The 55,473-nt window shown below is 69.2% G+C and carries 56 protein-coding genes (1 of these 56 only partly in view); 15 read left to right on the plus strand and 41 right to left on the minus strand.

The genetic code is table 11. The features are described 5' to 3' along the window. Positions 1-1,155: the 5' portion of a ribonuclease J gene (locus tag GVV86_RS07010; protein WP_159802275.1), read on the minus strand. 531 nt of this gene lie to the left of the window's left edge; the window shows 1,155 of its 1,686 coding nt (coding positions 1-1,155); the start codon lies at positions 1,153-1,155; the stop codon falls past the left edge of the window. Beyond that, positions 1,152-2,093, minus strand: coding sequence for a 4-hydroxy-tetrahydrodipicolinate synthase (dapA, locus tag GVV86_RS07015; RefSeq protein ID WP_159616019.1), 942 nt, complete (start codon positions 2,091-2,093; stop codon positions 1,152-1,154). Before dapA ends, GVV86_RS07010 begins: the two co-directional genes overlap by 4 nt. Positions 2,094-2,194: 101 nt before the next feature. Between dapA and GVV86_RS07020 the strand changes: the two genes are divergently transcribed. Continuing rightward, on the plus strand, positions 2,195-3,388 hold the full coding sequence (locus GVV86_RS07020) for a heparan-alpha-glucosaminide N-acetyltransferase domain-containing protein (RefSeq protein WP_159616017.1): 1,194 nt from the start codon (positions 2,195-2,197) through the stop codon (positions 3,386-3,388). Between the two features lie 108 nt (positions 3,389-3,496). Here the strand turns inward: GVV86_RS07020 and GVV86_RS07025 are convergent, their stop codons facing one another. The 6 genes from GVV86_RS07025 to GVV86_RS07050 are packed head-to-tail and all read right to left on the minus strand — an operon-like array spanning position 3,497 to position 7,454. Then, a complete protein-coding gene (locus GVV86_RS07025) occupies positions 3,497-3,952 on the minus strand; it encodes a tetratricopeptide repeat protein (RefSeq protein WP_159802277.1) in 456 nt (151 codons plus the stop codon). Continuing rightward, positions 3,945-4,721: a 4-hydroxy-tetrahydrodipicolinate reductase gene (dapB, locus tag GVV86_RS07030; protein ID WP_159802279.1), complete on the minus strand. Its 777-nt coding sequence runs from the start codon at positions 4,719-4,721 to the stop codon at positions 3,945-3,947. Before dapB ends, GVV86_RS07025 begins: the two co-directional genes overlap by 8 nt. Positions 4,722-4,740: 19 nt before the next feature. After that, positions 4,741-5,169, minus strand: a complete 429-nt coding sequence (locus GVV86_RS07035; protein WP_159616011.1) for a molybdenum cofactor biosynthesis protein MoaE — start codon at positions 5,167-5,169, stop codon at positions 4,741-4,743. Next, complete coding sequence (locus GVV86_RS07040; RefSeq protein ID WP_159802281.1) at positions 5,156-5,641, minus strand: MogA/MoaB family molybdenum cofactor biosynthesis protein; 486 nt, start codon at positions 5,639-5,641, stop codon at positions 5,156-5,158. Before GVV86_RS07040 ends, GVV86_RS07035 begins: the two co-directional genes overlap by 14 nt. Then, positions 5,638-6,129 (minus strand): cyclic pyranopterin monophosphate synthase MoaC, encoded by a 492-nt coding sequence (gene moaC, locus GVV86_RS07045; RefSeq protein WP_159616009.1) that lies wholly within the window; start codon positions 6,127-6,129, stop codon positions 5,638-5,640. Before moaC ends, GVV86_RS07040 begins: the two co-directional genes overlap by 4 nt. After that, complete coding sequence (locus GVV86_RS07050; RefSeq protein WP_159616008.1) at positions 6,126-7,454, minus strand: molybdopterin molybdotransferase MoeA; 1,329 nt, start codon at positions 7,452-7,454, stop codon at positions 6,126-6,128. The genes moaC and GVV86_RS07050 overlap by 4 nt, the downstream gene beginning before the upstream one ends. Before the next feature lie 284 nt (positions 7,455-7,738). On the opposite strand from GVV86_RS07050, the gene moaA reads away from it, so the two are divergent. Continuing rightward, on the plus strand, positions 7,739-8,809 hold the full coding sequence (gene moaA / locus GVV86_RS07055) for a GTP 3',8-cyclase MoaA (RefSeq protein ID WP_159802283.1): 1,071 nt from the start codon (positions 7,739-7,741) through the stop codon (positions 8,807-8,809). Next, the gene (locus tag GVV86_RS07060) at positions 8,810-9,064 is read left to right on the plus strand and encodes a MoaD/ThiS family protein (protein WP_159616006.1); all 255 of its coding nucleotides are present in this window, start codon (positions 8,810-8,812) and stop codon (positions 9,062-9,064) included. 70 nt (positions 9,065-9,134) lie between these two features. Here the strand turns inward: GVV86_RS07060 and GVV86_RS07065 are convergent, their stop codons facing one another. The 8 genes from GVV86_RS07065 to truB form a co-directional block, all read right to left on the minus strand. Beyond that, on the minus strand, positions 9,135-10,505 hold the full coding sequence (locus GVV86_RS07065) for a M16 family metallopeptidase (protein ID WP_159616005.1): 1,371 nt from the start codon (positions 10,503-10,505) through the stop codon (positions 9,135-9,137). Positions 10,506-10,621: 116 nt separating this feature from the next. Continuing rightward, entirely contained in the window at positions 10,622-12,880 is a 2,259-nt protein-coding gene (locus tag GVV86_RS07070) for a polyribonucleotide nucleotidyltransferase (RefSeq protein WP_159616004.1), read from the minus strand. A 269-nt stretch (positions 12,881-13,149) separates the two neighbouring features. Beyond that, on the minus strand, positions 13,150-13,419 hold the full coding sequence (gene rpsO / locus GVV86_RS07075; RefSeq protein WP_120166611.1) for a 30S ribosomal protein S15: 270 nt from the start codon (positions 13,417-13,419) through the stop codon (positions 13,150-13,152). Positions 13,420-13,554: 135 nt separating this feature from the next. Then, positions 13,555-14,550, minus strand: a complete 996-nt coding sequence (locus tag GVV86_RS07080; RefSeq protein WP_159616003.1) for a bifunctional riboflavin kinase/FAD synthetase — start codon at positions 14,548-14,550, stop codon at positions 13,555-13,557. A gap of 167 nt (positions 14,551-14,717) precedes the next feature. Beyond that, positions 14,718-15,383: a DUF4345 domain-containing protein gene (locus GVV86_RS07085; RefSeq protein WP_159616001.1), complete on the minus strand. Its 666-nt coding sequence runs from the start codon at positions 15,381-15,383 to the stop codon at positions 14,718-14,720. 140 nt (positions 15,384-15,523) lie between these two features. Beyond that, the gene (locus GVV86_RS07090; protein WP_425483328.1) at positions 15,524-16,027 is read right to left on the minus strand and encodes a hypothetical protein; all 504 of its coding nucleotides are present in this window, start codon (positions 16,025-16,027) and stop codon (positions 15,524-15,526) included. Continuing rightward, positions 16,024-16,392, minus strand: coding sequence for a hypothetical protein (locus GVV86_RS07095; RefSeq protein ID WP_159802470.1), 369 nt, complete (start codon positions 16,390-16,392; stop codon positions 16,024-16,026). The genes GVV86_RS07090 and GVV86_RS07095 overlap by 4 nt, the downstream gene beginning before the upstream one ends. After that, entirely contained in the window at positions 16,392-17,294 is a 903-nt protein-coding gene (gene truB / locus GVV86_RS07100) for a tRNA pseudouridine(55) synthase TruB (protein ID WP_281350560.1), read from the minus strand. The genes GVV86_RS07095 and truB overlap by 1 nt, the downstream gene beginning before the upstream one ends. A gap of 84 nt (positions 17,295-17,378) precedes the next feature. On the opposite strand from truB, the gene GVV86_RS07105 reads away from it, so the two are divergent. Beyond that, the gene (locus GVV86_RS07105; RefSeq protein ID WP_159615997.1) at positions 17,379-18,554 is read left to right on the plus strand and encodes a pyridoxal phosphate-dependent aminotransferase; all 1,176 of its coding nucleotides are present in this window, start codon (positions 17,379-17,381) and stop codon (positions 18,552-18,554) included. Between the two features lie 83 nt (positions 18,555-18,637). Here GVV86_RS07105 and rbfA read toward each other — a convergent pair whose 3' ends face one another. The 5 genes from rbfA to GVV86_RS07130 all read right to left on the minus strand — a co-directional run bounded on the left by rbfA (position 18,638) and on the right by GVV86_RS07130 (position 24,358). Further along, positions 18,638-19,096 carry a 30S ribosome-binding factor RbfA gene (gene rbfA / locus GVV86_RS07110; protein ID WP_120166623.1) on the minus strand — a complete coding sequence of 153 codons (459 nt, stop codon included), beginning with the start codon at positions 19,094-19,096 and terminating at the stop codon, positions 18,638-18,640. 109 nt (positions 19,097-19,205) lie between these two features. Further along, positions 19,206-22,172 (minus strand): translation initiation factor IF-2, encoded by a 2,967-nt coding sequence (infB, locus tag GVV86_RS07115; RefSeq protein WP_159615995.1) that lies wholly within the window; start codon positions 22,170-22,172, stop codon positions 19,206-19,208. A 152-nt stretch (positions 22,173-22,324) separates the two neighbouring features. Next, positions 22,325-22,696, minus strand: a complete 372-nt coding sequence (locus GVV86_RS18955) for a YlxR family protein (protein WP_198812363.1) — start codon at positions 22,694-22,696, stop codon at positions 22,325-22,327. Positions 22,697-22,736: 40 nt separating this feature from the next. Continuing rightward, complete coding sequence (nusA, locus tag GVV86_RS07125) at positions 22,737-23,717, minus strand: transcription termination factor NusA (protein ID WP_133403304.1); 981 nt, start codon at positions 23,715-23,717, stop codon at positions 22,737-22,739. 11 nt (positions 23,718-23,728) lie between these two features. Continuing rightward, positions 23,729-24,358 (minus strand): ribosome maturation factor RimP, encoded by a 630-nt coding sequence (locus GVV86_RS07130; RefSeq protein ID WP_159616195.1) that lies wholly within the window; start codon positions 24,356-24,358, stop codon positions 23,729-23,731. 105 nt (positions 24,359-24,463) lie between these two features. Here GVV86_RS07130 and GVV86_RS07135 point away from each other — a divergent pair, with 105 nt between their 5' ends. The 3 genes from GVV86_RS07135 to GVV86_RS07145 are packed head-to-tail and all read left to right on the plus strand — an operon-like array spanning position 24,464 to position 27,324. Further along, positions 24,464-25,564, plus strand: a complete 1,101-nt coding sequence (locus GVV86_RS07135; RefSeq protein ID WP_159802285.1) for a DUF4439 domain-containing protein — start codon at positions 24,464-24,466, stop codon at positions 25,562-25,564. Then, entirely contained in the window at positions 25,561-26,283 is a 723-nt protein-coding gene (locus GVV86_RS07140; protein WP_159802287.1) for a VIT1/CCC1 transporter family protein, read from the plus strand. The genes GVV86_RS07135 and GVV86_RS07140 overlap by 4 nt, the downstream gene beginning before the upstream one ends. Before the next feature lie 9 nt (positions 26,284-26,292). Beyond that, positions 26,293-27,324, plus strand: a complete 1,032-nt coding sequence (locus GVV86_RS07145) for an aminoglycoside phosphotransferase family protein (RefSeq protein WP_159802289.1) — start codon at positions 26,293-26,295, stop codon at positions 27,322-27,324. Here the strand turns inward: GVV86_RS07145 and GVV86_RS07150 are convergent. The 10 genes from GVV86_RS07150 to GVV86_RS07195 form a co-directional block, all read right to left on the minus strand. Beyond that, the gene (locus tag GVV86_RS07150) at positions 27,311-28,120 is read right to left on the minus strand and encodes a sulfite exporter TauE/SafE family protein (RefSeq protein ID WP_159615991.1); all 810 of its coding nucleotides are present in this window, start codon (positions 28,118-28,120) and stop codon (positions 27,311-27,313) included. The two genes, GVV86_RS07145 and GVV86_RS07150, sit on opposite strands and share 14 nt — an antisense overlap. A gap of 5 nt (positions 28,121-28,125) precedes the next feature. Further along, the gene (locus GVV86_RS07155) at positions 28,126-29,925 is read right to left on the minus strand and encodes a proline--tRNA ligase (protein ID WP_159802291.1); all 1,800 of its coding nucleotides are present in this window, start codon (positions 29,923-29,925) and stop codon (positions 28,126-28,128) included. A 212-nt stretch (positions 29,926-30,137) separates the two neighbouring features. Continuing rightward, positions 30,138-31,040 (minus strand): GNAT family N-acetyltransferase, encoded by a 903-nt coding sequence (locus tag GVV86_RS07160; RefSeq protein WP_246669901.1) that lies wholly within the window; start codon positions 31,038-31,040, stop codon positions 30,138-30,140. Then, entirely contained in the window at positions 30,994-32,160 is a 1,167-nt protein-coding gene (gene ispG / locus GVV86_RS07165) for a flavodoxin-dependent (E)-4-hydroxy-3-methylbut-2-enyl-diphosphate synthase (protein WP_159615989.1), read from the minus strand. The genes GVV86_RS07160 and ispG overlap by 47 nt, the downstream gene beginning before the upstream one ends. A gap of 100 nt (positions 32,161-32,260) precedes the next feature. Then, entirely contained in the window at positions 32,261-32,551 is a 291-nt protein-coding gene (locus tag GVV86_RS07170) for a YciI family protein (protein ID WP_159615988.1), read from the minus strand. Between the two features lie 17 nt (positions 32,552-32,568). Continuing rightward, positions 32,569-33,033 (minus strand): hypothetical protein, encoded by a 465-nt coding sequence (locus GVV86_RS07175; RefSeq protein WP_159615987.1) that lies wholly within the window; start codon positions 33,031-33,033, stop codon positions 32,569-32,571. Next, complete coding sequence (locus tag GVV86_RS07180) at positions 33,033-33,803, minus strand: MarR family transcriptional regulator (protein WP_343033030.1); 771 nt, start codon at positions 33,801-33,803, stop codon at positions 33,033-33,035. The genes GVV86_RS07175 and GVV86_RS07180 overlap by 1 nt, the downstream gene beginning before the upstream one ends. Positions 33,804-33,868: 65 nt before the next feature. Further along, positions 33,869-35,266, minus strand: coding sequence for a M50 family metallopeptidase (locus GVV86_RS07185; protein ID WP_159802293.1), 1,398 nt, complete (start codon positions 35,264-35,266; stop codon positions 33,869-33,871). Positions 35,267-35,281: 15 nt separating this feature from the next. After that, positions 35,282-36,535 carry a 1-deoxy-D-xylulose-5-phosphate reductoisomerase gene (gene dxr, locus GVV86_RS07190; protein ID WP_159615983.1) on the minus strand — a complete coding sequence of 418 codons (1,254 nt, stop codon included), beginning with the start codon at positions 36,533-36,535 and terminating at the stop codon, positions 35,282-35,284. 48 nt (positions 36,536-36,583) lie between these two features. Then, a complete protein-coding gene (locus tag GVV86_RS07195; RefSeq protein WP_159802295.1) occupies positions 36,584-37,252 on the minus strand; it encodes an SDR family oxidoreductase in 669 nt (222 codons plus the stop codon). Between the two features lie 155 nt (positions 37,253-37,407). On the opposite strand from GVV86_RS07195, the gene GVV86_RS07200 reads away from it, so the two are divergent. Beyond that, positions 37,408-38,730 (plus strand): HNH endonuclease signature motif containing protein, encoded by a 1,323-nt coding sequence (locus tag GVV86_RS07200; protein ID WP_159802297.1) that lies wholly within the window; start codon positions 37,408-37,410, stop codon positions 38,728-38,730. 539 nt (positions 38,731-39,269) lie between these two features. Here GVV86_RS07200 and GVV86_RS07205 read toward each other — a convergent pair. Genes GVV86_RS07205 through GVV86_RS07235 form a run of 7 tightly spaced genes read right to left on the minus strand, consistent with a single transcriptional unit; the run spans position 39,270 to position 47,133 of the window. After that, on the minus strand, positions 39,270-40,076 hold the full coding sequence (locus GVV86_RS07205; protein ID WP_159802471.1) for an HpcH/HpaI aldolase/citrate lyase family protein: 807 nt from the start codon (positions 40,074-40,076) through the stop codon (positions 39,270-39,272). Positions 40,077-40,087: 11 nt separating this feature from the next. Beyond that, entirely contained in the window at positions 40,088-40,660 is a 573-nt protein-coding gene (locus GVV86_RS07210) for a MaoC family dehydratase (protein WP_159615977.1), read from the minus strand. Continuing rightward, a complete protein-coding gene (locus GVV86_RS07215) occupies positions 40,653-41,306 on the minus strand; it encodes a CoA transferase subunit B (protein WP_159615975.1) in 654 nt (217 codons plus the stop codon). Before GVV86_RS07215 ends, GVV86_RS07210 begins: the two co-directional genes overlap by 8 nt. Before the next feature lie 3 nt (positions 41,307-41,309). Next, the gene (locus tag GVV86_RS07220) at positions 41,310-42,092 is read right to left on the minus strand and encodes a CoA transferase subunit A (protein WP_159615973.1); all 783 of its coding nucleotides are present in this window, start codon (positions 42,090-42,092) and stop codon (positions 41,310-41,312) included. 30 nt (positions 42,093-42,122) lie between these two features. After that, complete coding sequence (locus tag GVV86_RS07225) at positions 42,123-43,295, minus strand: acyl-CoA dehydrogenase family protein (RefSeq protein ID WP_133403288.1); 1,173 nt, start codon at positions 43,293-43,295, stop codon at positions 42,123-42,125. Then, positions 43,292-45,517, minus strand: a complete 2,226-nt coding sequence (locus GVV86_RS07230; protein WP_159615971.1) for an acetyl/propionyl/methylcrotonyl-CoA carboxylase subunit alpha — start codon at positions 45,515-45,517, stop codon at positions 43,292-43,294. The genes GVV86_RS07225 and GVV86_RS07230 overlap by 4 nt, the downstream gene beginning before the upstream one ends. Before the next feature lie 11 nt (positions 45,518-45,528). Beyond that, positions 45,529-47,133, minus strand: coding sequence for a carboxyl transferase domain-containing protein (locus GVV86_RS07235; protein ID WP_159615969.1), 1,605 nt, complete (start codon positions 47,131-47,133; stop codon positions 45,529-45,531). Positions 47,134-47,248: 115 nt separating this feature from the next. Here GVV86_RS07235 and GVV86_RS07240 point away from each other — a divergent pair, with 115 nt between their 5' ends. Together GVV86_RS07240 and GVV86_RS07245 are read left to right on the plus strand one after the other, a co-directional pair. Then, positions 47,249-47,860, plus strand: a complete 612-nt coding sequence (locus GVV86_RS07240) for a TetR/AcrR family transcriptional regulator (RefSeq protein WP_159615967.1) — start codon at positions 47,249-47,251, stop codon at positions 47,858-47,860. A 128-nt stretch (positions 47,861-47,988) separates the two neighbouring features. Beyond that, entirely contained in the window at positions 47,989-48,456 is a 468-nt protein-coding gene (locus GVV86_RS07245) for a GNAT family N-acetyltransferase (protein WP_159615965.1), read from the plus strand. 115 nt (positions 48,457-48,571) lie between these two features. On the opposite strand, the gene GVV86_RS07250 is transcribed toward GVV86_RS07245, so the two are convergent. After that, the gene (locus GVV86_RS07250; RefSeq protein WP_159802299.1) at positions 48,572-49,810 is read right to left on the minus strand and encodes an MFS transporter; all 1,239 of its coding nucleotides are present in this window, start codon (positions 49,808-49,810) and stop codon (positions 48,572-48,574) included. Positions 49,811-50,163: 353 nt separating this feature from the next. Next, positions 50,164-50,721 (minus strand): dihydrofolate reductase family protein, encoded by a 558-nt coding sequence (locus GVV86_RS07255; protein ID WP_159802301.1) that lies wholly within the window; start codon positions 50,719-50,721, stop codon positions 50,164-50,166. 226 nt (positions 50,722-50,947) lie between these two features. Between GVV86_RS07255 and GVV86_RS07260 the strand changes: the two genes are divergently transcribed. The 5 genes from GVV86_RS07260 to GVV86_RS07280 all read left to right on the plus strand — a co-directional run bounded on the left by GVV86_RS07260 (position 50,948) and on the right by GVV86_RS07280 (position 54,635). Beyond that, positions 50,948-52,261, plus strand: coding sequence for a DUF2252 domain-containing protein (locus GVV86_RS07260; protein WP_159615959.1), 1,314 nt, complete (start codon positions 50,948-50,950; stop codon positions 52,259-52,261). An 86-nt stretch (positions 52,262-52,347) separates the two neighbouring features. Then, on the plus strand, positions 52,348-52,719 hold the full coding sequence (locus GVV86_RS07265; RefSeq protein WP_246199574.1) for a hypothetical protein: 372 nt from the start codon (positions 52,348-52,350) through the stop codon (positions 52,717-52,719). A gap of 269 nt (positions 52,720-52,988) precedes the next feature. Next, positions 52,989-53,384 carry a DUF6098 family protein gene (locus GVV86_RS07270; protein ID WP_246669903.1) on the plus strand — a complete coding sequence of 132 codons (396 nt, stop codon included), beginning with the start codon at positions 52,989-52,991 and terminating at the stop codon, positions 53,382-53,384. 125 nt (positions 53,385-53,509) lie between these two features. Further along, a complete protein-coding gene (locus tag GVV86_RS07275; RefSeq protein WP_159802305.1) occupies positions 53,510-54,127 on the plus strand; it encodes an N-acetyltransferase in 618 nt (205 codons plus the stop codon). A 178-nt stretch (positions 54,128-54,305) separates the two neighbouring features. Beyond that, complete coding sequence (locus tag GVV86_RS07280; RefSeq protein WP_159802307.1) at positions 54,306-54,635, plus strand: hypothetical protein; 330 nt, start codon at positions 54,306-54,308, stop codon at positions 54,633-54,635. A 24-nt stretch (positions 54,636-54,659) separates the two neighbouring features. Here the strand turns inward: GVV86_RS07280 and GVV86_RS07285 are convergent, their stop codons facing one another. After that, complete coding sequence (locus tag GVV86_RS07285) at positions 54,660-55,421, minus strand: GAF and ANTAR domain-containing protein (RefSeq protein WP_246669904.1); 762 nt, start codon at positions 55,419-55,421, stop codon at positions 54,660-54,662. Positions 55,422-55,473 lie beyond the last annotated feature (52 nt).

A 55,473-nucleotide genomic window follows, 5' to 3' on the forward strand; every position in this document is an offset into this window, starting at 1 on the left:
GCAGTAGAGCAGCTCCCCCGCCGCCGCGTGGCCTGAGACGTGGACCCGGGCGTTACCCTTGTGGACGACGTCCGCGCCGAGCTTCAGCAGGCCGTTGATGACCCGGAACACCGCGTTCTCGTTGCCCGGGATGAGCGAGGACGCAAGGATCACCGTGTCGCCCGGGCCCACCGTGATGCGGTGGTCCCCGTTGGCCATCCGGGACAGGGCCGCCATGGGCTCGCCCTGGGAACCGGTGGACATCAGCACCACCCGATCGTCGGGCAGGTTGTCGACGTCCTTGAGGTCGACGAGGATGCCCTCGGGGACCCGGAGGTAGCCCAGTCGGGCGGCGATGCCCATATTGCGCACCATGGAGCGACCGGCGAAGCAGACGAGGCGTCCGTGGGCGTGCGCGGCGTCGAGGACCTGCTGGACCCGGTGCACGTGGGAGGAGAAGGAGGCCACGATGATGCGCTTGCGGACGTCGGCGAACAGCCGCTCGAGGACCGGCCCGATCTCCCGCTCGGCGGCGGTGAAGCCGGGCACGTCGGCGTTGGTTGAGTCGACGAGGAACAGGTCGACGCCTTCCTCCCCCAGCCTGGAGAAGGCGCGCAGGTCGGTGATGCGCCCGTCCAAGGGAAGCTGGTCCATCTTGAAGTCGCCGGTGTGAAGCACGTTTCCGGCCTCGGTGCGGATAAACACGGCCAGCGCGTCCGGGATGGAGTGGTTTACCGCAACGAACTCGCACTCGAAGGGGCCGAACTGCTCGATCTGCCCCTCGGACACCGTGAGGGTGTAGGGGCGGATGCGGTGTTCCTGCAGCTTCGCCTCGATCAGGGCCAGGGTGAGCTGGGAACCAATGAGCGGAATGTCCTCCTTGAGCCGCAGCAGGTAGGGCACCGCCCCGATATGGTCCTCGTGGCCGTGGGTCAGGACGAGGCCGACGACGTCGTCGAGCCGGCCCTCGAGGTAGGAGAAGTCAGGCAGGATCAGGTCGACGCCGGGCTGGTGCTCCTCGGGGAAGAGCACCCCGCAGTCGACGATGAGCAGCTTGCCCTTCAGCTCGAACACCGCCATGTTGCGGCCGATTTCCCCAAGGCCTCCCAGCGCGACGATGCGGAGGGTTCCATCGGCGAGCGGGGGCGCCGGGACCAGCGGGGCGGTGGGGCTCACGCGCGCGCCCCGGCGGCCGGCGATGGCGCGGCCGGCGGGAGGTCCCACCCGGCCTCGGCGAGGTCCGCGAACACCGGCTCGAGCTCCGCCGAGGTCGGAACCACAAGCGGCAGTCGCACGGCGGTGCCCGCGAGGGTGCCCTGGCGGTGGAGGATCTGCTTGGCGGAGATCGCCCCGGGCAGGTGGGTCATCACGGCGCGGATCACCGGGTCCAGCTCGAAGTGAAGGCGCCGGGCGGTGGCGAAGTCCCCGGCCGCGGCCGCATCCACGAGCGCGCGGAACTGGGCGGTGGCGACGTGCGCGGTGACGCTGACGACACCGACGGCGCCGGCCGCCATCCAGGGCAGGGTGAGGCCGTCGTCGCCCGAGTAGATGGCGAGGTCGGTGTTGGCCAGCACCCTCGTCACCTCGCCGAAGTCGGCCTTGGCGTCCTTAAGTGCGAGGATTGCCGGGTGGTCGGCCAGCCGGATCATCGTTTCGGTGGCGATGGGGATGCCTGCGCGGCCCGGAATGTCGTAGACCATGATGGGCAGGTCCGTCGCGTCGGCGACGGCGGTGAAGTGCGCGAGGACCCCGGACTGGGTCGGCTTGTTGTAATACGGGGTAACAACCAGCTGCGCGTCGGCGCCGGCACGGACGGCACGGTGCGCCATCTCCACCGAGTGCGAGGTGTGGTTGGTGCCGGTTCCGGCGATCACCCGCGCCCGGCCGCCGACGGCCTGGGCGACGACCCGGAACAGGTCTTCCTTCTCCGAGTCCTCAAGGGTTGAGGTCTCCCCTGTGGTGCCGGAGACGACGAGGCCGTCGCAGCCGTCGTCGACGAGCCGCGACGCCAGGGCGGCGGCGCCGTCGAGGTCCACCGCCCCGTCGGCTGTGAAAGGGGTGACCATTGCGGTGACCAGGGTGCCGAACGGGTTTGAGGGGAGGGTTTCAACCATGGGTAAAACGTTACCTGCTCGGGCCGCAGGGTGCAGGGCCGGGCCACCGCCGCCGCGGGTGGCACACCCGCCGCGGCGGGCCGCTGTGAGACGATCGAGGGATGGTGTCCTCCCCGGCCTTCCGGCGTCTGACCGGTCTCGACGCGGCCCGCGGCATTGCCCTTTTCGGAATGATGAGCACGCACATCTTTCCCCTGTACGTCCCCGGGACGGCCGACCCGTCGTGGGTCGCGCTGCTCTTCACCGGGCGGGCGTCGGCCCTGTTCGCCGTGGTGGCAGGGATCGGGCTCGCACTGCTGACGGGCGGAAGCACTCCGCACCGCTCAGGGGTCCTCTCGGGGGACCGCCGCGGGATCGCCGTGCGCGCCGTCATCATCGCCACCGTCGGGCTCGTGCTCGGCGGCGTCGAGACGAACATCGCCATCATCCTCTTCCACTACGGGATCCTGTTCCTGCTGGCCCTTCCTTTCCTGGGCCTGCGGCTGCCGGTCCTCGCGGCCTGGGCGGCGGGCTGGCTGCTGCTCTCCCCCGTCGCGGCCTTCCTCCTGCGCCCCTGGATCGAGGGGACGCTCGATCCGCCCTCGCTCGACGGGAATCCGGTCTGGGAGCACTTCCTTGAGCCGGCGACGCTGCTGGCGGACGTCTTTGTCACCGGGTACTACCCGGCGCTGCAGTGGCTGAGCTATCTGCTCATCGGCCTGGTGATCGGACGCCTCGACCTCGCCCGGCTGGGCGTCCAGGCCGCATTGATTCTCGGCGGCGCCGCGGCGGCCGTTGCCGCGAAGGCGGCCAGCGGCTACCTGCTCGGCCCCGCCGGCGGCCTCGACGCGCTGCTTCAGACACCGGAGGGAGCGCGCTACCCCCTCGAGGCGATGCTGCAGGTGGGGATCGGTGGCCTGAACTCGACCGGGTCGTGGTGGTGGCTGGCCGTCAGCACCCCGCATTCCGGGACGCCCTTCGACCTGCTGCACACGGCCGGGACCGCCGCCGCGGTGACCGGGATCTGCCTGCTGATCACCCGGCGTTTCCGGCAGCTGCTTCTTCCGCTCTCGGCGCCGGGGGCGATGACCCTGACCCTGTATTCGCTCCACATCTGCGTCATGAGCTGGGTCGATCAGCAGGAGCCCGTGCTTGAGCCCGCTCCGGTGTTCTGGTTCCAGGCGCTGGGCGCGGTGGCGCTCGGCATCCTGTTCCAGCGGATCCACGCCCGCGGCCCCCTCGAGCTGATCGCGTCGGGAGCCGCGCAGGCCGCCCGGAGCGGCGGGCACCCGGCGTCGCGTCCGGACCGGCGCTGACCCACCGCGGGCCGTAGGGCAGGTGTCACCCGGCCTGCCCCCTGGGCTGGTGCGCCGTCGAGCCTACCCACTGCCTGGACCCTGCCGGGCCCGGACCGGCCGCCCGGCTCAGTGGAACAGTCGGGCGGCGTCGCGCATTGCCTTCCGGGCTCGGGTGCGGTCGCCGGCGGCATCGTAGGCGCAGGAGAGCCGGAACCAGCTGCGCCAGTTCTCCGGGTCGTTCTCAACCTCCGCCTGGTACTGCGGGAAGCGCTCGTCGGCTGCGGCTCGGACGATCCGTCCGGCCGGGGTACGCGGCAGGTCGTCAACGGGCAGTCCGCCCTCGGCCTCGAGGACCTTGGCCATGCGCTCCGTCTGGGCGCCGAAGAGCAGTTCGCGGATCAGGGCCCAGGCCCCGATGATCGGCAGGAACAGGTAGCCCGCACCCAGGGCCTTGGCCACCGGTGCGGGGTCGCCGAGCAGCAGGACGCCGCGCTGGAACGTGACGGCCAGCCAGAGCACCAGCAGGAGGGTGACGAAGACGACCCCGATCTTGACGCGGTGGCGGCGGAAGGTTTCAAGCATGGGGGTCCTTCTTCGTGGCGAGGTCGAGGTAGCCCTCGAGGCCGACCGTGAGGCCGGGGTGGGAGGCCACGCTCCGGAGCCCGAGCAGGACGCCGGGCATGAAGGAGGCGCGGTCGAAGGAGTCGTGGCGGATGGTCAGCTGCTCGCCCGGGCTGCCCAGCAGCACCTCCTGGTGGGCCGTGAGCCCGCGCAGGCGCACCGAGTGGACGGGGATGCCGTCGGCGTCCGCGCCCCGGGCCCCGGCGAGGCCGCCGGCGGTCGCGTCGGGGGCGGCGGGCACTCCGGCCGCCCCGCGCGCCGCGCTGATGAGCTGTGCGGTGCGCAGGGCCGTCCCCGAGGGGGCGTCCACCTTGTCGGGGTGGTGGAGTTCGATGATCTCGACGGATTCGAAGTACCGGGCGGCCGAGGCGGCAAACGCCGTGGCCAGCACCGAACCCAGGGCGAAGTTCGGGGCGATCAGCACACCGGTGGACGGGGTGCGCCCGAGCAGAACGCCCAGCCCGTCGAGCCGCTCGGGTGTCCAGCCGGTGGTTCCGACGACGGCGTGGAGGCCGTGCTCGACGGCGAAGCAGACATTGTCATAGGTCGCCTCGGGCACGGTCAGGTCGAGCACCACCCGGGCGCCGGAGGAGACCAGGGTGGCAAGGTCATCCCCCCGGCCCAGTGCCGCCACGAGGGAGAGGTCCTCGGCGGCCTGGATGGCGGCGACCGCCTCGGAGCCCATGCGCCCCGAGGCGCCGAGCACTGCAACCGGGAGTTCCTGCGTCATGCCTCCCAGCCTACTGTTCCTACCCGGCGCCGACCCATTCCACGGTGCCGTCGGTGAAGAACTGTTCCTTCCAGACCGGCACGCGCTCCTTGACGGCGTCGACGAGTTCCGAGCAGGCCGCGAAGGCCTCGCCGCGGTGGGCTGCGGCGACGGCGGCCACGAGGGCCGAGTCACCGATTTCGAGCGGGCCGATCCGGTGCGCCACCCAGAGGCGCACGCCGTCGTGCCGGCCGGCGACCTCGGCCGCGACCTCGGCGATGACCCGTTCGGCGCTGGGGTGGGAGCTGTAGCTCAGGGAGGTGACCTCCCGCCCGCCGTCGTGGTTCCTCACGACGCCGCTGAAGGAGACCGCGGCGCCGCAGCGCGGGGAATCCACGGCGGCCAGGGCCTCTTCCGGGGTGATGGGCGTGTCCGACACGTAGGCCCGGACAACTTCACTGGTGGTCATGGGATCCTTCCAGCTGGGCACAGATGTGGCCGATGAGCGGTTCGAGGACGGCGAGCCCGTCCCGCACGCCCCCGGGTGAGCCCGGGAGGTTGATCACGAAGGTGCTTCCTGCGGTGCCGGCAAGGCCGCGGGTCAGGGCCGCGGTGGGCACCTTGTCGGCTCCCGCCCGGCGCGCCGCCTCCATGATGCCCGGCAGCTGCCGGTCGAGGTAGGGCAGGGTCTGCTCCGGCGTGGCGTCGTCGGCGCTTAGACCGGTGCCCCCGCTGGTGATGAGCACGGCCGGCCCGGCATCCAGCGCCCGGCCGATGGCTTCGCCCACGGCGTCCCCGTCGGGCACGACCTCGGCGTCCTGCACGGCGAAGCCGTGCTCGAGGAGCCAGCCGGCCACGAGGGGGCCGCATTCGTCCTGGTAGGCGCCGGCGGCGGCGCGGGTCGAGGCGATAATCACCGCGGCGTTCCTCAGCGGGGTCATACGCTCCAGTCTCCGCTCTTTCCACCGGTCTTCGAAAGGACCTTCGTCTCCCGGATCACGGCGCGCGGGTCGACGGCCTTGATCATGTCATAGAGGGTCAGGGCGGCGATGGAGGCGGCGGTCAGCGCCTCCATCTCAACCCCGGTCACCGAGGTCGTCTTCACGAGCGCCGTCACCGTGACGGTCCCCGCGTCGGCGGTGAAGTCGACCGAGACGCGGCTGATCGGCAGCGGATGGCACAGCGGGATCAGGGTGGAGGTCTGCTTGGCGGCCATAATCCCGGCGACGCGGGCGACGGCGAGGGCGTCCCCCTTGGGCAGCGACCCGTCGGTGATCATGGCTACGACCCCGGCGCTGGTCTCCAGGACCGACTGTGCCACCGCCTGGCGGGCCGTCACGGCCTTGGCGGAGACATCGACCATGTGGGCGGTGCCGTCGGCCCGGACATGCGACAGCGCGGGCGCGTCGGCGGTTTCGTTGGGTGTCATGAGGGCAGCTCCTGGTCGGTTGGGGCCGGCGCGGGAGGTGCCGGCGGCGGGACGGGGCCGATCAGCCAGACGGTCACTTCGTCGCCGGCGGCCGCCTCAGAGAGGCCGACAGGGAAGTGGACGAGGGCGTTCGAGCCCGCGAGGGCGTTGAGCAGATGGGATCCGGGTCCTCCGATGAGTTCGACCTGCCCGTCCCGGTACAGCCCGCGCCGGACCTGGTGCTTGGCGGCCGGGGACGACGCCGGGGCGGTGAGCCGGGCCGGAAGCGCGACCCGCGGTGCGGGCGCGCCGGTGAGGGCCGTCAGGGCCGGCCGGAGGAACATTTCGAAGGACACGAGGGCACTGACGGGGTTGCCGGGAAAGCCGAGGAACGGGACCCCGCCGAGGGTACCGATGGCCTGCGGCCCGCCGGGCTGCAGGGCCACCCCGGGGAACTCGACGCCGCTGCCGGACAGGGCCTGCTTGACCACCTCGTAGGCGCCCTGGCTGATGCCTCCGGAGGTCAGGATCAGGTGGACCTCCGCCGCGGGCGGGGCGTCGAGCGCCTCGCGCAGCTTCTCCGGGTCGTCGGAGAGGACCCGGGTCCGGAGGACCTCGGCGCCGGCTTCCCGCAGGGCGGCCTCAAGCAGGGTGGTGTTGGCGTCGTAAATCCGGCCGGCCCCGAGCGGCCCGCCGGGCTCGGTCACTTCGTCCCCGGTGGACAGCAGGAGGACACGGAACGGCGTGCGGACGGCGACCTCGGCCAGGCCGCAGGCGGCCAGCAGTCCCAGCTGCGCCGGGCCGAGCAGGGTCCCGGCCCCCAGAGCCAGTTCCCCGGCGGCGATGTCGCTGCCGGCGCGCCGGATGAAACTGCCGGCAGGGGTTCCGGCAGGCAGCCGCACCGCGGGCGGCCCGCCGTCGCCCGAGGACAGGGCGGGGAACCGCGGGGGGTCAGCGCGCTCGATCGGCACGACGGCGCCGGTGCCGGAGGGAACCATCGCCCCGGTCATGATCGGAACGGCAGTGCCTGGCTCGAGCGGCGGCGGGGAACTTCCGGCGGGAACGGGCGCCCCCACGTGGAGCCGGAGGTGGCCCTCGGGCTCCCCGTCGCCTGCCACGGCCGAGCCGTCCCCCAGATCGCGCAGATGCACCGCGTATCCGTCCATCTGCGAGTTGTCGAAGGGCGGAAGGGCCACCGGGGCAGAGACGTCCGCGGCGAGGACCCGGCCGAGGGCTGCGCTGAGCGGAAGGGACTCCACGGCGCCGCCGCGCCCGCCGCGGGCGTAGCCGCCGGCGCTCAGGAGCTGTTCGACCGCCGACTGGTGCTCGGAAACGCTGCGGGTCATGACGTCCTTTCGGCTGCGCCCGGTGGGCGGGTGGCTCGGCGGCGGGTCGGTGGGCGGGTCGGGTGGCTCGGCGGCGGGTCGGTGGGCGGGTCGGGTCGGTGGGCGGGTCGGGTCGGGCCGGGGGCTGGGCCTGGCCGGCGGGTGCTGCGGTACTTCAACCCTAGTCCGCCGGGGGCCGCCGCGGACTCCGGGCGGGGCTGAAGAAAGAACAGCCACCCGACATCCTTATCCCCGGGCTCCAGATTCGCCCTTGGAGCCGATGCGAAAAGGCGTAACCTCTCACTATGGGAATATCTCTCGGGCTGCCCGGCCCGGCACCCTCGGATCCGGGCGTGGGCCTGCTCGACACCTTCGGGCGCCGCGCCACCGATCTGCGTGTGTCGCTGACCGACAAGTGCAACCTGCGCTGCACCTACTGCATGCCGGCGGAGGGCCTCAACTGGCTGCAGAAGGAGCAGGTGCTCTCCCGCGCCGAAATCGTGCGCCTCGTGCGGATCGGCGTCGACCTCCTCGGGGTGCGCGAGCTCCGCCTGACCGGTGGGGAACCCCTGGTGCGGGCGGACCTGGTGGAAATCATCTCGGACCTGCGCACCGCCCACCCCGGTCTGCCGATTTCCCTGACGACCAACGGGCTCGGGCTCGATCGGAAGGCAGCCCGGCTGAAGGAGGCGGGACTCACCCGCATCAACGTCTCGATGGACTCCCTGCACCCCGGGACCTTCGCCCAGCTGACCCGGCGTCCGTTCCTCGACCGGGTGCTGCGCGGGATCGAGGCCGCCGCGGAGGTGGGGCTGGGCCTGGTGAAGATCAATGCGGTGCTGATGCGCGGCATCAATGATCATGAAGCCCCGGACCTGCTCGAATGGGCCCTCTCACGCGGATTCGAGCTGCGGTTCATCGAGCAGATGCCCCTTGACGCCGACCACGGCTGGACCCGGGACGGCATGATCACGGCCGCCGAAATGCGCGCGCTGCTCGAACCGGCCTTCGTCCTGACCGCCGACCCGCGCAGCCGCGACGGCGCACCGGCCGAGCGGTGGGAGGTGCGGAGGCGCAGCGCGCCGGAGAAGGTCGTGGGCTCGGTGGGCATCATCGCCTCCGTCACGGAGCCGTTCTGCGCCGACTGCCGCAGGACCCGGATCACCGCCGAGGGAAAGGTGATGAGCTGCCTGTTTTCCCGTGAGGAGACGGACCTGCGGGAACTGCTTCGTTCCGGCGCTGACGATGCCGCCGTCGCCCGGCGGTGGCAGGAGGCGATGTGGGCCAAGCCCAAGGCGCATGGGATGGCCCGCACCGGGCTCGGTGCTGAGGGCTTCATCCAGCCCGACCGCTCGATGAGCGCGATCGGTGGCTGAATGCTGATCCGCTATTTCGGTGCGGCGCGTGCGGCAGCGGGCACCGCCGAGGAAATCCTCGATGGCGCCGGGGCCACCGTTGAAGACATCCTGGCCATCCTCGGCGACCGCTATGCCGGAACTCAAAGCCCGTCAATGGAGCAGGTCCTGCGGCGCAGCAGCTTTCTGCTGAACGAGGTGGCGCTGCGCGACCGCGGCCGGGTCCTGGCCGAGCAGGACGTCCTCGACGTCCTGCCGCCCTTCGCCGGCGGCTGACCGGCAGCTCCAGCGGCCGCCGCAGCGGCCACGCCGGTGCGCCTGCGTCGGGCGCGCTGCCTCCGGGTGCCTACAGCCCGAAGTCCGCGGGCCCGTCGAAGGGTCCGACGACCATCGTGGTGCGCGGCGCGGCGGCCAGCTCCGCGGCCAGTTCCTGGACCTCGGCGGGGGTGACGGCACGGACCCGAGCGAGCGACTCATCGAGGTCGATGAACTCCCCCGAGACTAGTTCGGAGCGGCCGAGGCGCGACATGCGCGAACTGCTGTCCTCGAGGGCGAGCACCAGACCGCCGGAAAGCTGGCCTACGGCCTTTCGCAGCTCCTCCTCGCTGATGCCGTCACGGGCAAGGCGGTCCAGCTCCTCCCCCAGAAGGGCGATGACCTGTCCCGTCTTGGCTGGTGAGCACCCGGCGTACATGGCAAAGTAGCCGGCGTCGGCGTAGGAGGCCGAGAAGGAGTACGTCGAGTACACCAGGCCCCGCTTCTCCCGGATCTCCTGGAACAGCCGCGAGGACATGCCGCCGCCGAGCACGGCGTTCAGCACACTCATGACGAATCGGCGCTCGTCCGTGGCCACCAGCGAGGGGCAGCCGATCAGGATGTTCGCCTGTTCGACCGCGCGGCGGATCACGTGCACCCCGGGCGCACCGGAGATCTCGACGGGCCTGCCCAGGCGGCGGGGCACCGGCACGGCGCCCTCCTCAAGGACCCAGCCGGCCTCCTCGAGGGCCTGCTGCACCTGCCGGCAGACGGTGTCGTGGTCGAGGCCGCCGGCAGCGGTGACGACGAGCTCGGCGGGGGTGTAGTACCGGCGGTAGTGGGCCAGCACCGCGTCGCGCGGGATGGCGCGGATGGCCTCGGGGGTGCCGCCGATGGGCCGCCCCAGGGGGTGGCCGCCGAGGACGGCCGAGACGAACTCCTCGTGCGCGACATCGGCGGGGTCATCGCTGTCCATCGCGATTTCCTCGAGGATGACGTCGCGTTCCTGCTCGAGTTCCTCGGGGTCGAGGACGGCCGAGGTGACCATATCGGCGATCACGTCGATGGCCAGGGGCAGGTCCGTGTCGAGCACCCGGGCGTAGTAGCAGGTGTTTTCCTTGGCCGTCGCCGCGTTGGACTCGCCGCCGACCTCGTCAAAGGCGGAGGCGATTTCCAGGGCGGAGCGCTTCCGTGTGCCCTTGAACAGCAGGTGCTCGAGGAAGTGGGTGGAGCCGTGCTCGCCCTCGGCCTCGTCCCGTGACCCGACCCCGACCCAGAACCCGATGGTGGCCGAGCGCTGCCCGGGCATCGCTTCGGTCAGTACACGCACTCCGCCGGGCAGCACCGAGCGGCGGACCACCGCCCCGCCGGGGTCGCCGGCCACGAACGTCGGGTCGCCGCTCTCACCGTCGGCGAGCGGCGTGGGGAGCAGCGGGAGGGAAACAGCTGAAGGCAGTGACATCGGGGTCTCTCAGGTTGTGCGTCGGTTCAGGGTTGAGCGTCGATCGGGAAACGGCCAACGGCCCCGCCGTGGACCAGGGTCCACGGCGGGGCCGTCGGCGGCGGAACCGCGGGCACCTAGCTGACGGCGTCCTCGGCGGGCACCTCAGGGAGCTCGATGCCGGCGTCGTCGGCAGCCTCATCGGCGACCACCGGCGACAGCGAGAGCTTTCCGCGGTCGTCGATCTTGGTGATCTCGACCTGGACCTTCTGGCCCACCGCGACGACGTCATCGACATTGTCGACGCGCTTGCCGCCCGAGAGCTTGCGCAGCTCGGAGATGTGAAGCAGTCCGTCCTTGCCCGGGGTCAGCGAGACGAACGCGCCGAACGTCGTCGTCTTGACGACGGTGCCCAGGTAGCGCTCGCCGATCTCGGGAACCTGGGGGTTCGCGATGGCGTTGACCGCTGCGCGGGCGGCCTCGGCCGAGCCTCCGTCGGTCGCGCCGATCAGCACGGTGCCGTCATCCTCGATGGAGATGTCGGCGCCGGTGTCCTCCTGGATCTGGTTGATCATCTTGCCCTTGGGGCCGATGACCTCGCCGATCTTGTCAACGGGGATCTTGACCGAGATGATGCGCGGGGCGAACTCGGAGAGCTCGTCCGGCGCGTCGATCGCGGCTTCGAGAACGCCGAGGATGTGGAGGCGGGCCTCACGGGCCTGCTTCAGCGCGGCGGCCAGCACCGAGGCGGGAATGCCGTCGAGCTTGGTGTCGAGCTGGATGGCGGTGACGAACTCGGAGGTACCGGCGACCTTGAAGTCCATGTCACCGAAGGCGTCCTCGGCTCCAAGGATGTCGGTCAGCGCCGCGTAGCGGGTCTGACCGTCGACCTCATCGGAAACGAGGCCCATCGCGATGCCCGCGACGGGTGCCCGCAGCGGGACACCGGCGTTGAGCAGGGACAGCGTTGCGGCGCAGACCGAGCCCATCGAGGTGGAGCCGTTGGAGCTCAGCGCCTCGGAGACCTGGCGGATCGCGTAGGGGAAATCCTCGCGGCTCGGAAGGACCGGGGCGATGGCGCGCTCGGCGAGGGCACCGTGGCCGATTTCGCGGCGCTTGGGCGAACCCACGCGGCCGGTTTCACCGGTGGAGTACGGCGGGAAGTTGTAGTGGTGCATGTAGCGCTTGCGCGTCACCGGGGACAGCGAGTCGATCTGCTGTTCCATCTTGAGCATGTTCAGCGTGGTGACACCCAGGATCTGGGTCTCGCCGCGCTCGAAGATGGCCGAACCGTGGACGCGGGGCAGGACCTCGACCTCGGCGGTGAGCTTGCGGATGTCGGAAAGGCCACGCCCGTCGATGCGGACCTGGTCCTTGAGGATGCGCTGGCGCACAACGGCCTTGGTGACCGAGCGGAAGGCTGCCGAGAGCTCCTTCTCGCGTCCCTCGAAGGACCCGGCGAGGGACTCGAGGACCTCGGCCTTGAGGGCGTCGGAGGCGGTGTTGCGCTCCTGCTTGTCGGCGATCTGGAAGACCTCGGCGAGCTTCTGCGCGGCGGCCGACTCGACGGCGGCGTAGACGTCGTCCTGGTAGTCGAGGAACACGGGGAACTCGACGGTCGGCTTGGCCGCACGCGAGGCCAGGTCCGACTGCGCTTCGCACAGGGCGCGGATGAACGGCTTTGCCGCTTCCAGGCCCTCGGCGACGATCTCCTCGGTCGGTGCCGTAGCGCCGTTTTCCTTGATGAGGTTCCAGGAGTTGTCGGTCGCTTCGGCCTCGACCATCATGATGGCGACGTCGTCACCGACGACGCGGCCGGCAACGACCATGTCGAAGACGGAGTTCTCGAGCTCCGAGTGCTTCGGGAAGGCGATCCACTGGTCGCTTCCGCTGCCGTCGGAGACGAGCGCAACGCGGACGCCGCCGATCGGGCCGGAGAAGGGAAGTCCGGAGAGCTGGGTGGACATCGAGGCCGCGTTGATGGCCACGACGTCGTAGCGCACGTCGGGGTTGATCGCCAGCACGGTGACGACGATCTGGACCTCGTTGCGCAGGCCCTTGACGAAAGCCGGACGCAGCGGGCGATCCATCAGGCGGCAGGCGAGGATCGCCTCGGTGGAGGGGCGTCCCTCGCGGCGGAAGAACGAGCCCGGGATGCGCCCGGCGCCGTACATGCGCTCTTCGACGTCGACGGTCAGCGGGAAGAAGTCGAAGCCTTCGCGCGGGGAGCTTCCGGCGGTGGTCGCCGAAAGGAGCGCGGTGTCTTCGTCGATGTAGACCATCGCTGCGCCGGCGGCCTGCTGGGCAAGGCGGCCGGTCTCGAAGCGGACGGTGCGTGTTCCGAAGCGGCCATTGTCGATGACGGCTTCAGCAAATTGGATCTCGGGACCCTCCATAGAGAGTCACCTCCGTTTCTTTGTGGTGGGGGCGGTCGGCACCATTGTCGGGCGGCCCCTCGTGGGCCGCCTGTGCACCCGGTCTTCGATCGAGATCCACGGGACGGCGGCCTCTGCGGCCCGCCTCCCGGAGATCACTACCGAGGACCGCGAATGCGCGGTGCCTGCTGGCTCCAGATTTTTATCTAGCGGTGGTGCACCCGGACTGACCGGGCATAAGCGGAAGGCGGCTCCGTCTCCTCAGGAGATGGCGCCGCCTTCCATTCAACCTATCGGCGCAGGCCGAGGCGCTCGATGAGCGTCCGGTAACGCGTGATGTCGGTGTCGCGCAGGTAGTCCAGCAGGCGACGGCGGCGTCCGACCAGAAGAAGCAGGCCACGACGGGTGTGGTGGTCATGCTTGTGCATCTTCAGGTGTTCGGTCAGGTCGAGGATGCGGCGGGAAAGCATCGCGATCTGCACCTCGGGGGAACCGGTGTCCCCCTCGGAGGTGGCGTACTCTTTGATGATTTCCTGCTTGATAGCGGCGTCAAGGGCCACGTGTAACTCCTAGAGTTGTACCGTGAATAAGAGGTTTCGGCCGGCTGCCGGACCGTCCGCCGGAGCGGACCGCGCGAAGGCCTGACACACAAAAATCCAGCCACCACGGACTGCAGCCGGATCTCAGCCTCCAGTTTAGCCGCTGGCCTGCAGATCTGTCGAAAGCACCTGCCGCGAGCGGTCAACGTCGAGACCCATCTGCTCGGCCAGCGCCTCCGGTCCCGTGTAGGTGACCTGGCCCCGCAGCCGCTGGACGAACTCGACGACAATCCTCTGCCCGTACAGGTTGAAGGCCGAGATCTCCTCCTCCGGACGGTCGATGACATGCGCCTCGACCTGCCGGGTGACGCCGTCGAAGGTCGGGTTCGATCCGACGGAGATCGCGGCGGGCCACCGGGTCCCCGATCCGTCGACGAGCCAGCCGGCATAGATGCCGTCGGCCGGGATGTAGCCCTCGGCGTCGTCTGAGAGGTTGGCCGTCGGGAAACCCATCTCCCTTCCCCGTTTCGCCCCGTGGACCACCTCGCCGCGCATCCGGTGCGGGCGCCCGAGGATCCGGGCCGCGGTTTCCACATCGCCGGCGTCAAGCGATTCGCGCACCCAGGTCGAGGAGCAGCGGCGCGTTGCCTCACCGTCGCCGGTGGCCAGGGGGACGCTCGCCGCGAAGTCGTCGATGGCGAGGACCTCGAAGCCGAACCGCTGGCCAAGGGCGCGCATTGTCTCGAGGTCACCGCTGTTGCCGCGCCCAAACCGCACGTCATGTCCGATGACGACGGCGCGGGCGTGGAGCGCGTTCACGAGGACCTTCTCGACGAACTCTTCGGGGGTGTGGGAGGCGAGGTCGAGGGTGTAGTGCATCATCAGGACGCCGTCGATGCCGGTCTCGGCCAGCGTGTGCACCCGGTCCTCGAGCCCCATGATCAGCGCCGGTGCGCTGTCGGGGCGGTGGACCTGGGCGGGGTGCGGGTCGAAGGAGATGGCGACGGCCGCGGCGTCGCGCTTCCGCGCCGCCTCGACCAGGTGCTCCAGCACGCGCTGGTGGCCCCGGTGGACACCGTCGAAGTTGCCGAGCGTGAGGACCGACGGGCCGAAATCGTGGGGCACATCGGCAAGGTCTCTCCAGTAGAACACGCATCTCCTTCGCCGTTGCGGCTTTCCGCGGCGCGGGCCGGAGCGTCCGGTTCCCTGCAGCGCCAGTGTCCATTATTGCCGATAACGCGCTTCGGTATTTCACGGTTGCCGGAGGAAAGCTTCACAGGAGCCGCAGGCAGGATCACGGGGAAGTGCCGCCACTGGCATCAGCTGCGGGAGCTGAAGTCTTTCCGCAGCTGGGTGGTCTTGGTGATGTATTTATGCCACACCAGCAGGGCGGCCGGGAAGGCGAGCTCAACGACCATGAGGATGATCAGCAGGTAGTGGGGGGTTCCCGAGAACGCCCAGGACAGCACCCTGCCGATGCCCCCGGCGAAGACCATGAGGCAGACCAGCCACAGCATGTTGGCCCACTTGAACTTCACGGCGATGGTGACGAAGGCGGCCCCCACGCCGACCATCATCGCGGAGAAGAAACGGAACTGGTTCTCGAGGGTCGGGTTGACGGGCCGGGCGTCGGTGTCGGGAAGGCCCGCGGTGCCGAGGATCAGGTAGTAGGCGCCGAATCCGGCAAGGATCAGGCCCACGAGGACGACGACGGTGCGGAACATGCTCCAGTCGCTGCCGCCGATCCCCTCGCTCGCCTTGGTCTTCTCCGGAGGAGTCCCCTTCCTGGCGGAGTCTCCCTTGGTGGTCCCTTCCCTGGCCGGACCGGCTGAGGTGCGGGACGGCGCCGGCGTGGAGGGCGGTCGAGTGGAGGGCGGGGTTTCGGCCGGACCGGTGCCGGTCGATCCCGTGCTGGATGCGGAAGCCGCCGAGCCCGGGGTGTTGGTCCCCGGCCGGCCGTGCGGATCCGGGATGTTCGTGCTCATGGCTCTTCCTCGCTGTTTTTGCTGCTCCTGCCGCAATACTCTCACGCGGCAGAGGGACCGGAAAGGGCGATCTTGGGGCGACCGGCGGGTCGGGCCGCGGCACGCGGCCCCGGGCGGCTGCAGGCGGAGGGCGGTGCCGCCTAGGCGGGAACGGGGGCCGCCGGCCGATTGCGGTACAGCCACGCCAGGCCGAGGACCGGAAGGATCAGGGGGACGTAGCCGTAGCCCTGGCCGAAGGCGGACCACACGGTGTCGGCGGGAAAGGCCTGCGGGTCGAGGAGGCTGAAGATGCCCACGCCCAGCACGCCGATGAGTTCGACGCCGACGGCGGCGACGGAAATTCGATACCAGCGGGTGCCGGGCCGGGCCAGCGACACGGTCGCGAGGACGTAGACGGCGGCCGCGAAGGCGGTCAGCAGGTATGCCAGCGGTGCCTCGGAGAACTTGGTGGCGATCTGGAAGGCGGCCCGTGCGGAGGCGGCAAGGGCGAAGATCCCGTAGACGGCAATCAGCAGCCGTCCCGGGCCGTGCGTCCGCCGGCCCTCCCCTCCCCCGTCGGAACGGCCGGCGGGAGCGGCTCCGCCGCCGGAGGGAGTGCCCGCGTTTCCGGGGCCGCCGGCACCGCCGCTTCCGGTGTGCTTCACAGTCCTGCCACTCCGTCCCAAATCTGCTCCATTCGAACCAGCATGACAAAGACGGCGAGCCCGGCGGCGGCCAGCACGAGATTGCTCCAGCGGCTCCGCTCGAGGATGGCCCACCAGAATGCGCCTACCGGCAGGACCAGGGCCGTCAGGAGGTAGCCCCAGAACTCCCAGGCCTCGCCCAGCACCGGCTCTCCGCCGGCCTGCCGCACGCCGGCGGCCACGGCATAGACGAGCAGGAACAGCTCGACGACTGCCACGGAGAGGATGGTGATGTCGTTCGGGGGCTGGCGCAGCAGCGCTGCCCCGATGCACAGCAGGGCGGAGACGACGCCGATCACCGAGCCCGCAAGGAGGAATCCGTCCATCATGCCGGACCGTTTCCGGGTGCGAAGACGAGGAGGGCCCGGGCGTCCTGGCCGCGGTTCTCGAGAAGGGCGACAAGGGTGCCATTGGGCGAGTAGGCGGCCGCGGGCCCGCCCTCCTGCCCGGCGGGGATCTTCCGGCCGTGGGAGACGTCGTCGGCCTCGTCGGCGCTGAGCTCCCGCACCGGGAACAGGACGCGCCCGGCGTCGTCGAGCTCAAGCAGCGTCAGCGTTTCGGCAAGCTGGTCAAGGGTGGAGGCCTGCTCGATGGTGTAGGGGCCCACCCGGGTGCGCCGCAGCGCGGTGAGATGCCCACCCACCCCCAGGGCCTCCCCGAGGTCGCGGGCGAGGGCGCGGATGTAGGTGCCGGAGCTGCACTCGACGGTGACGTCGACGTCCTGATGCCGTCCGCCGTTGACGCGGCGGATGTCGTGGATCTCGAACCGGGAGATCGTGACGGACCGCGCCTCGAGCTGGACGTCCTCCCCCGAGCGCACCCTGGCGTAGGCCCGCTGGCCCTTGACCTTGATGGCGCTGACGCTGCTGGGCACCTGGGAGATCGTCCCGGTGAGTGTGCGCACGCCGGCGGCGATGTCCTCCGGCGTGATGGCGGCCGCAATGCTGCCTCCGGTGATCTCGCCTTCGGCGTCGTCGGTGATCGTCGACTGACCCAGCCGGATGGTGGCGGTGTAGGTCTTGTCGGTGCCGACGATGTAGGTGAGCAGCCGGGTGGCGCGGTTGACGCCGATCACCAGGACCCCGGTGGCCATCGGGTCGAGGGTGCCGGCGTGGCCGACCTTGCGGGTGCCCGCCAGCCTGCGCATGCGTCCGACGACGTCATGGCTGGTCCAGCCCTGGGGCTTGTCCACGATTATCAGCCCTGAGTGGACCTGCCCGGAATTCACGCCTCCCAGTATAGGGCGAAGCCGGGGCGCTCCCCACCGGCCGGTGCCGCCCGCGCGGCGCAGCGCAGGCGATAGCATTCCCCTATGCTTCCCGCCGCCCACGCCCGTCAGGTACCGGTCAACCAGATCCGCGAGATCACCCAGGCCGCGTGGGCCACGCCGCACTCGATCGTGCTCAGCATCGGGGAGCCCGGGTTCACCGTCGCCCGGCACGTCCTTGAGGCCTCGATGGCGGCGCTGGACCGCGACGAGACGAACTACACGCCAAATGCGGGCATCGCACCGCTGCGGGAGGCCTTCGCCGCCCGGTTCCTTGAGCACAACGGCGTGGCCGTGGATCCCTCGCAGGTCTATGTCACCGCCGGCGCCCAGCAGGGGCTGCACCTGGCGATGAGCACCCTCCTTGGGCCCGGCGACGAGGTGCTCATCCCCAACCCCGGCTACCCCACCTACCCGATGACGGCGGGGCTGGTGCACGCCGTCGCCGTCCCCTACCCGCTGCTGCCGGACAACGGCTTCCAGCCGCGCATCGAAGACCTCGAGGCGCTGGTGACCCCGCGCACCCGGATGCTCGTCCTCAATTCGCCGTCGAACCCGCTCGGGGCCGTGTTCGACGCCGATCTGACCCGGCGGCTGGTGGACCTCGCCCGGCGTCGGGACCTGTGGATCCTCTCCGATGAGTGCTACGAGGCGTTCACCTTCGACGTCGAGCATGTGAGCCCGGCACGCTTCGACGCCGGCGGCCCCGAGGCCCCCGCGGAGGCCGGCAGTCCGAGGGTCTTCACCTCCCTGACCCTGTCGAAGACCTACGGCCTCACGGGGCTGCGGATCGGCGCCCTGGTCACCCCGCCCGGCATGGAGGCGCTGCTGAACAACATCATGGAGGCCACCGTCTCCTGCGTTTCCGCGCCGTCCCAGTACGGCGCCCTCGCAGCGCTGACCGGGCCGCAGGACTACGTGGTCGACGCCCTGGCGCACTACCGGAAGAACCGGGACGCGGCCACGGCGGTGCTCCGGGAGCTCAATATTCCGTACCTGCCGGCGCAGGGGGCGTTCTACCTGTGGGCCGATGTCTCCCACGCCTCCGGCGGCGATGTCCGGGCGTGGGTCGCTTCCCTGCTGGAGACCCGGGGGGTGGCGCTGGCGCCGGGAACGGCGTTCGGCTCCGGGGGTGAGGGCTGGGTCCGGATTGCCCTGTGCACCGATACCGACGCGCTGGTTGAGGGCCTCGGCCGCCTCCCGCACAGAAAAAGCAGCTGACCAACGGTCAACTGCTTCTTCTATGCACCGTGAGCCGGTGCCGGTTCGGCCGGACGTGCCCGGCCCTCAACCCGGCGGAGGCCCTAGAGCCCGCGCGGAGCCTCGGTTGACTCCTCGTCGCGCTCCTCGGCGGTGCGGTACGGGTCGGCGTCGCCGGCGAATTCGGCGCCCTGGGCGATGGCTGCCACTTCGGCGTCGCGTTCGCGGGCCTTCCGGAGGAGCTCCTCGAGGTGGCCGGCGTTCACCGGAATCTCGTCGGGAACGAACTCCAGCGTCGGCGTGAGCCGCGCCGTGATGTTCTTGCCGACTTCGGCGCGCAGGATGCCGCGGGCGGATTCGAGGGCCGCCCGGGTGGCCTGCTGCTCGTCCTCGTCACCGAGCACCGTGTAGTAGAGGGTGGCGTGCTGGAGGTCGTTGGTGACGCGTGCATCGGTCAGGGTCACTGCTTCGAGCCGTGGATCCTTGACCCTGCGGCGGAGAGCCTCGGCGACAATCACCTTGATCCGCTGTGCGAGCCGCGCAGCGCGTGCCGGATCTGCCATTACTCTTCCTCCTGTTGCTCTGGTCTGCTGAAACGTTGAGCCGGCCGCAGAACGGCCGGCGGACAGCACAGGCGCCCCGGATCCCGGAGCGCCTGTGCTGTGCTACCTGCTAGACGCGGGGCTTCTCCCGCATTTCGAAGGTCTCGATGGTGTCGCCTTCCTTGATGTCGTTGAAGGACCCAAGGCCGATACCGCACTCGAAGTCCGTCCGGACCTCGGTGACGTCGTCCTTGAACCGCTTGAGCGAGTCGACGGTGAGGCCCTCGCCGATAACCTTGCCCTCGCGCAGGACGCGGGCCTTGGTGTTGCGGCGGATGATCCCCGAGCGGACGATCGAGCCTGCGATGTTTCCGAACTTCGAGGAACGGAAGACTTCGCGGACTTCGGCGGTGCCGAGCTGGACCTCCTCGTACTCCGGCTTGAGCATGCCCTTGAGGGCGAGCTCAATGTCATCGATGGCTGCATAGATGACGGAGTAGAAGCGCATGTCCACGCCTTCACGCTCGGCCAGGTCGGCCACGCGCTCGGCGGGCTTGACGTTGAAGCCGATGATGATCGCGTTGTCCACGGTCGCCAGGTTGACGTCGTTCTGGGTGATGGCGCCGACGCCGCGGTGGATGACGCGCAGCTGCACGCCTTCGCCGACGTCGATCTTGAGCAGCGAATCCTCGAGCGCCTCAACGGCACCGGAGACGTCACCCTTGAGGATGAGGTTGAGGGTGTCAACCTTGCCCTCGGCCACGGCCTGGTCGAAGTCCTCGAGGCTGATGCGCTTGCGGCGCTTCGCCAGGGCGGCGTTGCGGTCAGCGGTCTCACGCTTCTCGGCGATCTGGCGGGCGGTGCGCTCGTCGTCGGTGACGAAGAACGTGTCGCCTGCCCTCGGCACTGTGGAAAGACCGAGCACCTGGACGGGCCGCGACGGTCCGGCAGTGGTGACCACATCGCCGTTTTCGTTGAACATGGCACGGACGCGTCCGTGGGCCGTTCCGGCGACGATGGTGTCTCCGACGCGCAGCGTTCCCGACTGGACCAGGACCGTCGCAACGGCGCCGCGGCCCTTGTCGAGGTTTGCCTCGATGGCGATGCCGCGGGCGTCCTTGTTCGGGTTCGCCCGCATGTCGAGCGCCGCGTCGGCGGTCAGCAGGACCGCTTCGAGCAGCTCGTCGATGCCGTCGCCCTTGAGCGCGGAGACGTGGACGAACATGGTGTCGCCGCCGTATTCCTCGGGAACCAGGCCGTATTCGGTCAGCTGTCCCTTGACCTTGTCCGGGTTCGCGCCTTCCTTATCCATCTTGTTCACTGCGACGACGATCGGCACGTTGGCCGCCTGGGCGTGGTTGAGTGCCTCAACGGTCTGCGGCATGACGCCGTCGTCCGCTGCGACAACCAGCACCGCGATGTCGGTGACGCTGGCACCACGGGCACGCATGGCGGTGAACGCCTCGTGACCGGGGGTGTCGATGAAGGTGATCGCGCGTTCCGAGTCCTCCATCTCGTGCTGGATCTGGTAGGCACCGATGTGCTGGGTGATGCCGCCGTGCTCGCCCTCGACAACCTTGGTGTTGCGGACGGCGTCCAGGAGGCGCGTCTTACCGTGGTCCACGTGGCCCATGACGGTGACGACCGGAGGACGTGCCTCCAGCTGCTCGTCGCCCTCGGCCTCAAGCTCGGCATCGAAGTCGATGTCGAAGCTGCTGAGCAGCTCGCGCTCTTCGTCCTCGGGGGAAACGACCTGGATCAGGTAGCCCAGCTCGGTTCCGAGCACCTGGAAGGTGTCCTCGTCGAGTGACTGGGTTGCCGTCGCCATTTCGCCGAGGTGGAAGAGCACCGTGACCAGGGCCGCCGGGTTCGCCTCGATCTTGTCGGCGAAGTCGGTGATCGATGCACCGCGGCGCAGGCGGACGACGGTGTTTCCGTCGCCACGGGGAACGCTGACGCCGCCCAGCGAGGGAGCCGACATCTGCTCGAGTTCCTGCCGCTTGGCACGCTTCGACTTGCGCTGCTTGCCGCGGCCTGCTCCTCCCTTACCGAAGGCTCCGGCGGTGCCGCCGCGTCCGCGGCCGCCCTTGCCGAAACCGCCGCCTGCGGGGGCTCCACCGGGGCTTGCCGGAGCTCCACCGGGACCGCGGCGCGGTCCTGCACCCGCTCCGGGCGCGCCGCGGCCGGGGGCTGCGGGACGCTCGGTGCGGTTGGGCATCATGCCCGGGGTGGGACGGTTTCCACCGGGACCGGCGGGACGGGGCGCACCCGGACGCGGAGCGCCCGGACGGGGTCCACCGGCGCCTGCTGCCGGGCGGGGTCCGCCGGCGCCTGCTGCCGGACGGGGACCACCCGGACCTGCCGCCGGGCGGGGTCCGCGCTCGTCCTCACGGCGTCCACCCGGGCGGGGCATGCCCTGGGAGGGGGCGAACGGGTTGTTGCCCGGACGCGGTCCGCCACCGGGACGGTCGCCCGTCCGGTCGGCCGGACGATCTCCGTCGCCGCGACGGGAGCCCATGCCCTGTGAGGGGGCGAAGGGGTTGTTGCCCGGACGCGGTCCGCCGCCGGGGCGGGTGCTGCCGGGACGGGCCGCACCTGCCGCAGGAGGGGTTGCTGCGGTGCGGGGTGCCGGACGGGCACCGGGCTTGGCGGCCGAGGAGCTTCCGGCCGGGGTGCCGTCGCCGGCCGGTGCCTGCGGGGCGGCCGGCTCGGAGAACGGTGAGGGGCTGGCAGCAGGCGCCTGCTCCTGCGCGTCGGCCGGGGCCTGCTGCGCCGGAGCCTGCTCGGCGTCTGCCGGCTTCGGCTGGGCGCCCGGGCTCGGAACCGCGGCGGGCGCCGGTGACGGGGCCGCCGGGGCGGGCTCCGCGCTGGCCGGCGCTGACGGTGCCGGTGCTGAGGCCTTGGGCGCCGAAGCGGCCGCGTCGGTCTTGGATGCACCGTTGGATGGGAAGGCGCCGCGAAGTTTCTTCACGACGGGGGCCTCAATGGTTGAGGAGGCGGAACGGACGAATTCGCCCAGTTCCTGCAGTTTTGCTACTGCGTCTTTCGAGGTAATACCGAGCTCTTTTGCGAGTTCGTGTACGCGGACCTTGGCCACATTTCTCCTGTCTCGGTCCGCACCGAGTCAGGTACGAACCGTCTAATTCCTACTGCAGAACCCGCCTGCCGAGGCAGCCGGGAAGCCGAATGCAGAGCTCAACGGATTGTTCATCGTTGGGCACTCATCGCTGGGTACTCATCGGGTTTCCATCAGTTTTCTGACCCGCTTTCAGGGAGGACGGTTTCTTGCCTGGGGCCGTTGGAGGTCCCAGTGAGTGCATGGAATTGAAGCGCCAGTTGCCCGGTCTCGACAGCGCCCCGAAAAGCACGGTGAAATGCCTTGCGTCGAAGAGCCGTTTCCATACAGGCCGGATCCGGGTGCAGCCATGCGCCCCGACCGGACAGCCGGCGGTGCGCGTCAAGCACGGCGACCTTACCTTCGTCGCCTGCCTGGGCCACCACCCGCATTAGTTCCGACTGGTCTCCGCGCTGCCGGCAGCCGATGCAGGTCCGGATGGGGTGGAACCCCGTGTCCGTCGTGCCCGGTCCGCCGAGGCGCATGAAATCCTCAGTCCCTTCCATTCTACCGCTTCCGCGAACGATGTTGTTACCCGCGCCCCGCTCAGGCCTTGGCGGGCTGGGCGGCGTCGGAGACGATGTCGATGCGCCAGCCGGTGAGCTTGGCGGCAAGGCGCGCGTTCTGGCCCTCCTTGCCGATGGCAAGGGAGAGCTGGTAGTCGGGGACGACGACGCGGGCCGAGCGGGTCGTCTCGTCGGTGATCGTCACCGATGACACCCGCGACGGCGACAGCGAGCTGGCGATGAAGGTGGCGGCGTCGTCGCTGTAGTCGACGATGTCGATCTTCTCGTCGTTGAGCTCACTCATGACCGCACGCACCCGCGAGCCCATCTCCCCGATGCAGGCACCCTTGGCGTTGACGCCGGGGACGTTGGCCTTGACGGCGATCTTCGTGCGGTGCCCGGCCTCGCGGGCAAGCGCCACAATCTCGACGGTCTTATCGGCGATCTCGGGAACTTCGAGTTCGAAGAGCTTCCGCACCAGGCCCGGGTGGGAGCGTGAGAGCGTGATCGAGGGGCCCTTCATCCCGCGGTGGACGTCGACGACGAAGGCGCGCAGCCGGGTGCCGTGGAGGTACTTCTCCCCCGGCACCTGCTCGGGCGGCGGCAGCACTGCTTCGACCGAGCCGAGGTTGACCTGGATCATGTGCGGGTTGCTGCCCTGCTGGATCATGCCGGCGACGAGTTCGCCCTCCTTGCCGCGGAACTCGCCGAGGATGTTGTCGTCCTCGGCGTCGCGCAGCCGCTGCAGGATGATCTGCCGGGCGGTGCTCGCGGCGATGCGCCCGAAACCGCTGGGCGTGTCGTCGAACTCGCCGACCGGCTCGCCGTCGTCGTCAACCTCGGTCGCCCAGATGGTCACGTGGCCGTTCTTGCGGTCGAGTTCGGCCCGCGCCTTTTCCACCGCGCCGGGGCTGCGGTGGTAGGCCACGAGCAGGGCCTGTTCGATCGTGGGGATCAGCAGGTCAAGCGGGATCTCCCGTTCGCGCTCGAGCAGCCTCAGCGCGCTCATATCAATATCCATTGGGGGACTCCTTATGCTGGGTGCGCCGGGCCGGGATCGCCCGGACCGTCGGCACCGTTGTCTTCGTGGTGTTCATCCTCGGCGTGCGCAAATTCGACCTGCACCGTGCCTTTGCGGATTCGGGAAAATTCAAGGGTCATCGGTTCGCCCTGGCGGGGTTTCATCCCCTTTTTGACGGGCAGCTGCGGAAGCAGCCGGATGCCGTCGGCGGACACCTCGAGCAGCCGTCCCACGACGGTGTCGCCGCTGGCCGGCGTCACCTCGACGAGCCGGCCGAGGTTCCGGCGCCAGTGCCGCGGCTCGGTCAGGGGGCGCGAGACTCCAGGCGAGGAGATTTCGAGGCTGTACGGCCTGCCGTCGTCGTGGGGGTCGTTGTCCATGGCTTCGGAGAGGTCGAGGGAGACATTCGAGATGACGTCGAGGCCGATGCCGCCCTGCCGGTCCTCCGGGAGGTCGACGATGACGTGGACGGTGCGCTGCACGCCGGCGGTCTTGATGTCGATGTCCTCGAGGAAGAGGTCGTGCTTCTCGACGACCGGCTGGAGCAGGTCCCGGAGCCTCTGCGCTTCCGCCTGCAGCTCGGCATCTTGGGCCGCTTTGCGCGGCGACGACGGATTTCCCTGGCCGGACCGAACCGCCATAGCTGCCTCCCACTCGATGATGTTGTCTCCCAAGAGTACCGACTTTCGGTAGGCGCAGATGTATCGGCGGCTCAAACCGGCCCGTTCATGACATGATCTCTTCCTGTGACGACACCCCCGCCCCGCCAGCGCATCACCGGGAAGAAGGGTGCCCCTCCCGCCGGTTTCCGGGTGGCCGGGCTCCTGGTTCCGGTGCTGGTTTTCCTGCTGGTGACGGGCGCCGGAGTCGCCGCGCTGAGCCCCCGCGGCGGGCCGGAACCAAGCTTCACGGAACGGGCGCAGCAGGCCTCCGCAGACCGTGCCCGGGACCTCGCCGCCGACGCCGCCGTGCTTGCCGCCTCCGCGCCGACGGCCGGTTATGCCGACACCGCGGAGCTGCTTGCGGCGCAGGCGCGCGGCCTCGCCCCGGCCGGCCAGGGCGGCGCGCGGGGGCAGGATTCGGGCACCCGCTCCGGCACCGGGTCCGGCGGTCCGGAGGCGACCGCGGAGAGTACCGGCCCGGCCGGGCCCGTGACCCCTGCGGGGTTCCTTGAGGACCTCACCGCGTCGGCCGGCAGGAACCTCTCCGACGCGGTCAAGGCCGAGCCCGGGATCGCGAGGCTACTCGCCTCGGTCGGCAGCAGCCAGTGGCAGCAGGCCGCCTCCCTTGGCGCCCTGCTGGGCCTGCCCGCCGAGGCTCCCGCTGCGGCCGCCCTGGACGCGGCCGACGGTCCGGCGTGCACGGATGAACCCCGGGGCAGCGCCGAACAGCGCCGCGCGCTGCTGGCGGCCGTCCGCACCGAGGACAGGGCCGTCTACGCCTATGAGGTGGCCGCCGCCCGGCTGCCCGATCCTGAGAATCTGCTGGCGGCCTCCCGGGAGCACGCGGCGGTCGCCGCCGCGGCCACCTCAGCGCTGGCCGGGCTCTGCGCCGCACCGGCGCCGGTGCCCTCGGCCTACGCCCTGGCCCCGGAGTTCCTCGCCGACCCCGCGGCCGGCATCGCGCAGCTGGAGCAGGAGTTGAGCGTGTTCTACGGTTCGGTGGTCGGCTCGGGCGGACCGGAACTTCGGGGCTGGGCGGTCGGGCGGCTCACCACCGCCGTCCAGCGCAGCTTCGCCCTGGACGGCGTCGCTGAGCCCTTCCCCGGCATTCCCGTCGAGGAGCAGGCGCTGCCCGCGGCGGAGAGCACCGACGGATCCAACGCGGAGGATACTGGGAAACCATGAGCGGAAATGATGCCTTCCACGACGGCGAACCGCACCGGGGCGCGCTCGCCCAACGCCTGAACCGCCTGCGCGCGGGAGTCCTCGGGGCGAACGACGGCATCGTCTCGGTGGCCGCCGTCGTCGTCGGAGTCGCCGGCGTGACCACCGCCTCCGGGCCCATCCTCACCGCCGGGGTGGCTGCCCTGGTCGGCGGAGCCCTCTCGATGGCCCTTGGCGAATACGTGTCGGTGAGCAGCCAGAGCGACAGCCAGCGGGCCCTGATCGAAAAGGAACGCCGTGAGCTTGAGGAGGAGCCGGAGGAGGAACTGCTCGAACTGGCCGGCCTGTACCAGGCGAAGGGCCTCAGCGCCGAGACCGCGATGACGGTGGCGGTCGAGCTCACCGAAAGGGACGCCCTTGGCGCGCACCTTTCGGCGGAACTGGGCATCGAAGCGGACGACGTCGTCAGCCCCTGGCACGCCGCATTCGCGTCGGCCGTGGCCTTCACCGTCGGGGCCCTGCTGCCACTGATCGCCGTTATGCTTCCCCCGACCGGGCTGCGGGTTCCCGTCACCTTCGCGGCCGTCCTCATGGCCCTTGCCCTGACCGGCGGCCTCGGAGCACAGGTGGGCGGCGGATCGAAGCTGCGCGCCGCGCTGAGGGTCGTTGTTGGAGGGTTCCTCGCCCTCCTGGCCACCTTCCTGATCGGAAACCTGCTCGGGGCCACGAATCTCGTATAGCGTGCTGGAATGACAGGTTTCGCAGTCGAGCTCCCCGAGGGGCTGAAGCGCGCCGCGCGGCAGCTGCCCGGCGGAAGCGCCTGGCTGCGGAACTGGCCCGGTATCCTCCAGCGGTACCTCGAAGCCTGGGAGCTGACCCTCGATCTTCCCTCCGGCCGGCCGCCCTGGTCCGGGCAGTGCTCGGTGGTCCTGCCGGTACGCACCTCGGATGCTACGGAGGCCGCGCTGAAGATCGGCGTCCCGCACGAGGAGTCCCGCACCGAGCCCGAGGCGCTCACGCTGTGGGGCGGCGCCGGGGCCGTGCGGCTGCTGGCCTCCAACGCCGCGGACTCCATCCTTCTGCTGGAGCGCCTCGATGCGCGCCGCCCGCTCGGGTCGCTTCCGTTGGAGCAGACGACGGCCATCTGGGGTGCGCTGATGCGGCGGCTGTCGCTGCGCCCGGACGGCAGGAGCGAATGGGCGCAGATCCCCGCGCTCGCCGCCGAGGCCGAGACCTGGACCGACACCCTGCCCGCGGACTGGGAGGCCACCGGCAGGCCGTTCCCGCGGTGGCTGCTTGAGCACGCACTTGAGACCTGCCAGGTGCGTGGAGCCGTGGGCCGGCGCTCGGCACGGGACGTGCTGGTGCACTCGGACCTTCACTACGGGAACATCCTGGCCCGCCGCGCGCATGAGGGCGACGCCGAGGACGCGGTGGCGGAGCAGCCGTCGGCCCGCGGCTTCGTCGCCATCGATCCCAAGCCCCTGATCGGGGACGCCGAGTACGCCGTCGCGCCCATGCTGTGGAACCGGATCGGGGACCTGCCGCCCGTCGATCCGGCCGCGGAGCTGCGCCTGCGGTGCGCCGCGCTGGCTGCGTCGGCCGGCCTGGATCCGGACCTGGCCCGCGACTGGGCGGTGGTGCGGGAGGTGCGCAACACCCTCTACTACCTTGAGCTGGGTTCCCCGGGGCATGCCAGGCGGTCCCTGTGGGTGGCGAGTTCCCTGCTGGGGCGGACGCTGCCGGATCTCCCCCCGGCGCACCTGCTTAGCGCTCCGTGAGCGGCCTGAGGTTTTCGACCCACACGTCGTAGCCGAGCTTCACGATGAGGGCGCCGACCACGACGAGGAAGATGATGCGGATGAACCGGCTCCCCCGGGTGATGGCCATGCGGGAGCCGAGATACCCGCCGACCATATTGGCCGCCCCCAGCAGGAGCCCGAGGCCCCACAGGATGGAGCCGTGCGGCAGGAAGAACACCAGGGCGCCGAAGTTGGTGGCCATGTTGACGATCTTGGCCTTCGCGCTCGCGCCCAGGAAGCTGTAGCCGAGCAGCGTCACCATCGCGATGACGAGGAAGGAGCCGGTGCCAGGGCCGATCAGTCCGTCGTAGAACCCGATCACTGCGCCGATGGCCCCTGCGGTTCCGTAGTGCCGCCGGCCGGAATACTTGAGCTTCGTCAGTGTTCCGACGGTGGGCCGCAGGGCGGTGAAAACCGCGACGGCGATCAGGGCCGCGACGATGATCGGCTTGAACACCGACGAGGGCAGCGAGGCCGCCAGCACCGCCCCGCCGAAGCTGCCCGCCAGCGCAATCAGCGCCATGGGAACGGCGGTGCGGAGGTCGGGGTGGGCACGGCGGTAGTAGGTGATGGCGCTCGTCGTGGTGCCGAAGATCGAGCCCATCTTGTTCGTCGCCAGCGCCTGGACGGGCGTGATGCCCGGAACCAGGAGCAGCGCCGGCAGCTGGAGCAGCCCTCCTCCGCCCACCACGGCGTCGATCCAGCCGGCGGCCAGGCCGGCGATGAGCACCAGCAGAATCGTCGCCAGCTCGATTTCCTCGAGCCCGGAGACCACCGGCGCTAGCCGTTCAGGAGGGTGCGGAGGTGCTCCAGCGCCTCATCGACGGCGACGGATGCGGCTTCTCCGGTCCGCCGGTCCTTCACCTCGATGACGCCGTCGGCCAGGCCGCGGCCCACCACGACGATGGTGGGGACGCCGATCAGTTCGGCGTCGCCGAACTTCACCCCGGGTGAGACCTTGGGCCGGTCGTCGTACATCACGTCGAAGCCGGCTGCCTCGAGGTCCCCGGCGAGCTTCTCGGCGGCGGCGAAGATCTCCTCGCCCTTGCCGGTGGCGACGATGTGCACGTCGGCGGGGGCGACGTTGCGGGGCCAGATGATGCCCTTGTCGTCGTGGTTGGCTTCGGCCAGGGCCGCAACGGCCCGGGTGACGCCGACGCCGTAGGAGCCCATGGTGACGGTGGCCAGCTTGCCGTTGGCGTCGAGGACCTTCAGGCCGAGGGCCTCGGTATATAGACGGCCGAGCTGGAAGATGTGGCCCATCTCGATGCCGCGGGCGGCCTGCAGCGGCCCGGAGCCGTCCGGGGCCTCGTCCCCTTCGCGCACCTCGACGGCCTCGATGACCCCGTCCCAGGCGAAGTCGCGGCCTGCGACGAGGCCGAAGACGTGCTTTCCGTGCTGGTTCGCACCGGTGATCCAGGTGGTGCCGGAGACGATGCGCGGGTCGACGAGGTAGCGCAGGCCGGTGCTGCCCTCCAGTCCGATCACCGGCTCGCCGAGGCTCAGGCCCGGGCCGATGTAGCCCTTCACCAGGCCGGGGTGCTTCTTGAGGTCTTCATCGGTTGCGGCTTCGACGGCGACCTCGCCGCCCACCTCCAGGTGGCTGCCGATGGTCGCCTCCATGCGCTTGAGGTCGACGGTGCGGTCCCCGGGCACACCGACGACGAAGATCTCGCGGCCGCCGGTGGGCAGCACAGCGGCAAGGACGACGTTCTTGAGGGTGTCCGCAGCAGTCCAGGGCTCCCCTTCCCGCGGCGCATTCGCGTTGGCCGAGTTCACCAGCGTCTCGATGGTGGGGGTGTCGGGGGTGTCGAGCACCTCGGCCGCAGGGGCGCCGGAATAGTCGAGCTCGGGCGGCACGACGGTGGTGACGGCCTCGACGTTCGCGGTGTAGCCTCCGGCGGAGCGGACGAAGGTGTCCTCGCCGATGTCGGTGGGGTGGAGGAATTCCTCGCTCTTGGAGCCGCCCATGGCGCCGGAGGTCGCCGTCACCGGGATGACCTCAAGTCCGAGGCGCTCAAAGATGCGCAGGTAGGCCTTCCGGTGCAGCTGGTAGCTGCGCTCCAGGCCGGCGTCGTCGATGTCGAAGGAGTAGGAGTCCTTCATGATGAATTCGCGGCCGCGCAGCAGGCCGGCGCGGGGCCGGGCCTCGTCGCGGTACTTGTTCTGGATCTGGTACAGGCTGACCGGGAGGTCCTTGTAGGAGTTGTACAGGTCCTTCACCAGCAGCGTGAACATTTCCTCGTGGGTGGGGGCCAGGAGGTAGTCGGCGCCCTTGCGGTCCTGAAGGCGGAAGATGCCGTCGCCGTACTCGGTCCACCGGTTCGTCACCTCGTAGGGTTCCTTCGGCAGCAGGGCCGGGAAGTGGACTTCCTGCGCGCCGATGGCCGCCATCTCCTCACGGATGATCGTTTCAACCCGGCCCAGGACCTTCAGGCCCAGCGGCAGCCAGCTGTAGATCCCCGGGGCGGCCCGGCGGATGTAGCCCGCGCGCACCAGCAACCGGTGGCTTGCCACTTCGGCTTCGGCAGGGTCTTCACGCAGGGTGCGCAGGAACAGGGTTGAGAGTCGTAGGACCACGCTGGGGAATCCGTTTCTTCGAGACAGGCCCCGACCGGGCGGGGAACAACAGGTACCAATCTATCGGCTCCGGGGCTCCGGCAACGACAGCCGCCGCCGCAGACCTGCCGCGATGGCGACGGTGGGCGCGGCTCCGGCGCACAGTCAACGGGGGACACCGGCCTCCGCGCGGCGGGTACGGCGGTGGTGCACGGCCGCAGCCGTCTCCTGCGTCAGAGCAGGACGGTCGCGAAGGTTCCCGCCTCGGTGAATCCGACCCGGCGGTAGGAGGCGATGGCGCGGGCGTTGTAGGAGTTGACGTAGAGGCTGACCGTCGGCGCGAGGGCGCGGGCTGCCACGGCCACAGCCGCCATGTAGCCGGCGCTCAGCCCCCGGCCGCGGTAGTCCGGGTTCATCCAGACGCCCTGGACCTGGACGGCCTGCGATGAAACCGTGCCGAGTTCCGCCTTGAAGATCACGGCTCCGTCGTCCGCGAAGGCAGCCAGGGAGTGCTTCCTGCGGATGAGCGAGGCGACGCGGCGGCGGTAGTGTTCGGTACCGCCGATGTAGGGCGAGTAGCCGACCTCCTCCTCGAACATTGCGGCGCAGGCGGGCAGCAGGACATCAAGCTCATCGGGCCGGGTGAAGCGTATTCCCTGCGCCGGCTCCACTGCGGGGTCGGTGTCCAGCGTGAGCAGCGGCTGGACCGGTCGCAGGTCGAAGGGCTCCGAGGAATAGTCCTGAAGGGTTGACCAGAGCGCCAGCACGCCGGCGGCCGGTCCGAAGATCGAGGAGAAACTGCGGCCCGAGCGGCCCAGGTGCTCGCCCAACTCGGCGCCGGTCTTTGCGGTCACGCCGACAGGGATGAGGTTCACTCCAGCCCAGCAGGCGCATTCGAGTGCGCCGTTCCGGTACATGCCCACGATGTGGCCGCCCACCGCCGAGCCGGCGGCGCTTCCGGTGGCTTCGAGGTGCGCCGCGAGGAAGACGTTGGCGACCGGATCGCGGTTCACGAGGGCCCACAGGGCCGCGGTGTCCTGCTGTTCGAGGACGCGGAAGGACCACGGCCCGACCGGGTCGGCCGGTGCCTTAGCTAACGGTAACCACGGGGCCACCCGGGACAGCATTTTCGCCATCGGTCTCCCCCATCTCCTCCGCGATCCTCATTGCTTCTTCGATGAGTGTTTCAACGATCTGGTCCTCGGGGACGGTCTTGATCACTTCGCCGCGGACGAAGATCTGTCCCTTCCCGTTGCCGGAGGCCACCCCGAGATCGGCTTCGCGGGCCTCGCCCGGGCCGTTCACCACGCAGCCCATGACGGCGACGCGCAGCGGTACCTCCATGCCTTCGAGTCCGGCGGTGACCTGGTCCGCGAGGGTATAGACGTCGACCTGGGCGCGGCCGCAGGAGGGGCAGGAGACGATTTCGAGCTTGCGCGGCCGGAGGTTCAGCGACTGCAGGATCTGGGTGCCGACCTTGACCTCCTCCACCGGAGGGGCCGAGAGGGACACGCGGATGGTGTCGCCGATGCCCTTGGAGAGGAGCGCACCGAAGGCGGTGGCCGACTTGATCGTGCCCTGGAAGGCCGGCCCGGCCTCGGTCACGCCGAGGTGGAGCGGCCAGTCGCCGCGTTCGGCGAGCAGTTCGTAGGCGCGCACCATGATCACGGGGTCGTTGTGCTTGACCGAGATCTTGAAGTCGTGGAAGTCGTGCTCCTCGAACAGGGAGGCTTCCCAGACCGCCGACTCGACGAGGGCCTCGGGTGTGGCCTTGCCGTACTTCTCCATCAGGCGCGGGTCGAGCGATCCGGCGTTGACACCGATGCGGATCGAGGTGCCGGCGGCCTTCGCCGCGGCAGCGATCTCCTTGACCTGGTCATCGAACTTGCGGATGTTGCCCGGGTTGACGCGGACCGCGGCGCAGCCGGCGTCGATTGCGGCGAAGACGTACTTCGGCTGGAAGTGGATGTCGGCGATCACCGGGATCTGGGACTTTTTGGCGATGATCGGCAGCGCGGCCGCGTCGTCGGCCGAGGGGCAGGCGACGCGCACGATGTCGCAGCCTGTCGCCGTCAGCTCGGCGATCTGCTGGAGCGTCGCGTTGATGTCGGTGGTCGGGGTCGTGGTCATCGACTGGATGCTGATCGGGGAATCCGAGCCCACCCCGACCGAGCCGACCTTGATCTGGCGGGTTTTGCGCCGCGGGGCGAGTACGGGCGGGGGCGCTGCTGGCATTCCTAGGCTGACCGAAGTCAAAACATCCTCCATGTGGCGGCGTTCACCGCGTGGCAGTCCAATTTTCCTGATCCTATTATCCACCCCGGAGAAGTCGGTTCTCCTAGTTGAAGGACGAAGCTCACACGTACCTGGCGAAAGCACCGACGACGGGGTTCCACTCCGTGGTCTTCACGGCGGAGATCGCCTGGGCCCGGGTGAAGGGGTCCTCGCTCACCAGCTGGTGCAGGTCGTTCTCGGAGTCGGCGGTGAAGACCAGCAGGGCTCCGGTCCCGTCGGCGAAGGGCCCGGAGGCCAGGAGCCGGCCCTGCTCGACGAGTCGGGCCAGCCACTCCCGGTGGGCCGGGCGGTGTTCGGCCCGAAGGTCGGACTGGTCAGGGCTGTAGACGTACTCGACGGCGAAAACACTCATAAAGCCACCCTACGTGATCAGAGCAGGTAGTTTGCCGTGAGTGCGGCCACGCCGGCGGCCCACAGCATTGAGGTCAGGGTGCCGATGATGAAGCGTTCGGCGGCGGCCGGGGTTTCCTTGAGTTCGGCGTACCGGCCCAGGCCCTTGATTGCCACCACGTAGGCGATGGCCACCGGCTCGCTGGTGAGGATTGCGGTGGCGACGGCGAGGCGTTCGAGCACGCCGATGACGAGTCCGCCGCGGAGGACCCCCGCAGGGAGCTCCGGCGGCGGCGCCGGTGCGGGCGGAGTCCCCTGCTCCCAGGGGTTGGGCCGGGGTGGGGCCGGGAAGGCGAGCTGGGGCTGGTCCGCCGGCTCAGGTCCGGATTCGTTGAGGCGCTCCTGGGCGTCGACGGTCCGTGCCAGGCGCAGCACCAGCGTGGTGACCGGCCAGCCTAAACCTCCCGCGACGACGAGGGTGAGGACGATCCACAGCATGTCCATCAATTTCCCTCTCCTTCCGCTTCGGCAGCCGCGGAGTCCGGCTCGGCCACCGTGGGGGTTCCGCCGGAGCCGTCCTGGTTTCCGCCGGAGGTGCCGGGGGCATCTGTGTCGCGGTGTCCCGCGTCCCCGGGGCGTCCAGCACCCGCTGCGGCCTTCCCGTCGACTGTAGGCTCTGCGTCCGACGCTTTATCGGCCCACTGCAGCAGGAGCGCCGCCGCCGGGCGGGCAGCCCATTCCTCGGTCCAGGCCGAGCGCGCCACCGCTTTGCTGACCGACTGCGGGGCGATGCCCAGTTCCCTCGCGGCGGCCGTCTGACTTCCCCACCTTCCCGGTTCCAGCCGGTCGAGGATGCGCCACTCGGCCCGCGTCCGGTGCATGACGTGGCGTCCAATCAGGGTCAGCACCCCCTCTGCCTCGGCGGCTCCGGGCGGGCCCTCCACGGCCAGCGGAGCACGGTCGCCGGTCTTCTTGGCCCGCTCGACGGCGGTACGCGCCGCCACGAAGGCGCTGCCGCGGCCCTCCCGGGGGCTGGCGGGCAGGGGACGCTCGATCCCGCCGATTCCCAGGCCCACGTACCAGCCGCCCTGGCGCAGGCACAGCAGTGCGGCTTCGATGGTGGCCTCAGCCGTGGCGGGAATGCCCTGTGCCTCGTCTCCGACCGAGCGCTCGAAGGGTGTGACCACGTCGATCCCGCGGAGGAGCTCCAGCAGGTCAGGGACGCGGTCGACGTCGCGCTGACTGCCGGCCTGGTCGATTGTGAGTACGAACACGCGCCTGAGCCTATAAGGCTGAATGCCGACTTTCAACCATATTGGGGTTCAAATGAATTTACACCCTATCCGAACAGGGAAACCGGCTTGACGATGTCGGCGTAGATGAGCAGGATGCCCATGCCCATCAGGAGGACAGCCACCGCGTAGGTCAGGGGCAGCAGCTTGGCCATGTCGAACGGTCCCGGGTCGGGGCGCCGGAAGATCCGGGCGACGGTGCGCCGCAGCCCCTCCCACAGGGCGCCGGCGACGTGCCCGCCGTCGAGCGGGAGAAGGGGGATGAGGTTGAAGACGAACAGCGCGAGATTGACTCCGCCCACCAGCCCGACGAGGGTCGCTGCCCGTGCCTTGAGGGGGATTTCCTCCATGGCGGAGACCTCGCCGGCGATCCTGCCGACACCCACCACGCTGATCGGTCCCTCCGGGTCCCGGGGTGCGTCCGAGAATGCGGCCTCCCCGACATCGACCACCCGCTGGGGCAGGTTCAGCACGACGCCGGTGACCCGGGCCAGGGAATCCCCCACTGCGGGCAGGACCTCGCTGGCCGACTGCGGCACCAGCTCCTGCTGGGAGCCGATGCCGATGAAGCCGACCTCCTTGGTGATCGGACTGCCGTCGGCGTCGACGCGGGCCTGGCCGTCGGGCCCCGCCACCGGCCGCTCGGTGAGCAGCGGTGTGATGGACGAGCTCCGCGTTTCCCCGTCGCGGACGTAGCTGATCGGAACGCTGCGGCCCGCAGCCTCACGGATCCACTCCGAGAACTCGCCCCAGCTTTCGACGTCGCGGCCGTCGAAGGTGAGGATGCGGTCGCCTGGCTGGAGTCCCGCCTCGAACGCGGGGGCGGCCGGGTCGCCGTCGGCGCAGTCCGTCTGGCCGGTCTCGGCCTGCCGGTCAGCCGGAACCACGCACTTGTAGACCTCTGCGACGGTCGTCGTCGCCTGGGCGGTCCCGAAGCCCATGATCAGGACGGCGAACAGGACGATGCCGATCAGCAGGTTCATCAGTGGCCCGCCGAGCATGATGATGATGCGCTTGTAGATCGGGAGCTTGTAGAAGACGCGCTTTTCGTCGCCCGGCTGGAGCTGCACGGCAGCGGCCTGGCGTGCGTCATTGGTCAACTGCTGGAATACGCCGGTGCCGGACTGGCGGGCCCTGCCTTCCTCGTCGGTGGGCCCCGGCGGGAACATGCCAATCATCGAGATGTAGCCGCCGGCAGGGATTGCCTTGATTCCGTACTCCGTTTCGCCCTTGCGGCGGGACCAGAGGGTGGGGCCGAAGCCGACCATGTACTGGGTGACGCGGACCTTGAACAGCTTGGCCGGCACCAGGTGCCCCACCTCGTGGAGCGCGATGGACGCACCGATGCCCACCACAACGAAAAGCACTCCGAGGATGAAGAGCAGAATAGACAAGGCGTTTCCTTCGATTTCGTGTTCCGTCGGTTGCGTCGGGCGCCGGTGCATCCGGCGTGCCCGTCCCTATCCGGCGGAGGTTTCCTTCATTCCACAACGGGCGCGGGCGGAGGCACGTGCCCGGCGCTCGGCGTCGAGCACCGCGTCAAGGGTGATGTCGCCGGCGTCGGCGCCGCCGGTCGCCGCCCGGGTGTCACCGGATTCACTGTGCTCTGCCACAACCGCCGCGACCGTATCGACGATGTCGGTGAAGCCGATGATGCCCGTGTGGAAGGCCTCGACGGCCTCCTCGTTGGCGGCATTGAACACCGCCATTGACGTACCGCCCGCCGCGGCCGCGGTCTTTGCGAGGCGCACGGCGGGAAACGCTTCCTCGTCGAGCGGCTCGAAGGTCCAGCTCGCGGCGGTGCTCCAGTCGCATGCGGCGGCGGAGCCCGGCACGCGGTAGGGCCAGCCGATGCCGAGCGCGATCGGAAGGCGCATGTCCGGCGGCGAGGCTTGGGCGATGGTGGAGCCGTCGATGAACTGGACCATCGAGTGGATGACCGACTGGGGGTGCACCACGACGTCGATCCGGTCCAGGGAAATGTCGAAGAGCAGGTGCGCCTCGATGACCTCGAGGGCCTTGTTCACCATGGTGGCGGAGTTGGTGGTGACCACCCTGCCCATGGTCCAGGTGGGGTGGGCCAGCGCCTGGGCCGGGGTGACGGCGGTGAGATCGGATCGGGACATCCCACGGAACGGGCCGCCCGAGGCGGTGAGTACCAGCCGGTCCACTTCGTCCGGGAGGCCCGACCGGAGGGCCTGGGCGAGGGCCGAATGCTCGGAATCCACAGGCACCAGCTGTCCGGGGGCCGCGGCGTCCTTCACGAGCTGGCCTCCGACGATGAGGGATTCCTTGTTCGCCAGAGCCAGCAGGTGCCCTGCCCGCAGGGCCGCCAGGGTGGGCGCGAGGCCGATCGAACCGGTGATGCCGTTGAGGACGACGTCGGCCTCGGGCCAGGCGGCCAGGCGCTGGGCCGCGTCGGGTCCGGCGACGATCTCCGGGTTGTAGCCGCGCACTCCTGCGGCGTCCGCGGCCTTGCCGATAGCCTGTTCGAGCTCGCTTTCCGTACACAGGGCAGCCCCGACCGCCGGCGCGCGGGTTGTCACGGCCTGCCGTGCCAGCATGGCCGGGTTGCGGCCGCCGGCGGCGAGCGCAGCGACGCTGAACCGGTCCGGGGCCTGGGCGATCACTTCAAGCGCCTGGGTGCCGATGGAACCAGTGGATCCCAGGATGACAACCCGGCGGTGGCCGCGCGGAAGCTTGGTGAAGTCCATGGCCCAAGTATCCCGCACGGCGCGCCGTCGGCAGAAACGGGCGGGCCGCTAGGCGAGCGCGCTGACGGCGTCGCGCACCGTCTGTTCCCCCGAGGTGAGTTCGAGAACCGCTGAGCGGCCGGTGTTGCCGACCAGGAGTGCGGCGAGGACGGAGGCGACGTCGGCGCGCGGGATGGAGCCGAAACCGGTCTTGGCGGCGAGCTTCACCCGGCCGGTGCCCGGTTCGTCGGTGAGCCCTCCTGGCCGGACGATCGTCCAGCTCAGCTGCTTTCGGGCCTGCAGGTCCTGTTCGGCCGCAAGCTTGGCCAGCAGGTAGGCGTAGAAGATGTCATCCATGCCTTCGGGCCTGACGCCGCCGTCGACGGAGTCGGCGCCCATCGAGGAGATCTGGAGGAAGCGTCCAACTCCCGCGAGTTCCGTGGCGTCGGCGAGCAGCACCGACGCTGCGCGGTCGACGGTGTCCTTGCGTTCAACGCCACTGCCGGGCCCGGCTCCGGCGGCGAAGACGACGGCGTCGGCCCCTGTGAGGACATCGGCCACTTCCTGGGCGGTGGCCGACTCGAGGTCGAGAACCACCGGGTCGGCCCCGTCCTGTCGAAGGTCTGCCGCGTGGTCGGGGTTGCGGATCAGTCCGGTGACGTAGTGGCCCTGCGCCACCAGCCGGCGGGTCAGTTCGCGGGCGATTTTTCCGTGGGCTCCTGCAATTCCAATTCTCATATGGGGACAACGGTTGTGGCCCCGGGCACATTCCCCCGTCCTTCAGGTGAACCTATTTCGCAGGGCTTTTCAGGTGCGCCCGAGGACGGGCCTCGAGTGATTGGTCAGCCGATCGGCCCGCCAGAAATGTCGGTGGCGGGTGACAGAGTGGGGTCATGGAAGCACCGACGCAGCCATCCACCACACGGGAGATTCCCGTCCCGGCGGGGCTCAGCGGCGCGATCCAGTTGTCCTCCCCCGAACTGCTCGACGGGCCGGGCCTCGTGGCCGCCCTCGAGAAACTTGAGTCGCTGATCAACTGGGCACACGCAGGCCAGGCACGGGTCCTGCACCTGCTTGAACAGAGCTTCCTCGACGCCGCAGCCAGGGATTCTCTCCCACAACCTGCCGAAATCAAGGGGAGCACCCGGGCGGCGCTCCGCCGGCTCGACGAAGAACTCGCAACTAGCCTCGCCGCCACCGAGGCCGCCTGTGCGCTACGTGTTCCAGAGCGCACCGCGCTCGGGAAGCTGAGGACCGCCCGCCTGCTGTGCGAGGACTTCCCGGCAACCCTCACTGCCCTGCGTACCGGTGAGCTCAATTACCGCCAGGCGGAGACGATCGTCGACGACGCACTCCTCCTGCCACCCGACGCCCGGGCCGGCTTCGAGGAGCACCTGCTTGCCGATGCTCCTACCCAGACGACGGCCGAACTGGCCCGCAGCAGCCGGCGTGAGCGGGAGAAACATCACCCCGAGACGATTCTGCAGCGCGCACGGAAAGCAGCAGCCGACCGCAGGGTCTCCCTGACGCCGGATCTCGACGGGATGTGCTGGTTCTCCGCCTACCTTCCCGCGGACACGGCGACGGCCGCCTACAACCGCCTCACCACTCTGGCCAGAGCGGTGCAGTGCCCGGACGAACCGAGGACTCTCACCCAGCTGCGAGCCGACGTCCTTGCCGATCTGTTGACCAAGACGGCCCTCCCGGCGGGTGGAAGCGATCCATCGGCGCCCGCCGACGTTCTGGTCACCATGGATGTCCAGACCCTCCTCGGAGTCGCCGACCACCCCGCCGAACTTGAGGGATACGGGCCCATCAGCCCCGAAACCGCGAGAGAACTTGCGGCGCTGTCCGGAACCTTCCTTCCCCTGCTGACCTCCGAGGGCCGGAACGTGCTGGCCCTGGGCCGGAAGGCCAGGCTGCCATCCACGACGCTGCGGAGGTGGCTCCGGTACCGCGACGCGACCTGCCGTTTCCCCGGGTGCGGGCGGTCGGCGGCACACTCCGACATCGACCACAGCGTTCCATGGTCACGGGGCGGGCCGACGGACCATGGAAACCTCGCCCATCTCTGCCGCAAGCACCACATGTACAAGTCGGCGACCTGCTGGAACCTCCTGGAGAACGACGCCGGTACCCTGAAGTGGAAGTCCCCCACCGGCCGCCACTACACGACGGCGCCTCCGGGACAACTGGCCGAGCCGCCTCCGTTCTAACGAGGGCCGCTCCCCGGCCGGAATGACCTGCAAAGAGCTGGAAGGGCACAACCCAGATGGGGCTCCGCGCATGCCGTGAACGGATGATTCCCGCTCGGGAGCGGCCCGCTCCCCAGCCGGAGGGACCGAAATGACCCGGCAGCACGCAGTCCGGGCAGGGAACCGCGCATGCCGTGAACGGATGATTCCCGCTCGGGAGCGGCCCGCTCCCCCACCGGAGGGCCCCGGAAGTCCCGGAAGCACGCAGTCCGAGCAGGGAACCGCGCATGCGGTGAACGGGTGATTCCCGCTCGTACCCGAGCCGCTCCCCCACCGGAGGGACCGAAATGACCCGGCAGCACGCAGTCCGGGCAGCGAACTGCGCATGCCGTGAACGGGTGATTCCCGCTCGTACCCGAACCGCTCCCCCACCGGAAGGACCCGGAAGGCCCGGAAGCACGCAGGCTGGACAGCGAACCGCGCATCTCATGAGCGGTGTGATCCCCGCATGGTGACCATCTCCGTAAGCTTCGCCGGTACGGACGCTTCGGGCCGTGACGTCAGCCGCGGACCCGGGAAAGCACCTGCTCGGCATGCCTCAGGATCGGACCGTCGATCATGCGCCCCTGGTACTGGAACACCCCGCCCCGGCCGGCTGCCTCACGCAGCAGGTCACGGGCCTGCTCGACTTCCTCATCACTCGGTGCGTAGGCCCTGCGCACCGGCTCGGCCTGGCTGGGATGGATGCAGGCTTTCGCGAAGAACCCAGAGGCCGCGGCATCCTCTGCCTCGGCCGCGAGCCCGTCAAGGTCGGGGATGTCGAGATAGACGGAGTCGATGGCGGGGATGCCCGCCGCACCCGCGGCGAGGAGGACCTGCGACCGCGCATGCGCGGCCACGCCACGGTAGGTGCCGTCCTTGCGGCGGCTCGAGGTACCCCCGAGCGAGGCGACAAGATCCTCGGCGCCCCACATCAACGCGGTGACATTCGGCTGAATCGCGATGTGCGGTGCCTTAAGGATCCCCGAGGCCGTCTCACACAGGGCGATCACGTCATAGGACGGCAGGTGCAGTCCGACATCGCGGAGGTCACCACCGGATCCGGCCTTGGCCAGCATGACCGTGCGGTAGGAGGTGCGGCGCAGCGCCGCGCAGTCGCGCAGGAAGTCGCCCGTCGGAACAGGGTTGATCCGCACGATGGTGCGCTCCGGATCCAGTGCGCTGTCGACGAGCGCCTCCCGTGCCGCCTCCTTGTTATCCGGCGCGACGGCGTCCTCAAGGTCGAGGATGACGGCGTCGGCCCGCTCGGCGGCCTTGCGGTAACGCTCGGGCCGGTCCGCCGGGCAGAACAGCAGCGACGGACCCATCGTGAAGCCGCTCACGAGCCCGCCGCCTGATGCCCGATAGCTTCAGGTCCGGCCGGCTCAGATCCCGCCGGCTCAGATCCTGACGCCTCATGTCCCGCCCTTGACCACATCAGCACTGAGCGCTCCGCAGAAGCGACGACGACACCGTCCTGGTTCCGGCCGGTGTGCACCATGGTGACGATGCCCTGTCCAGGGCGGGAGGACGATTCCCGCACCCCGGTGATCTCCGTTTCGGTGTACAGGGTGTCGCCGTGGAAGAGCGGATGCGGGAACCGGATGTCCGTCAGCCCGAGCTGGGCCACGATGGTGCCCTGGGTGAGCTGGGTCACCGACTGGCCCACGAGCGTCGCCAGGGTGAGCATCGAGTTGACGAGCCGCTGGCCGAAGGGCTGGCCCTGGGACCAGGCGGCATCGAGGTGAAGGCCCTGCGTGTTCATGGTGAGGGTCGTGAAGAGCACATTGTCGGCCTCGGTCAGGGTTCGGCCCGGACGGTGGGCGTACCTCACCCCTGTCCTCAGCTCATCGAAGTACAGCCCGCGCTGCACGATCACCTCGCCCGGCGCCGGCTCCTGCGGCTCACCCATCGATGCGGACCTCAAGCGGAGCCCCGGTCCTGGCGAGAACTTCCTCAACGCTCACGCCCGGTGCCGTTTCGCGCAGCACAAGTGTTCCGCCCCCGCGCGTTGAATCGACGTCGATCACCGCGAGGTCGGTGATGATGCGGTCGACACAGCCCCTGCCCGTCAGCGGGAGGGAGCAGCGTTCAACGATCTTGGGATTTCCTGCACGGTCGACGTGCTCCATCATGACGATCAGCCGCTTGGCGCCGAACACGAGGTCCATGGCACCACCCATCCCCTTGACCATCTTTCCCGGGATGACCCAGTTCGCCAGGTCACCGTTGGCCGCGACCTCCATCGCTCCGAGCACGGCGAGGTCGACGTGACCGCCGCGGACCATGCCGAAGGACGCGGCCGAATCGAAGAACGACGCACCGGCATTGACAGTCACGGTCTCCTTGCCGGCGTTGATCAGGTCGGGGTCCAACTGCTCTTCCGTCGGATACGGTCCCACCCCGAGGATGCCGTTCTCGGAGTGAAGCACCACCTCGACGGACTCCGGAATGTAGTTCGGGATCAGCGTCGGCATCCCGATGCCGAGGTTGACGTACTGCCCGTTTTCGAGCTCCCGGGCCACCCGGGCGGCGAGTTCATTTCGAGTCAGTGCCACGTCTCAGACCTCCTTGGCTGGTGATGGTTCGGTGGCCGACAGCGAGACGGTGCGCTTCTCGATCCGCTTTTCGACGCCGGGCGCGTGCACTACCCGCTGCACGAAGATCCCGGGGAGATGGATGTGTTCGGGATCGAGCTCCCCCGGCTCCACCAGTTCCTCGACTTCCGCGATGGTGATCCGCCCGGCCTGGGCGCACAACGGATTGAAGTTCGCGGCCGTCGCATGGAAGACCAGGTTGCCGTGGCGGTCGCCCTTCCAGGCATGGACCAGGGCGAAGTCGGGGCGCACCGATTCCTCGAGCACGTAGTCGACGCCGTCGAAGGTCCGGACCTCCTTGGGTTTGGAGGAGAGGAGGACGTTCCCGTCGGCGTCGTACTTCTGCGGCAGTCCGCCCTCGCTCACGAGGGTGCCCACCCCGGCGGTGGTGTAGAACGCCGGGATGCCGGCGCCGCCGGCCCGCAGCTTCTCGGCGAGGGTGCCCTGCGGGGTCAGCTCAACCTCCAGTTCGCCCGAGAGGTACTGGCGGGCAAACTCCTTGTTCTCACCCACGTAGGAGCTGATGGTGCGGCGGATCCGGTGGTCCATCAGGAGGACACCGAGCCCCCATTCGTCCACCCCGCAGTTGTTGCTGATGGTTTCAAGGTTCCCGGTGCCCTGGGCGTGCAGGGCGTCGATCAGGACCGAGGGAATCCCGCACAGACCGAACCCGCCCACGGCGAGGCTCGCCCCGTCCTGGATGTCGGCGACGGCCTCCGCCGCGCTTGCCACAACTTTGTCGATCACTGCGTCTCCTTCAACTCCATTGCTGGCAGGTTACAGGCCCAACTCGCGGGCGATCAGCATGAGCTGAACCTCGGTGGTGCCCTCGCCGATTTCGAGGATCTTCGAATCCCGGTAGTGCCGGGAGACGGTGAACTCGTTGATGAAACCGTACCCGCCGAAGATCTGGGTCGCGTCCCTTGCGTTGTCCATCGCGGCCTCGCCGGCGACCAGCTTGGCGATGGAGGCCTGCGTCTTGAACGGCTTGCCGGCGAGCATCCGCGAGGCGGCGTCGTAGTAGGCGAGGCGTGCGGTGTGTGCCCGCGCCTGCATGCGGGCGATCTTGAACTGGATCGACTGGTAGGAGCCGATATTGGTGCCGAACGCCTGGCGTTCCTTGGCGTACCGCAGCGACTGCTCGACGCAGCCCTGCGCCGCTCCGGTGGCCAGCGCCGCGATGGCAATCCGGCCCTCGTCGAGGATCTGCAGGAAGTTCGCGTAGCCGCGGCCGCGGGTACCCAGCAGGTTCGCCTCGGGCACCCGGACGTCGCGCAGGGTCAGCGGGTGGGTGTCGGAGGCGTTCCAGCCGACCTTGTTGTAGGCCTTCTCTGCAGTGAACCCGGGGGTGTCCGAGGGAACGAGGATCGTCGAGATCTCTTTCTTCACCGTCCCGTTGGGGCCTTCGGAGGTGCCGGTCACCGCGGTGACCGTGACGAGGCTCGTGATGTCGGTGCCGGAGTTGGTGATGAACTCCTTGGTGCCGTTGATGACCCACTCGCGGCCGTTCGGGCCGTCCTCGAGCCGGGCGGTGGTGCGGGTGCCGGACGCGTCGGAGCCTGCCTCGGACTCGGTCAGGCCGAACCCGCCGAGGGCCTTGCCGGAGGCCAGCGACGGCAGCCAGGTCTGCTTCTGTTCCTCGGTGCCGAACCGATAGATCGGCATGGCGCCGAGGGAGACACCGGCCTCGAGGGTGATGGCCACCGACTGGTCGACCCGGGCGAGCTGTTCGAGCGCGAGGCACAGCGCGAAGTAGTCTCCGCCCATTCCGCCGTATTCCTCGGGGAACGGCAGGCCGAACAGGCCCATGTCAGCCATCTGCTTCACCACGTCGTAGGGGAAGCTGTGCTCCTCGTCGTGCTTGGCGGAAACCGGCGCGACAACCTCGTCGGCGAATTCGCGCACCGTGTCGACGAGGTCCTGGTACTCCTCAGACAGTTCAAAGTTCATCGTGCTGATACTTCCTTCGCTGTTGGTTTCTGCGCTGCTGTTTCCTGATCTGCCGCGTCCTGATCTGCCGCGTCCTGATCCGCCGCGTCCTGATCCGCCGCGTCCTGATCCGCCGCGTCCTGATCCGCCGCGTCCTGATCCGCCGCGTCTCGCCCGGCGGGTTCCGCTGCCGGGACGGCCTCCTCGACATGGATGCTCGCGACCACCTGATCGGCCCGCACCAGATCTCCCGGTTTCAGGGTGAGGTGGACGGTACCGGCGACGGCGGCCCGCAGCTGGTGCTCCATCTTCATCGCCTCGACGGCCAGGAGCACCTGGCCCTCCTCGACGGCGTCCCCATCGCTGACGGACACCGAGACGACGGTGCCCGGCATGGGGCTGCGCACGAGCGGATCGGCGGTTCCGGCAGCGCGGGCCACCAGGGCGAGCTGGGCCTGCAAACGGGCGCTGCGGCTGAGCCCGCGCACCGAGACCGACCAGCCGTCCTCCCCCAACCAGGACACGCCGTCGGCGTGCACCATCGCCACACCGGTGCGCACGCCGTCCACGACGGCGCCGCCTGCGGGATCGAGCCGGACGGTCCGGGTCGGCCCGCCATCGACGGCGACCGCGTACGTCCCAGCCGGCCTCGCGGAGTCGGTAGGCAGGACCGATATCTCACGCACGTCGTCGGGGCCCACCTCGAGGCTCAGCCGGCGCGGCTGGGGCACGCCCAACCGGAAGCCGTCCCGGCGCTGCCAGGGCGGCAGCTCCCCCGCTGCGGCAGGAGAGCCCCCGGCGCCCTGCGGATCGGACTCCAGCATGCCGACAGCGAGGACGGCGAGCTCTTCGTCGGTGACCGTCCGGAAGGCAAGCTCCGGCAGCTTCCGCTCGATCAGGGTGGTGTCGAGCCGCGCGGCCCGGACGTCCTCGTCGCCGATGAGCAGGCGCAGGTATTCGGTGTTGGTGTCGATGCCGAGCACCACCGAGGAGGCGAGCGCCGTGTCGAGCCGGTCGAGGGCCTCGGTCCGGTCGGCACCCCACGCGATCACCTTGGAGAGCATCGGATCGTAGGCGGCCGGGATGGTGAGCCCGGGCAGCAGCGAGCTGTCCACCCGGATTCCCTCGCCCGCCGGTTCCTCGAGGCGCAGCACCGTTCCGGAGGAGGGAAGGAAGCCTGCCTCGGGGTTCTCCGCGTAGACCCGCGCCTCCACGGCATGGCCGGTGAGGACGACGTCGTCCTGACCGAAGGCGAGCGCCTCCCCTCCGGCGATGCGCACCTGCCACTCAACCAGGTCGACGCCGGTGACGAGCTCGGTCACCGGGTGCTCCACCTGCAGGCGGGTGTTCATCTCCATGAAGAAGAACTCGTCCGGCGAGGCATCCGAGACGAGGAATTCGACGGTTCCCGCCCCGGTGTAGTCCACGCTGCGCGCGGCGTTGCAGGCGGCCTCGCCGATGCGCGCCCGGGTGGCCTCGGTGAGCAGAGCCGACGGCGCCTCCTCGATGACCTTCTGGTGGCGGCGCTGCAATGAGCACTCGCGCTCCCCCAGGTGGACGACGTTCCCGTGCTGGTCGGCGAGCACCTGCACCTCGATGTGGCGCGGCGTGGGGATGAGCCGTTCGAGGAACAGGGTGTCATCGCCGAACGCGGAAGCGGCAACGCGCCGGGCGGTCAGCAGCACCGCCGGCAGTTCCTCCGGCCCGTACACGGCGTGCATACCTTTTCCGCCGCCGCCGGCCGAGGGCTTGATGAGCAGCGGGTAGCCGATGCTTCCGGCGGCCTCGATCAGCTGCTCGTCCGTCAGGCCCGGCTCGGCGAGCCCCGGAACCACGGGCACGCCGTGGCCTGCCACGTGGTTCTTCGAACGGATTTTGTCACCCATCACGTTCAGGGCGTGAACGTCGGGGCCGATGAAGACGATGCCCTCCTCCGCCAGCGCCCGGGCGAACCCGGCGTTCTCACTGAGGAACCCGTAGCCCGGGTGGACCGCTTCGGCTCCGGTCCGCCGGCAGGCGGCGAGGATCGCCTCGGCGCTGAGGTAGCTCTCGGCCGCGGAGGCGGGACCGATCCGCACGGCGGTGTCGGCCTCCTGGACGTGGCGGGCCCCGGCGTCGGCGTCGCTGTAGACGGCGACGGAGCGGATGCCCAGGGAGCGCAGGGTGCGGATCACCCGGCAGGCGATCTCACCGCGGTTGGCAACAAGGACCGTCGAGAACGGCGGCCGGTGGGGAGCAGTCATGGGCAGTTCTCTCACATCCGGAAGAGGCCGAAGGAGGTCTCCGGCAACGGGCTGTTGGCGCACACGTCGAGGGCAAGGCCGAGGACGGTGCGGGTGTCGGCGGGGTCGATAATGCCGTCGTCCCACAGCCGGGCCGTTGAGTAGTAGGGGCTTCCCTGGGCTTCGTACTGCTCCCGGATCGGGGCGGTGAAGGCCGCTTCCTCCTCGGCGCTCCACGCTTCCCCGCGCGCTTCGAGCTGGTCGCGCTTGACCGTGCTGAGCACCGAGGAGGCCTGGTTTCCGCCCATGACGGAGATGCGGCTCGCGGGCCACATCCACAGGAAGCGCGGGGAATAGGCCCGCCCGCACATCGAATAGTTGCCCGCCCCGAAGGAGCCCCCGATCACCACTGTGAGCTTGGGAACGCGGCAGGTGGCCACCGCGGTGACCATCTTGGCCCCGTTCTTGGCGATACCGCCGGCCTCGGAGTCCCTGCCGACCATGAATCCGGAGATGTTCTGCAGGAAGATCAGCGGGATGCCGCGCTGGTCGCACAGTTCGATGAAGTGGGCGCCCTTGAGCGCCGACTCGCTGAAGAGCACTCCGTTGTTGGCGACGATCCCGACCTTGTGCCCGTGCAGGGTGGCGAAACCGGTGACCAGCGTGGTGCCGTAGTCACGCTTGAACTCGTGGAAATGGCTTCCATCGACGAGGCGCGCGATGACCTCTCGGACGTCGTAGGAGGCGTTGACGTCGACCGGCACGGCACCGTACAGCTCGTCGGTGTCGACGGCGGGGGGCTGCACCGGAACGGCTTCCTCGGCCGGCCGCTGGACCGGGAGCGTCGAGATGATGTCACGCACGATCTCGAGGGCGTGATGATCGTTCTCCGCGAGGTGGTCGGTGACTCCGGAGACCCGGGAGTGAAGCTCGCCGCCGCCGAGTTCCTCCGCCGTGACAACCTCGCCGATGGCGGCCTTCACCAGCGGCGGCCCGCCCAGGAAGATGGTGCCCTGGTTCCGGACGATCACCGTTTCATCGCTCATGGCGGGGACATAGGCGCCGCCGGCGGTGCAGGAGCCCATCACCGCGGCGATCTGGGGGATCTTCCGCGCCGACAGGGTGGCCTGGTTGTAGAAGATGCGGCCGAAGTGGTCGCGGTCGGGGAACACCTCGTCCTGCTTCGGGAGGTAGGCCCCGCCGGAGTCGACGAGGTAGACGCACGGCAGGTTGTTCTCGAGCGCGATCTCCTGGGCCCGCAGGTGCTTCTTCACCGTGAGCGGGTAGTAGGTACCGCCCTTCACCGTCGCGTCATTGGAGATGACCAGGACGTGCCGGCCGTGGACCAGGCCGATGCCCGCGATGACGCCGGCTCCCGGGGACTCGTCGTCGTACATGCCGTTGGCCGCCAGCGGCGCGATCTCGAGGAAGGGGCTGCCGTCGTCGAGCAGGAAGTCGATGCGTTCGCGCGGCAGGAGCTTGCCGCGGGCCACGTGCCGCTCGCGGGACCGCGGCGGTCCGCCCAGGGCGGTTTCCGCGAGCCGGTCGCCGAGCTCACCGGCCAGGCGGCGCTGCGCGGCGTCGTTCTCCAAGAATTCCAGCGAGGTGGTGTCCACCTTCGACGTGAGCGTCTCCATCGACTCTTCCCTCAAACGAATTAAGTTAGTAAACGCTAACCGAATTTAGGTTAGTGGCGATTAACCGGCCTGTCCACCACAATAAGAGCACACACACCAACAGGGGGATATTGTCATGGAATCACCGCCCACCGTCGACCGGGTCACGGGCCGCAGCCTGGCCAAGGCCTCGCGGCGCGCCGCCCTCCTGGGCGCGGCAGCCCAGCTTTTCGCGGAGCGCGGGTACAACGGTGTCTCCATTGAGGACCTCGGCGCTGCCGCAGGCGTCAGCGGGCCAGCTGTTTACCGACACTTCAGCGGCAAGCCGGCAGTGCTGTCGGCTCTCCTGACCGGAGTGAGCGAAGACCTTCTCGACGGCGGGCGGGCCGTCTTGGCCAACTCCGCCGACGCCGACAGCGCACTGCGCGGACTCATCGAGTTCCAGGTCGATTTTGCCCTCAGCAATGCCAACGTCATCCGCGTCCAGGACCGCGACCTCAGCAGCCTGTCCAGGGAGGATGCCCAGACGGTGAGGTCCCTGCAGCGCCGCTACCTCGAGGTGTGGGTCGAGGCGATGGCCGACCGCACTCCGGGCGCCGACCTGGTGCAGCTGCGCCGCAAGGCCCACGCGGTGTTCGGGCTCATCAACTCAACCCCGCACACGACCCAGGGCAGCAGGAGCAGCAGGGATCTCGGCGGCCTGCGCCTCCTGCTGGAGAACATGGCGTGGGCCGCACTCAACGCCTGAGCCCGGCATCCGCCGAACCCGCAGGTACGCTGGTTCCTTACCGATACCGATAGTGCCTCCCAACCGACTGTGCTTTCTAACCGACAGTGCCTCCCAACCGACAGTGCCTCCTAACCGAAAGTTCCGCCGTGATTGAACTCCGCCCCGTTGAAGCCGCCGACCTGGATAAGTTCTTCACCCACCAGCTGGACCCGAGCGCCAACCACATGGCGGCCTTCGCCGCGAAGAATCCATCGGACCGCGGGGTGTTCGACCACCACTGGCAGGACATCCTCAACAACCCCAAGATCACGGTGCGCACCATCCTCGCGGACGGCGAGGTCGTCGGCAGCATCCTCGCCTACAAGGACGAGGAGACCCCAGAAATCAGCTACTGGGTGGACAAGGCCCGCTGGGGCCAGGGCATCACGACAGCGGCGGTGGGCCAGTTCCTCGCCGAGGTGACCGAACGGCCCCTGCGCGCCCGGGCGGTGGTCGACAACGTCAGCTCGATCCGCATTCTTGAGCGGTGGGGCTTCCAGCGCGTGGGCGAGGCCCAGGGTTTCGCCAACGCCCGCGGCGCAGTGGTCAAGGAACTGATTCTCGAACTACGGTAGGCCCGCCGGAACCGCACTGCGCCGGCCGGGGGCGCGGCCGGGCAGCCAACTCCGCGGGCCCGCCGTCCGTCAGCGCGGTCCGTCCGGGGCTGCCGTCCGTCACCGCGGCGCCCGCTCAGGCGCCTTCGACGTCGCGCTCCGCGGCCTCAATGGCCGGTTCGGTCACCACCCGCATGCCGAGCAGCAGCGCCAGGGACAGGATGCCCATCGCGGCGAACACCGTGGTCAGCCCGAAGTACTGGGCCACCAGCCCGCCGGCGGCCGCACCGGCCGGCATCGTGCCCCAGGCCAGCAGGCGGTAGGTGCTGTTGACCCGTCCGAGCAGCCGGTCCGGAGTGATCCGCTGCCGCAGCGAGACCGAGACGACGTTCCAGACGGCGATGGCCACCCCGCCCACGAAGAAGGCCAGGCCCACGAACACCGGGTCGGCGGTCACGGCCGGGATGCCGATGAGGGGGACGCTCGCGAGGATCGCCACGGCCAGGGACCGGGAGCGTCCCAGCCGCGTCTCAATCCCTTCGGCGACGAGCGAACCGAGGAGGCTTCCGACGGCGATTGAGGTCAGCAGCAGCCCGAAACCGGGCTCCGAAAGCTTCATGGCCGATCCAGGCCCGACGGCGAAAAGCACGAAGACGGTGAACGCCGCGCTGGAGGCGAAGTTGAAGCCCCCGACCATCGCCGCGAGCGTGCGCAGCAGCGGCCGGCTCCACAGGAACCGCAGCCCCTCGGCGATGTCGGCACGCATCGAGGAGGATGTAGTCCGCTCCACCCGGAAACTGCCGCGTACGAACAGCAGTGCGCCAACCGCGCAGACCCACAGGGCCGCCGGGAGGGCCAGGGCCAGGGTGGCCCCCACGACGACGAGCGCTCCTCCCAGCGGTGGCCCGATGAACTGATTCGCCGTCAGTTCCACTGCAAAGAGCCGGCCGTTGGCCCGCGAGAGCACCGGCCGGGGCACCACCTGCGGCAGGATTGACTGGGCCGAGGTGTCGTAGGCGGTCTCGGAGCAGCCGATGCCGAACGCCACAATGTAGAGGGCCCAGATCGGCTCCGCCCCCGACAGCAGGGCAGCGACGAGGGCGAGGAGAAGGGCGGCTCGAGCGGTGTTGGCCGTGAGCATGATCCGGCGGCGGTCGCCGCGGTCGGCGAGCGCTCCGGCCGGGAGCGCGAAGAGCAGCCACGGAAGCGACAGGGCCACGGCGAGGCCGGCGATCAGCGTCGGGGAATCGGTGAAGCGCAGGGCAATCAGCGGCAGGGCGACCTTGAGGATGCCGTCGGCGAGGTTCGAGAAGCCCGAAGCGGTCCACAGCGTCCAGAACGCGGCCCCGAGCGGCTGCCGTTCGCCATCGGGCACCGGATCACCGGGAGGTCGCCCTCCATCCTCCACCACTGAATCCCCGTCCTGTCTCCGGCCGGCACGAGCTGCCGGCACGGCCCGCTGGTAGCTCCGGCCGTGAGTTCCGGCCGTTCTCTTCGGCCGTTAGCTCCAACCCGTCGAGAATGGCATCCACTCCAACGGAGTTCAATGAAGCGCCGCTTACGGCGCGCCGCGCCAGGGAGCCGGTCGAGCACGTGAATCCACGGCCAACCTGTCCCGCCTCGGGCGGGATCGCCAGGAAAGGACTTCCACGCGATCGGGTGGCGACGCCTGCTGGAGAGGTCACCGGCGGAGGATCGGGCTCCGGCAGCGGCACCGCCGGGTGCGGCTCAGCGGGTCCGGTAGCGCGCGTAGATCAGTCCGCTGTCGAAGGCGCGCTCCTCGACCAGCTGGAGATCCAGCCTCACGCCATCGGGGAAGAACCGCTTGCCGCCTCCGACCACACTCGTGGTGATGAACAGGTGGTACTCGTCCACCAGACCGGCCGCGATCGCCTGGGCCGCGAGGTTCGGGCCATCGACGGTGAGGTCGGAGTCGGACTCAGCCTTGAGCCTGCGCACCGCATCAGGATCGAAGGTCCGCTCGATCCGGGTCTTCGCGCTTGACACCGACTCCAGCGTCGTGGAGTACACGATCTTCTCCGCGGCCTGCCAGTCGCGGGCGTACTGCAGGATGTGCGGAGGAACGTCGGGCAGGGTATGCGCCGTCTGCCAGAACACCATCGTCTCGTACATCCGCCGGCCGTAGAGGAAGGTGCGGACGGGGCGGAAAATGTCACCGATGAAGGTGTGCACCTCCTGAACCTCGGCCCCGGCGCCGAGGTCGCCGTCCGCCGCCTCTGCGTAGCCGTCGAGCGAGGTGATCATCGAGTAGATCAGCTTCGCCATGCTTCTCCTTCGGGTACGCGGGGCGGCCTGCGCGCGGCCCGGCAGGGGCCGGCCGCTGCACGGACCGGAAAGGACCGGCCGGCCGGTTCCATCGACCGCCAGATTCCGGACGAAGCGTACCCCGGGCTCCCCGCCCGGCTCCACCGATCCGGCACCTGCCATTTCCACGTGGCGCACCCGCCGTTTCCCCCTGCGCAAGGCTGCGGAGCGCGGGTAGTCTGACTCCATGGTCGACTCCACGCGCCGCCAGCAGCTCATCATCGACACCCTGGTCGAAGCCCATGAGGCACTGATGGAGGCCGATCCTCACGCTTTCCGTGCCCGGTTCCGGAAGATGGCCGCCGACCCCTACGCGTTCTACCGGGGCAGTGCCGCGCTCTTCTACGCCGATATGGCGGACCTCGAGGACCGCTGGGCCGACGAGCGCACGAGCCGCGTGTGGATTCACGGGGACCTGCACGCCGCAAACTTCGGCACCTACATGAGCAATGAAGGACGCCTGACCTTCGACGTCAACGACTTCGACGAGGCCTACGTTGGCCATTTCTCCTGGGACCTCCGCCGCTTCGCCGCGTCCCTTGCCCTGCTGTGCTGGCAGAAGGCACTTCCCACCCGGGCTGTGCACGACCTCGCCCGGGTCTACCTGCAGGCCTACCTGGACCGGGTGCGCGACTATGTTCGTGCCGAAGATGAGGATTTCGCCTTCGGCCTTTCCAATACCGACGGGGCAGTCCGTGCCGTCCTCCAGGAGGCCCGGGCCTCCAGACGGACCGCGCTGCTCGACGCCCTGACCCGGATCGAGGATTATGAACGGCACTTCCGCGAGGATGGCTCGATCCGCACGCTTGAGGAGGCCGAGTACCGGAAGGTGGACGCCGCGTTCGAGCAGTACCTGACGACCATTCCCGACAGCGAACGGTCCCGGCGGCGGGTGTTCTACCAGGTGAAGGGAATCGTCGGCAAGAAGGGTTTCGGCATCGGCAGTGCGGGCCTGCCCGCCTACAACGTCCTCATCGAAGGCTTCGACGAGGCCCAGGAAAACGACATCATCCTCACCATGAAGCAGTCGAACGTTGCCGCGCCCAGCCGGATCGTCTCCGATGAACGGGTGCGCTCCTACTTTATTGATGACGGCCACCGCGCAGTCATCAGCCAGCGCTCACTCCAGACCCACACTGATCCGTTCCTCGGCTACACCACGATCGACGGGGTGTCCTTCGTCGTCGGCGAACTCTCCCCCTACAAGCGGGACCTCGACTGGGAAGACCTGACGGAGCCGTCCCAGATGGAACCCGTCCTGGCCAGCCTTGGCCAGGCCACGGCCAAGATCCACTGTGCCAGCGACGAGGACAGCGACCACGATCTTGTGCCCTTCCGCATCGAAACTGCGATCATTGAATTGCTTGAGGGCCGTGAGGAGGAGTTCATCGAAGACATCATCGATTTCGCCACGGCCTACGCGGCGGAGGTCCGCCGGGACCATTCACTGTTCGTCGATGCCTTCCGGGAAGGAAAAATCACGGCAGTTCCGGCCACCTGAACCCTCCCCAGCAGAGGTAAAATCAACCTATTGCGCGGCGTCCGGCCTGTTGTGCCGGCCTTCCGCAGAACCGAGGAGAATCTTTGATGACCGTCCAGACCCACACCCGCGGCCGGAAACAGTTGCGCCTCGCCCTGCTCGCCGTTCCGTTCGCCGCGCTGCTGGGAGCGTGCTCCCAGGTCGAGGACACAGCCCGGGACGCCGTGTCGTCGGCCGCTACCGCCGCGACAGGTGAGGTAAAAGAGAAGATCTGCTCGGTGACCGAGGACGGCCTGGTCAGCGTGCGGGACAAGGAAATCCTCGGCAGCCTCATCGCTCCCGCTCGAACCGCCGGGGTACCCGAGGCGATTCTGGCGCCGGCGGATCGGCTGGCCGAGTCCGGCGACGCGGTGCCCGACGACGCCCTGTCCGAACTGCGTGGAGCATGCGGACAGGAGCCGGAGCCATCCGCCACCTGACCAGAGTCCCGCGCAAGTCGAATCCGGCCGCTGGGAAAATCCTTGACCGGGCCGGCGCCGTCGAGCAATCTGAAATCTACTAAGCATGCTTAGGAATTTATCGGAGGGGCCTCGGACAGCGTCGTGACGGGTGTCCGGCGACCGGTTGCCGGACACCGGCACGCCACGCACGCCGGCACTGCCTGGGGCCGAATGCGGGCCGGCCCGAAGTTCCTCTCAATGGGCGGACGCGAAGGGCGGCAATGACAACCACGGCGGAAGGAAGCCTTGTGAAAAACCTGGCCGAACTCGAGCGGCTGGTTACGACGGTGGACGGCGTTTGCCTGCGCTACTCGCAAGGATATGAGGCGGATGCCGGCTCACAGAGCACCGACACCGAAAGCGGACTGGCACTCCCCGGCCTCTCGGTGAATCCGCTGACACCGGAAGCCTGGTGGACCCGCCCGTTGAAGGACTGGCTGGCCCGCCAGATCTGCCAGTACAAGCACCTGAGCGAGCAGCGGGACCGCCATGCCTGGATCCTCACCGGAACCTGCGCCGGCCGCGGACCGGACTGCGAACCGCTCCTGACCAACATCCGCCCTCGGGGGCAGCTCGATTCAGCCGTCCTCGAGGAGGCGGAGCGCGTCTACGAGGAGCGGTTCCGGGCCCGGCAGGGGCCATAGCGGGGGCAGTTCCGGGCGGTGGGGAAATTAATAAGCCAACTGACCTTTCCCTTTCCGGACTTCCGACCTACACTGAGGAGACCGGTCGAGCAGGAGGCCTGTGGCCCCTCGACCATGGAGTTCTCATGAACAACGCTCTGTATGTTCATTTCCCCACGCCCGACCTCGACGCCCCTGCCGCATTGTGGGGACACACCCCCCGGCCGGCGGCTGTGTCCGGCTCGTCGGCAGGCGAGGCCCAGTTCCCCACGGACCTTTCCACCCTGCCCACGCGGCAGCTTCGCACCATGTGCAACCTGACCTACCAACTGATGGACACCGCGTACCCGCCGCCTGAGGTGCGGGAGCATTACGAGGCCCTTGTCGAGGAGCTGGAACACAGGGAACAGACGGCGCAGGCGCCGGTACCGGTGGAATCAACGGGCCAGCGGGGGACATTCCGTGACAATGTGCTGTATTCGCGGTTCGAGCTGTACCGGGACGGCCTGATGGCAGGGTACGTCAAATACGAGCTGCGGGGCGGGGAGGTCCTGCTGATCCAGGCAGTCATCGACCGCCGATTCCGATCCATGGGTCTCGAACCCGTGCTGATGCAGTCGGTCCTGATGAACGCCCACCGCCGACGCCTCGATATCGCCCCATACTGTGCGGAGTCCCGTGAATTCCTGCGGGAGAACCCACAGTTCCTGCGCCTGCTCCTTCCCCATCAGCGCGACCGGTTCCTCGCCGCTGCCGGCGGCTGAGCGGGCCGCCGGCCGAGCATTCTTGAGGTAAACCATAGGTTTTCCACGGGGGCTCCTTGAGGTGCGGGGAACACAATGGGAGGGTACGGAAAGCAGGAGTCCCGAATGACGGGTCAGGGGGGCCTTATCCAGGGGCGCCGGCCGCTTTCGCCGCCGACTCACCCCAGGGACGGGACCCATGCAGCACCAACGCACCTTCGAGGCCCTCGAGTGTTCCGGCCTGTCGCTCGCCGAGGTCGTGCAGCACTACCTGAACATGGGCGGCTCAATGGACGAGCTTGAGGTCGATGCCTACCTGCATGGGCTGATCCAGCTCCCCTCGCAGGAGCGTGACTGCATCTCGCAGGCCGTCAATGAGCTCATCGATGACATGTTTTCCGGGGGAAGCTACCACTGCTGCCGTGCCCCCTACAGCCCTGAACACCGTTCGAATCTGGGCAGGCTGTCGCCTCCCGCGCCGCGTGCCCGGTTGAGGTCCCGGCTGCGTACCACCCGCGTCGACAGCTGACTACAGACAGCTGACCGCCGGCCGCTACCCTCCGGCTGCAGCCTGCGCGTGGCCGTTGCCGCGGCCGTTCACCCGAATATCGCCGGTGCTGGCCAGCTGTTCGGCGACCACCTGAAGCTTTGTGTTCGTCGTTGAACTCACCGCCGAGAGCAGAACGAAGGCCTGCGGTGCACTGATCTTGAAGCGTTCCATCAGGATTCCCTTGGCCTGGCCGATCACATCCCGGTTGACGAGGGCCTCATTGAGCTGGCTGATCTCCAGGGCACCGGCGAACGCGACGGCGGCATGGGCGGCGACCAGCTGCCCGATTTGCTCACTCTCGTCATCGAAAGCGTGGACCTCGGCGCCATAGAGATTGAGCGCCCCCAGGCTGTCGCCCTCAACGAACAACTGGAACGACAGCATGCTCCGGGCGCCCAGCTCCCAGGCGCGCCGGGCGAACCTGGGCCAGCGCGTTTCGCTGCCCAGGTCAGGAACCCTGACCATCTGCTCTTCATAGGCGGCATCAAGGCACGGACCCTGACCGGTTTCGCTTTGGACTGCGTCGACCCTGCGGGGCAGGTCGCCGGATGCGGCACGGGACTCCACCGTCCGACGCGCCCTCGCCAGACTGATCGACGCGTGCGCCACCTGGGGGATCAACCGGATCGCCGCCCGCACGATGTCTTCGAGGACCGCCTCGGTGTCCTGCTCCTTCTGCATCTCACGCGCAAGCAGGCCCAGCTGATCAGCGAGGTCCCCCATACCGCGCGGCTGGTCCCCCGCCTGGGAATTCGTCTCAATCACCGTCCGCCCCCGTCTCTGCTGCCGTTCTGGTCATCCGCCGTCGCCGACCGGT

This window comes from Arthrobacter zhaoguopingii (assembly GCF_009828595.1).
GTDB lineage: Bacteria > Actinomycetota > Actinomycetes > Actinomycetales > Micrococcaceae > Arthrobacter_D > Arthrobacter_D zhaoguopingii.

Excerpts from the sequence above, each read along its gene's own strand:
- GVV86_RS07065 (WP_159616005.1), bottom strand. The coding sequence starts at position 10,505 with ATGTCACTGCCTTCAGCTGTTTCCCTCCCGCTGCTCCCCACGCCGCTC.
- GVV86_RS07050 (WP_159616008.1), bottom strand. The coding sequence starts at position 7,454 with ATGACCCGCAGCGTTTCCGAGCACCAGTCGGCGGTCGAACAGCTCCTG.
- GVV86_RS07060 (WP_159616006.1), top strand. The coding sequence starts at position 8,810 with ATGCTGATCCGCTATTTCGGTGCGGCGCGTGCGGCAGCGGGCACCGCC.
- GVV86_RS07140 (WP_159802287.1), top strand. The coding sequence starts at position 25,561 with ATGAGCGGAAATGATGCCTTCCACGACGGCGAACCGCACCGGGGCGCG.
- GVV86_RS07105 (WP_159615997.1), top strand. The coding sequence starts at position 17,379 with ATGCTTCCCGCCGCCCACGCCCGTCAGGTACCGGTCAACCAGATCCGC.
- GVV86_RS07070 (WP_159616004.1), bottom strand. The coding sequence starts at position 12,880 with ATGGAGGGTCCCGAGATCCAATTTGCTGAAGCCGTCATCGACAATGGC.
- dapB (WP_159802279.1), bottom strand. The coding sequence starts at position 4,721 with ATGACGCAGGAACTCCCGGTTGCAGTGCTCGGCGCCTCGGGGCGCATG.
- GVV86_RS07255 (WP_159802301.1), bottom strand. The coding sequence starts at position 50,721 with ATGGCGAAGCTGATCTACTCGATGATCACCTCGCTCGACGGCTACGCA.
- nusA (WP_133403304.1), bottom strand. The coding sequence starts at position 23,717 with ATGGATATTGATATGAGCGCGCTGAGGCTGCTCGAGCGCGAACGGGAG.
- GVV86_RS07175 (WP_159615987.1), bottom strand. The coding sequence starts at position 33,033 with ATGGACATGCTGTGGATCGTCCTCACCCTCGTCGTCGCGGGAGGTTTA.
- dapA (WP_159616019.1), bottom strand. The coding sequence starts at position 2,093 with ATGGTTGAAACCCTCCCCTCAAACCCGTTCGGCACCCTGGTCACCGCA.
- GVV86_RS07265 (WP_246199574.1), top strand. The coding sequence starts at position 52,348 with ATGACCGTCCAGACCCACACCCGCGGCCGGAAACAGTTGCGCCTCGCC.
- moaA (WP_159802283.1), top strand. The coding sequence starts at position 7,739 with ATGGGAATATCTCTCGGGCTGCCCGGCCCGGCACCCTCGGATCCGGGC.
- GVV86_RS07145 (WP_159802289.1), top strand. The coding sequence starts at position 26,293 with ATGACAGGTTTCGCAGTCGAGCTCCCCGAGGGGCTGAAGCGCGCCGCG.
- GVV86_RS07225 (WP_133403288.1), bottom strand. The coding sequence starts at position 43,295 with ATGAACTTTGAACTGTCTGAGGAGTACCAGGACCTCGTCGACACGGTG.
- GVV86_RS07085 (WP_159616001.1), bottom strand. The coding sequence starts at position 15,383 with ATGAGCACGAACATCCCGGATCCGCACGGCCGGCCGGGGACCAACACC.
- GVV86_RS07160 (WP_246669901.1), bottom strand. The coding sequence starts at position 31,040 with ATGGCGAAAATGCTGTCCCGGGTGGCCCCGTGGTTACCGTTAGCTAAG.
- GVV86_RS07230 (WP_159615971.1), bottom strand. The coding sequence starts at position 45,517 with ATGACTGCTCCCCACCGGCCGCCGTTCTCGACGGTCCTTGTTGCCAAC.
- GVV86_RS07195 (WP_159802295.1), bottom strand. The coding sequence starts at position 37,252 with ATGAGAATTGGAATTGCAGGAGCCCACGGAAAAATCGCCCGCGAACTG.
- GVV86_RS07040 (WP_159802281.1), bottom strand. The coding sequence starts at position 5,641 with ATGACCCCGCTGAGGAACGCCGCGGTGATTATCGCCTCGACCCGCGCC.
- dxr (WP_159615983.1), bottom strand. The coding sequence starts at position 36,535 with ATGGACTTCACCAAGCTTCCGCGCGGCCACCGCCGGGTTGTCATCCTG.
- GVV86_RS18955 (WP_198812363.1), bottom strand. The coding sequence starts at position 22,696 with ATGGAAGGGACTGAGGATTTCATGCGCCTCGGCGGACCGGGCACGACG.
- GVV86_RS07275 (WP_159802305.1), top strand. The coding sequence starts at position 53,510 with ATGAACAACGCTCTGTATGTTCATTTCCCCACGCCCGACCTCGACGCC.
- GVV86_RS07025 (WP_159802277.1), bottom strand. The coding sequence starts at position 3,952 with ATGCTTGAAACCTTCCGCCGCCACCGCGTCAAGATCGGGGTCGTCTTC.
- GVV86_RS07205 (WP_159802471.1), bottom strand. The coding sequence starts at position 40,076 with ATGGGTCCGTCGCTGCTGTTCTGCCCGGCGGACCGGCCCGAGCGTTAC.
- GVV86_RS07130 (WP_159616195.1), bottom strand. The coding sequence starts at position 24,358 with ATGGCGGTTCGGTCCGGCCAGGGAAATCCGTCGTCGCCGCGCAAAGCG.
- GVV86_RS07170 (WP_159615988.1), bottom strand. The coding sequence starts at position 32,551 with ATGAGTGTTTTCGCCGTCGAGTACGTCTACAGCCCTGACCAGTCCGAC.
- GVV86_RS07210 (WP_159615977.1), bottom strand. The coding sequence starts at position 40,660 with ATGGGTGAGCCGCAGGAGCCGGCGCCGGGCGAGGTGATCGTGCAGCGC.
- GVV86_RS07260 (WP_159615959.1), top strand. The coding sequence starts at position 50,948 with ATGGTCGACTCCACGCGCCGCCAGCAGCTCATCATCGACACCCTGGTC.
- GVV86_RS07240 (WP_159615967.1), top strand. The coding sequence starts at position 47,249 with ATGGAATCACCGCCCACCGTCGACCGGGTCACGGGCCGCAGCCTGGCC.
- rbfA (WP_120166623.1), bottom strand. The coding sequence starts at position 19,096 with ATGGCAGATCCGGCACGCGCTGCGCGGCTCGCACAGCGGATCAAGGTG.
- GVV86_RS07095 (WP_159802470.1), bottom strand. The coding sequence starts at position 16,392 with ATGGACGGATTCCTCCTTGCGGGCTCGGTGATCGGCGTCGTCTCCGCC.
- moaC (WP_159616009.1), bottom strand. The coding sequence starts at position 6,129 with ATGACACCCAACGAAACCGCCGACGCGCCCGCGCTGTCGCATGTCCGG.
- GVV86_RS07035 (WP_159616011.1), bottom strand. The coding sequence starts at position 5,169 with ATGACCACCAGTGAAGTTGTCCGGGCCTACGTGTCGGACACGCCCATC.
- GVV86_RS07185 (WP_159802293.1), bottom strand. The coding sequence starts at position 35,266 with ATGCACCGGCGCCCGACGCAACCGACGGAACACGAAATCGAAGGAAAC.
- GVV86_RS07020 (WP_159616017.1), top strand. The coding sequence starts at position 2,195 with ATGGTGTCCTCCCCGGCCTTCCGGCGTCTGACCGGTCTCGACGCGGCC.
- GVV86_RS07200 (WP_159802297.1), top strand. The coding sequence starts at position 37,408 with ATGGAAGCACCGACGCAGCCATCCACCACACGGGAGATTCCCGTCCCG.
- GVV86_RS07235 (WP_159615969.1), bottom strand. The coding sequence starts at position 47,133 with ATGGAGACGCTCACGTCGAAGGTGGACACCACCTCGCTGGAATTCTTG.
- GVV86_RS07280 (WP_159802307.1), top strand. The coding sequence starts at position 54,306 with ATGCAGCACCAACGCACCTTCGAGGCCCTCGAGTGTTCCGGCCTGTCG.